The sequence below is a fragment of the Paenochrobactrum glaciei genome (assembly GCF_039522165.1).
GTDB classification, from domain to species: Bacteria; Pseudomonadota; Alphaproteobacteria; order Rhizobiales; family Rhizobiaceae; genus Paenochrobactrum; species Paenochrobactrum glaciei.
This window is the reverse complement of the sequence record NZ_BAAADE010000001.1, coordinates 1,038,090-1,095,760: the sequence shown is the minus strand read 5'-3', so window position 1 is coordinate 1,095,760 and position 57,671 is coordinate 1,038,090. Positions and strand designations below refer to the sequence as shown.

The 57,671-nt window shown below is 50.7% G+C and carries 46 protein-coding genes, 1 tRNA gene, 1 other RNA gene and 1 pseudogene (2 of these 49 cut by a window edge); 21 read left to right on the top strand and 28 right to left on the bottom strand.

Features of this window, described 5'->3' with window-relative positions; translation table 11 throughout:
* From addA to ahcY, 6 genes are all read right to left on the bottom strand, one after another.
* Positions 1–983: the 5' end (the start) of a double-strand break repair helicase AddA gene (gene addA, locus ABDZ76_RS05090; protein WP_343802173.1), read on the bottom strand. The gene continues 2,548 nt to the left of window position 1, outside the view; 983 of the gene's 3,531 nt are visible here — the first part of the coding sequence; it begins with the start codon at positions 981–983; its stop codon lies off the left edge, out of view.
* Positions 980–4,132 carry a double-strand break repair protein AddB gene (addB, locus tag ABDZ76_RS05085; protein WP_343802170.1) on the bottom strand — a complete coding sequence of 1,051 codons (3,153 nt, stop codon included), beginning with the start codon at positions 4,130–4,132 and terminating at the stop codon, positions 980–982. Before addB ends, addA begins: the two co-directional genes overlap by 4 nt.
* A 33-nt stretch (positions 4,133–4,165) precedes the next feature.
* The gene (locus tag ABDZ76_RS05080) at positions 4,166–4,888 is read right to left on the bottom strand and encodes a nucleotidyltransferase family protein (RefSeq protein WP_343802167.1); all 723 of its coding nucleotides are present in this window, start codon (positions 4,886–4,888) and stop codon (positions 4,166–4,168) included.
* A complete protein-coding gene (gene tsaE, locus ABDZ76_RS05075; RefSeq protein WP_343802164.1) occupies positions 4,885–6,423 on the bottom strand; it encodes a tRNA (adenosine(37)-N6)-threonylcarbamoyltransferase complex ATPase subunit type 1 TsaE in 1,539 nt (512 codons plus the stop codon). The genes ABDZ76_RS05080 and tsaE overlap by 4 nt, the downstream gene beginning before the upstream one ends.
* A gap of 3 nt (positions 6,424–6,426) precedes the next feature.
* Positions 6,427–9,030 (bottom strand): sensor histidine kinase, encoded by a 2,604-nt coding sequence (locus ABDZ76_RS05070; protein WP_343802161.1) that lies wholly within the window; start codon positions 9,028–9,030, stop codon positions 6,427–6,429.
* A 335-nt stretch (positions 9,031–9,365) separates the two neighbouring features.
* A complete protein-coding gene (ahcY, locus tag ABDZ76_RS05065) occupies positions 9,366–10,766 on the bottom strand; it encodes an adenosylhomocysteinase (protein WP_343802158.1) in 1,401 nt (466 codons plus the stop codon).
* A 350-nt stretch (positions 10,767–11,116) separates the two neighbouring features.
* On the opposite strand from ahcY, the gene ABDZ76_RS05060 reads away from it, so the two are divergent.
* A complete protein-coding gene (locus ABDZ76_RS05060) occupies positions 11,117–12,511 on the top strand; it encodes a leucyl aminopeptidase family protein (protein ID WP_343802155.1) in 1,395 nt (464 codons plus the stop codon).
* Positions 12,512–12,629: 118 nt separating this feature from the next.
* Positions 12,630–12,980, top strand: coding sequence for a MarR family winged helix-turn-helix transcriptional regulator (locus ABDZ76_RS05055; RefSeq protein WP_343802152.1), 351 nt, complete (start codon positions 12,630–12,632; stop codon positions 12,978–12,980).
* Positions 12,981–12,989: 9 nt separating this feature from the next.
* On the opposite strand, the gene ABDZ76_RS05050 is transcribed toward ABDZ76_RS05055, so the two are convergent.
* Entirely contained in the window at positions 12,990–13,166 is a 177-nt protein-coding gene (locus ABDZ76_RS05050; protein WP_343802149.1) for a hypothetical protein, read from the bottom strand.
* A gap of 193 nt (positions 13,167–13,359) precedes the next feature.
* Between ABDZ76_RS05050 and mutM the strand changes: the two genes are divergently transcribed.
* The 7 genes and pseudogenes from mutM to ABDZ76_RS05015 all read left to right on the top strand — a co-directional run bounded on the left by mutM (position 13,360) and on the right by ABDZ76_RS05015 (position 21,514).
* The gene (gene mutM / locus ABDZ76_RS05045; protein ID WP_343802145.1) at positions 13,360–14,253 is read left to right on the top strand and encodes a bifunctional DNA-formamidopyrimidine glycosylase/DNA-(apurinic or apyrimidinic site) lyase; all 894 of its coding nucleotides are present in this window, start codon (positions 13,360–13,362) and stop codon (positions 14,251–14,253) included.
* Positions 14,254–14,294: 41 nt separating this feature from the next.
* Entirely contained in the window at positions 14,295–15,068 is a 774-nt protein-coding gene (locus ABDZ76_RS05040; RefSeq protein ID WP_343802141.1) for an enoyl-CoA hydratase, read from the top strand.
* Positions 15,069–15,355: 287 nt separating this feature from the next.
* Positions 15,356–15,622 (top strand): 30S ribosomal protein S20, encoded by a 267-nt coding sequence (gene rpsT, locus ABDZ76_RS05035; protein ID WP_343802138.1) that lies wholly within the window; start codon positions 15,356–15,358, stop codon positions 15,620–15,622.
* A gap of 1,162 nt (positions 15,623–16,784) precedes the next feature.
* Positions 16,785–18,248 (top strand): annotated as a pseudogene (gene dnaA / locus ABDZ76_RS05030) (chromosomal replication initiator protein DnaA); the annotation flags it as partial.
* A 207-nt stretch (positions 18,249–18,455) separates the two neighbouring features.
* Entirely contained in the window at positions 18,456–19,574 is a 1,119-nt protein-coding gene (dnaN, locus tag ABDZ76_RS05025; protein ID WP_343802135.1) for a DNA polymerase III subunit beta, read from the top strand.
* 8 nt (positions 19,575–19,582) lie between these two features.
* Positions 19,583–20,746, top strand: a complete 1,164-nt coding sequence (gene recF / locus ABDZ76_RS05020; protein ID WP_343802132.1) for a DNA replication/repair protein RecF — start codon at positions 19,583–19,585, stop codon at positions 20,744–20,746.
* A 9-nt stretch (positions 20,747–20,755) separates the two neighbouring features.
* Positions 20,756–21,514: a molybdopterin-synthase adenylyltransferase MoeB gene (locus tag ABDZ76_RS05015; RefSeq protein ID WP_343802129.1), complete on the top strand. Its 759-nt coding sequence runs from the start codon at positions 20,756–20,758 to the stop codon at positions 21,512–21,514.
* Here the strand turns inward: ABDZ76_RS05015 and ABDZ76_RS05010 are convergent.
* The 6 genes from ABDZ76_RS05010 to ABDZ76_RS04985 all read right to left on the bottom strand — a co-directional run bounded on the left by ABDZ76_RS05010 (position 21,511) and on the right by ABDZ76_RS04985 (position 29,246).
* On the bottom strand, positions 21,511–22,479 hold the full coding sequence (locus ABDZ76_RS05010; RefSeq protein WP_343802126.1) for a 2-hydroxyacid dehydrogenase: 969 nt from the start codon (positions 22,477–22,479) through the stop codon (positions 21,511–21,513). The genes ABDZ76_RS05015 and ABDZ76_RS05010 overlap by 4 nt on opposite strands.
* Positions 22,476–24,110, bottom strand: a complete 1,635-nt coding sequence (locus tag ABDZ76_RS05005) for an ABC transporter ATP-binding protein (protein ID WP_343802123.1) — start codon at positions 24,108–24,110, stop codon at positions 22,476–22,478. Before ABDZ76_RS05005 ends, ABDZ76_RS05010 begins: the two co-directional genes overlap by 4 nt.
* Positions 24,107–25,243 carry an ABC transporter permease gene (locus tag ABDZ76_RS05000; RefSeq protein ID WP_343802120.1) on the bottom strand — a complete coding sequence of 379 codons (1,137 nt, stop codon included), beginning with the start codon at positions 25,241–25,243 and terminating at the stop codon, positions 24,107–24,109. Before ABDZ76_RS05000 ends, ABDZ76_RS05005 begins: the two co-directional genes overlap by 4 nt.
* Positions 25,243–26,340, bottom strand: a complete 1,098-nt coding sequence (locus tag ABDZ76_RS04995) for a microcin C ABC transporter permease YejB (RefSeq protein WP_343802118.1) — start codon at positions 26,338–26,340, stop codon at positions 25,243–25,245. The genes ABDZ76_RS05000 and ABDZ76_RS04995 overlap by 1 nt, the downstream gene beginning before the upstream one ends.
* Positions 26,341–26,499: 159 nt before the next feature.
* The gene (locus tag ABDZ76_RS04990; protein WP_343802115.1) at positions 26,500–28,341 is read right to left on the bottom strand and encodes an extracellular solute-binding protein; all 1,842 of its coding nucleotides are present in this window, start codon (positions 28,339–28,341) and stop codon (positions 26,500–26,502) included.
* A 146-nt stretch (positions 28,342–28,487) separates the two neighbouring features.
* A complete protein-coding gene (locus tag ABDZ76_RS04985; RefSeq protein WP_374844588.1) occupies positions 28,488–29,246 on the bottom strand; it encodes a c-type cytochrome in 759 nt (252 codons plus the stop codon).
* A 228-nt stretch (positions 29,247–29,474) separates the two neighbouring features.
* On the opposite strand from ABDZ76_RS04985, the gene ABDZ76_RS04980 reads away from it, so the two are divergent.
* Together ABDZ76_RS04980 and ABDZ76_RS04975 are read left to right on the top strand one after the other, a co-directional pair.
* A complete protein-coding gene (locus tag ABDZ76_RS04980) occupies positions 29,475–30,212 on the top strand; it encodes a 3-deoxy-manno-octulosonate cytidylyltransferase (protein ID WP_343802111.1) in 738 nt (245 codons plus the stop codon).
* 24 nt (positions 30,213–30,236) lie between these two features.
* A complete protein-coding gene (locus ABDZ76_RS04975; RefSeq protein ID WP_343802108.1) occupies positions 30,237–31,115 on the top strand; it encodes a prephenate dehydratase in 879 nt (292 codons plus the stop codon).
* 37 nt (positions 31,116–31,152) lie between these two features.
* Here the strand turns inward: ABDZ76_RS04975 and nudC are convergent, their stop codons facing one another.
* Together nudC and ABDZ76_RS04965 are read right to left on the bottom strand one after the other, a co-directional pair.
* Complete coding sequence (nudC, locus tag ABDZ76_RS04970; RefSeq protein WP_343802105.1) at positions 31,153–32,100, bottom strand: NAD(+) diphosphatase; 948 nt, start codon at positions 32,098–32,100, stop codon at positions 31,153–31,155.
* A 31-nt stretch (positions 32,101–32,131) separates the two neighbouring features.
* Positions 32,132–32,536, bottom strand: coding sequence for an HIT domain-containing protein (locus ABDZ76_RS04965; RefSeq protein ID WP_343802103.1), 405 nt, complete (start codon positions 32,534–32,536; stop codon positions 32,132–32,134).
* Between the two features lie 70 nt (positions 32,537–32,606).
* Here ABDZ76_RS04965 and ffs point away from each other — a divergent pair.
* The 5 genes from ffs (at position 32,607) to ABDZ76_RS04940 (ending at position 37,057) form a co-directional block, all read left to right on the top strand.
* Positions 32,607–32,703: signal recognition particle sRNA small type (gene ffs, locus ABDZ76_RS04960), an RNA gene on the top strand.
* Positions 32,704–32,837: 134 nt separating this feature from the next.
* The gene (locus ABDZ76_RS04955) at positions 32,838–34,688 is read left to right on the top strand and encodes a DNA polymerase III subunit gamma/tau (RefSeq protein ID WP_343802100.1); all 1,851 of its coding nucleotides are present in this window, start codon (positions 32,838–32,840) and stop codon (positions 34,686–34,688) included.
* A gap of 63 nt (positions 34,689–34,751) precedes the next feature.
* A complete protein-coding gene (locus ABDZ76_RS04950) occupies positions 34,752–35,075 on the top strand; it encodes a YbaB/EbfC family nucleoid-associated protein (RefSeq protein ID WP_184221312.1) in 324 nt (107 codons plus the stop codon).
* A gap of 70 nt (positions 35,076–35,145) precedes the next feature.
* The gene (gene recR / locus ABDZ76_RS04945; RefSeq protein ID WP_343802093.1) at positions 35,146–35,751 is read left to right on the top strand and encodes a recombination mediator RecR; all 606 of its coding nucleotides are present in this window, start codon (positions 35,146–35,148) and stop codon (positions 35,749–35,751) included.
* Positions 35,752–35,845: 94 nt separating this feature from the next.
* Positions 35,846–37,057 carry a lytic murein transglycosylase gene (locus ABDZ76_RS04940; protein WP_343802090.1) on the top strand — a complete coding sequence of 404 codons (1,212 nt, stop codon included), beginning with the start codon at positions 35,846–35,848 and terminating at the stop codon, positions 37,055–37,057.
* Positions 37,058–37,061: 4 nt separating this feature from the next.
* Here ABDZ76_RS04940 and ABDZ76_RS04935 read toward each other — a convergent pair whose 3' ends face one another.
* On the bottom strand, positions 37,062–37,940 hold the full coding sequence (locus tag ABDZ76_RS04935; RefSeq protein ID WP_343802087.1) for a LysR family transcriptional regulator: 879 nt from the start codon (positions 37,938–37,940) through the stop codon (positions 37,062–37,064).
* A 110-nt stretch (positions 37,941–38,050) separates the two neighbouring features.
* Between ABDZ76_RS04935 and ABDZ76_RS04930 the strand changes: the two genes are divergently transcribed.
* Positions 38,051–39,070 (top strand): YeiH family protein, encoded by a 1,020-nt coding sequence (locus ABDZ76_RS04930; RefSeq protein WP_343802084.1) that lies wholly within the window; start codon positions 38,051–38,053, stop codon positions 39,068–39,070.
* Positions 39,071–39,149: 79 nt separating this feature from the next.
* On the opposite strand, the gene rpsA is transcribed toward ABDZ76_RS04930, so the two are convergent.
* The 3 genes from rpsA to aroA all read right to left on the bottom strand — a co-directional run bounded on the left by rpsA (position 39,150) and on the right by aroA (position 43,030).
* Positions 39,150–40,850 (bottom strand): 30S ribosomal protein S1, encoded by a 1,701-nt coding sequence (gene rpsA, locus ABDZ76_RS04925; RefSeq protein WP_343802081.1) that lies wholly within the window; start codon positions 40,848–40,850, stop codon positions 39,150–39,152.
* 205 nt (positions 40,851–41,055) lie between these two features.
* The gene (gene cmk / locus ABDZ76_RS04920; RefSeq protein ID WP_374844587.1) at positions 41,056–41,697 is read right to left on the bottom strand and encodes a (d)CMP kinase; all 642 of its coding nucleotides are present in this window, start codon (positions 41,695–41,697) and stop codon (positions 41,056–41,058) included.
* Complete coding sequence (aroA, locus tag ABDZ76_RS04915; RefSeq protein ID WP_343802075.1) at positions 41,690–43,030, bottom strand: 3-phosphoshikimate 1-carboxyvinyltransferase; 1,341 nt, start codon at positions 43,028–43,030, stop codon at positions 41,690–41,692. The genes cmk and aroA overlap by 8 nt, the downstream gene beginning before the upstream one ends.
* A gap of 330 nt (positions 43,031–43,360) precedes the next feature.
* On the opposite strand from aroA, the gene ABDZ76_RS04910 reads away from it, so the two are divergent.
* Together ABDZ76_RS04910 and ABDZ76_RS04905 are read left to right on the top strand one after the other, a co-directional pair.
* Entirely contained in the window at positions 43,361–43,732 is a 372-nt protein-coding gene (locus ABDZ76_RS04910; protein ID WP_343803113.1) for a TIGR02300 family protein, read from the top strand.
* Between the two features lie 221 nt (positions 43,733–43,953).
* Positions 43,954–44,029: transfer RNA gene (locus ABDZ76_RS04905), tRNA-Ala, on the top strand.
* Positions 44,030–44,617: 588 nt separating this feature from the next.
* Here ABDZ76_RS04905 and rnhA read toward each other — a convergent pair.
* The 7 genes from rnhA to ABDZ76_RS04870 all read right to left on the bottom strand — a co-directional run bounded on the left by rnhA (position 44,618) and on the right by ABDZ76_RS04870 (position 53,632).
* Complete coding sequence (gene rnhA / locus ABDZ76_RS04900; RefSeq protein ID WP_343802073.1) at positions 44,618–45,112, bottom strand: ribonuclease HI; 495 nt, start codon at positions 45,110–45,112, stop codon at positions 44,618–44,620.
* A 467-nt stretch (positions 45,113–45,579) separates the two neighbouring features.
* Positions 45,580–45,864: a hypothetical protein gene (locus ABDZ76_RS04895; RefSeq protein WP_343802070.1), complete on the bottom strand. Its 285-nt coding sequence runs from the start codon at positions 45,862–45,864 to the stop codon at positions 45,580–45,582.
* 497 nt (positions 45,865–46,361) lie between these two features.
* Positions 46,362–46,997 carry a recombinase family protein gene (locus ABDZ76_RS04890; RefSeq protein WP_343802067.1) on the bottom strand — a complete coding sequence of 212 codons (636 nt, stop codon included), beginning with the start codon at positions 46,995–46,997 and terminating at the stop codon, positions 46,362–46,364.
* An 857-nt stretch (positions 46,998–47,854) separates the two neighbouring features.
* A complete protein-coding gene (locus ABDZ76_RS04885; RefSeq protein WP_343802064.1) occupies positions 47,855–50,674 on the bottom strand; it encodes a DEAD/DEAH box helicase in 2,820 nt (939 codons plus the stop codon).
* Positions 50,671–51,228 carry a hypothetical protein gene (locus ABDZ76_RS04880; protein ID WP_343802061.1) on the bottom strand — a complete coding sequence of 186 codons (558 nt, stop codon included), beginning with the start codon at positions 51,226–51,228 and terminating at the stop codon, positions 50,671–50,673. The genes ABDZ76_RS04885 and ABDZ76_RS04880 overlap by 4 nt, the downstream gene beginning before the upstream one ends.
* A gap of 357 nt (positions 51,229–51,585) precedes the next feature.
* The gene (locus ABDZ76_RS04875; protein ID WP_343802058.1) at positions 51,586–53,028 is read right to left on the bottom strand and encodes a tyrosine-type recombinase/integrase; all 1,443 of its coding nucleotides are present in this window, start codon (positions 53,026–53,028) and stop codon (positions 51,586–51,588) included.
* Positions 53,029–53,203: 175 nt separating this feature from the next.
* On the bottom strand, positions 53,204–53,632 hold the full coding sequence (locus ABDZ76_RS04870; protein WP_343802055.1) for an Lrp/AsnC family transcriptional regulator: 429 nt from the start codon (positions 53,630–53,632) through the stop codon (positions 53,204–53,206).
* A gap of 122 nt (positions 53,633–53,754) precedes the next feature.
* Here ABDZ76_RS04870 and ABDZ76_RS04865 point away from each other — a divergent pair, with 122 nt between their 5' ends.
* Positions 53,755–54,852, top strand: a complete 1,098-nt coding sequence (locus tag ABDZ76_RS04865) for a saccharopine dehydrogenase family protein (RefSeq protein WP_343802052.1) — start codon at positions 53,755–53,757, stop codon at positions 54,850–54,852.
* Between the two features lie 132 nt (positions 54,853–54,984).
* On the top strand, positions 54,985–56,034 hold the full coding sequence (locus tag ABDZ76_RS04860) for an aldo/keto reductase (protein ID WP_343803110.1): 1,050 nt from the start codon (positions 54,985–54,987) through the stop codon (positions 56,032–56,034).
* A 241-nt stretch (positions 56,035–56,275) separates the two neighbouring features.
* Here the strand turns inward: ABDZ76_RS04860 and ABDZ76_RS04855 are convergent, their stop codons facing one another.
* Together ABDZ76_RS04855 and ABDZ76_RS04850 are read right to left on the bottom strand one after the other, a co-directional pair.
* Positions 56,276–56,476 carry a hypothetical protein gene (locus ABDZ76_RS04855; RefSeq protein WP_343802049.1) on the bottom strand — a complete coding sequence of 67 codons (201 nt, stop codon included), beginning with the start codon at positions 56,474–56,476 and terminating at the stop codon, positions 56,276–56,278.
* A gap of 287 nt (positions 56,477–56,763) precedes the next feature.
* A protein-coding gene (locus tag ABDZ76_RS04850; protein WP_343802046.1) for a branched-chain amino acid ABC transporter substrate-binding protein crosses the window boundary here: on the bottom strand, positions 56,764–57,671 show its 3' portion. It continues 199 nt past the right edge of the window; 908 of the gene's 1,107 nt are visible here — the last part of the coding sequence; its start codon lies off the right edge, out of view; its stop codon occupies positions 56,764–56,766.

The window sequence follows — 57,671 nt, the reverse complement described above, 5'->3', positions numbered from 1 at the left end:
TCGGTGAAACGATCATCAAAATCTGGCAGCAGTTTCCGCACTGCTGCCGAGCCGACATAAGAGGCAGCTTTCGGCATGCCGTCGGTCTTTTTCAAAAATGCTTCCGCGAGCACTTCCTGCTTGTCGCGCAAAGTTTCCACTTTGCTCAGCTGTTTTAGTTGCAGGGCAAAATCCTGTGCGCGTGCCGCTCCTTTCGGGATGGAAAGGATGAGGTCAAGCACATCTTCCTCAAATTCCAATACCGGTAATTGGTCATTAAGAATGGTTGCTTCTGTCTCATGAGGCTCAAAACGGAAGATGCTGCGTAACGCAGCTTCGCGCTCTGATGCCACGCCAAGAGCCGTCAAAAACTCTTGCAAACCGTGGCGTTGCCAGATGGCTTCATCAAGCAGGTTCTGCAGGCCAAATTCCCCTGCTGCATCAAGCACCTGCGTGAAGGCTTCAGCCAAAATCAAGTTGCCGCCATTATGCGCTGTTTCCAGCAATTGACGACGCGCTTCAGCGATGAGCGCTGCCTGCATCAAATCGTCGAGCATTTCAAAATGGCCGGCAATATTGGCTTCCAGTGGAAACTGATGCAGGATCGCTTCGCAAAATGCGTGAATGGTCTGAATTTTCAAACCACCCGGCGTTTCCAACGCACGGGCAAACAGACGACGTGCCACATTCAGGCGGGCATTGGATGGGCTTTGCCCTTCCAGTTTTTCCAGCACTTTTGCCAGTTGCGCATCATCCAGCATCGCCCAATCGGAAAGCCGTGAGAAAACGCGGTTTTGCATCACCGCAGCTGCGGCTTTGGTGTAAGTCAGGCAGAGGATTTTTGAAGGGTCTGTGCCTTCCAGCAAGAGGCGAATAACGCGCTCGGTCAAAACATGCGTTTTGCCGGAACCGGCATTGGCCGAAACCCAGACACTGTCAAACGGATTGGCAGCTTTGCTCTGCGCTAAAATTGTTTCCGGCGGAATGTTCAAAGGCTTTTTCATTCGCTTGATCCTTCACCGCCATCAGCGCCACCGGCCGACCATTCCAGCACGCGGGCGAGGTGGTCATAATCGCCGGTGAGATCGGTTTCACGAAACGGCAGGGCGCGGGATAAATAGCCCTTGGTCTGGCTCTTATATTCGCTCAGCAATTCTTCTAACCTGCGCCATGCTTCCTCGCCAATTTCGGGTGCGGTTTTCTGGCTTGGTTCCGGTCGGCTGATTTTCAAAATGGATTCCGGCACGACCGCGCCATTGGCTTTAAGGCGCACATATAGAAGATCAGAGGCTGGTATTTCCCCCACTTCTTCAAAGGCACCGCGTGCTTGCAGCGCTGCTTCCAGTGCTAGCTGCGGGGACAGCAAAATATGTGCCTGTTTAGGTGAGGGCGTGGAACCGGTTTTAAAGTCAATAATTTCGGTAGTGCCATCCTGCATCATATCAACACGGTCGGCACGGCCTGAAAGCGTGATGCCGAGCGAGCCGACTTCACGTTTTTTCGAGGCGATTTCGGCGTGACGCGTTTTGACGTTATAGTTGCGATCACGCTCCCAGTTTAAAAACTCCGGCACCAAAGCTTCAAAGCGAGGCCACCAGACGGCTTCGATCTCAACCGGCAAATCGGCATCAGCAAAAAACTGACGGCCGATTTCGATCAGATTTTGATGGGCTTCGGCTGCCATGACATCAAACCCTGATTGGGTGAAATGACCAATAATATCATGAAACAGCGTGCCGCGCTCGGCAGGTCCGGGATCACGGATCAGCGGATCAAGCGGGTTCAATTTCAGGATTTTACGGGCATAAATCGCATATGGGTCGCGCCGCAATGTTTCAATATCAGTGACCGAGAAATGCGTTGGCCGCGCTTCAACCGGCGGCTTCGGCTCAGGACGTTTAACGAAAGGCACATCCGCAGAGCGGTCGATTTCACGCGCCCAATGCAAAAAGCGTGCCCCACGCTGGCGCATGTGCTCGGTCACTTCATTACCAAGCACCGTTTGCAGACGTTGCAGCCAGCGTGATGGCACGGTGGGTGCATTGTCGGTGCGATCAGCACGCGAAAGCACGACATGATCCATGCCCAAAGCCATCTGGAAATCATGAGCGGCAAGGCCGGTGCGTCGTTCCGGTGGTTCCAATGCGATCTGCGCTTTCATCGGGCGCGACATGAAAGGGTCATTGCGTGTTTTGGACGGCCAGCTGCCTTCATTGAGGCCACCGATAATCACCGTATCAATGGTTTGCAGACGGGCTTCCAGCGCGCCCCAAATAAACAGGCGCGGATTACCACCCGGACGCGGTTTGACAGTTTCGCCGGAAATCAATGCTTCAAAAACAGCTGGCCATTCAATGGTTTCAAATTCCAGCTCGGCTTCAGTGGCAATCAGATTGCGCAAAAGGGAGGCAAATTGTTCGCCAGCCTCGCCGGAATAAAGTGCGCCGACATTTCCCTGTTCATCACGCGCGAGTGTTTCAAGCACCTCCACGCTTGCACGCACAATCGCTGCCATATCCGTGTGCTGACCGGCACTTTTGGTGAAATCAGCCAGCGGTTTAACCGCTTGCGAGAGTTCTTCACACAAAGTCCGTGCATTTGTGATCTGTTCTTCAACCGTCAGATCAATCCATAAAGGCTTGCGGTTGGCATTCAGCCCTTCGGTGAGTTTACCTTCAAAAAACTCCGGCAATTCAGCAATCGACGCACGGCCTGTACCGCCGCGAAAGGCAATCAGTTCCAGCGCTTCTGCGGCTAAGCGGCGTTCGATGCGAGGTTTGCCAAGCTTTGTCAGCGGGTGTTTCAGCAATGCCAGCAGTGCCACCGGATCGCCCGGATTAAAGACGGTTTCAATCACCAGCCGCATGAGGGTGACAGGTTCGGCATCGCGTAAAAAACGCCCGCCGGAATCATCGGCTTCAATGCCGAAGCGGGCAAGCTCTGCGGCCACACGGCGCGCCAGATTACGGTCGGCGGTGACAAGGGCTGCGGTTTTGTTTTGATCGCTGATGGCTTCACGTAAAGCACAGGCAACGCTTAAAGCTTCTTCGCGCTCATTGGCCGTTTCAATCAGATCAATCTGACGTGTGGCTGCCAAGCGATGCTCAATTGTCATATCCGGCTGCTGCAAGAGATCGCGCCAATGTTCGGTGCTTTCTGCCGGCCGCAAAGCTTCAGCCGCAATGCGCTCTAATGTCCGCTTTTCAGGCGAGTGGTCGGGCAGATGTTCAACTGCATCGCGATTGGTGCTCATGCGGGTGAGCAGCTGATAAAAACCATATTGCGGATGGCCGAAAGTGGATGGATTTTGTTCAGGCCTGCCTAAAATGTGCCAGGCGGCATCATCAAGGTCGCGGTCAAGGCCGGGTAGCACAAGTGCGCCTTGCGGCAGTTTGGCAATGGTTGCAATCAGTTCGGCAGTGGCCGGAATAGAGCCGGTCGTACCGGCAGCAATCACAGGGCCATCAGGGGGAAAGCGCTTGAGCCGATCGGTTTCGATTTCAATCAGGCGATTACGATAGGCAGCGGGATTGGTAACGCTGCGCTCTTTCAAAACTTCCGGCCAAAGAGTGGTGACGATTTCCAGAAAGCTCAATGTTACCCGCCACCAATCGGCAAGTTCATCAGGCGCGATGAGTTTCAGCTCTGCCCAATCGGCACTTTCAGTTTCGACCTGATCCATCAGATTGGCCAGATCACGTGCCAGCCAGATGGCATCGGCGGTGGTGGTCGGCACTGAGACATCTTCAACGCCAAAAAGGGCGCGCACATGTTCAGGCAGGCTCTCGCGCCACGGTTTGATCAGGCGGGTGAGCAAAAGTAAGCGTTCAGCCTTGTTGATCGGCGGGTCGAGTTGCAGAAATTCCCGCGCATCGGCATCAAAGAAGACTGCATCCTCATCCACATCACCGAGTGCACGGATAGAAGGCAGGATCGCCGAACGGGCATGGCTTTTTTCAACGAGAAGTGAGCGCAGGCTACGTGCCGCACGGCGTGTCGGCACATAGATGGTGGCTTTGGCCAGTGCTAAAGGATCGCTTGGATCAGCCGGAAAGCCTTTGATGATTTTACCTTGTAACAAGGCATCGACAAAGCTTGACAGAAAGGGCGTGCCGGGCGGAATGGAAAAGATGTGCGGGGTTTGGGTGCTCATTCTTTTCTCTTCTCCTTCTTTATCAGACCGGCTTTAGTTCAGGGCTGCAAGCGCCTTTTCAGCATCGGCAATTGCATCGGGTGTACCGACCGTTATCCAATGGCCATGCATCGGCATAGCATATAGGCGTTTATTGGCAATGGCATGGTCGAAATAGCGATTGAGCGAGGAAACACCGGCCTCGGCATCTTTGAAAATGCGCGGGTGAATAATGGCGGCACCCGCATAAATAACCGGTTGCGGATCATTGTCCTGACGACGCAAAAGCTGGGCTTCCGGTGTCAGGGTAAAGTCGCCTTTGCCGTCATAGCCGGTTGCCTGATCAAGGCGGGCAACCATCAGCAAAATATCCATGCGGGTTTCATCAAAAGCTGCTGCCATTTTTAGCAAATTGGCAGGCTCGCCTTGCAGATCAACCCAGAATGTATCCGCATTGAGGATGTAAAACGGCTGATCTCCAAGGAGCGGCAAGGCATTGATAATGCCGCCTGCGGAATCAAGCAGTTCAGCGCGTTCATCTGAAATGCTGATTGCTATATCTTGGCGGGTTTCTAGGTGCTTTTCTAAGATGTCAGCCAGATAATGCACATTAACCACGGCTTGCCCGACACCTGCTTCAACAAGTGAATCCAAGCTATAATCAATCAGTTTTTTACCCGAAACCTTGACCATTGGCTTGGGGATCGTGTCGGTGATCGGGCGCATTCTCTTGCCTAAACCCGCAGCCAGAACCATTGCTTTTTTCAGATGGTTCATGGTTTTTTCTCCGTAAGCAAACCATATTTTTCGTACCAGTCCGCCACCGGTTTCAAATCGGGGTGGGTAAGGACACGGCGCAAATAATCCTGAATACGCGGCAGATGTGCCAAATAATGGGGTTTGCCGTCGCGCTCATCCAGACGCACAAAAATGCCAAGAATTTTGGAATTACGCTGCGCACCCATAATCGCATAAGCGCTCATGAAGGCGGCCTCATCAAAGGCTTTCTCCAAGCTCTTGCGGGTTTCGCAATAGGCGGCAATGATCTGTTGCTCAAGCTCTGCTGCAATGGTTACACGCGCATCCAATGCAAGCGAGGCCAGATCATAAGCGGCAGGGCCATTCATAGCATCTTGAAAATCAATCATGCCGATGCGGTCAATGCCGGATTTTTCTTCAAACCAAAAGAGATTTGGCGAATGATAATCGCGCAGCAACAAGCTATTTTCAGCTGTTGCGAGTTTTAGAAAAACCTCGTTCCATGCAGCGTGATAGGATTGTTTTTGTGCTTCATCGGGTTGTTTGCCGGTGATGCGCGGCAAATACCACGAACACAGTAAATCCACTTCAATCATCATCGCATCGCGGTCAAATGGTGCGAATTGATAATCATCGCAACCGGCAACTTTAACGCTCAACGGCCATTCAACCTGATGGAAATGCGCTAAGAAACGAGCGGCTTCTAAGTAACGTGTCACGATGGGCTGACGGTTCTCGTCCAGCACACCATCAATGCCCAAATGCTCCATCAAAATGAAGCCATTGGCTAAATCTTCGGCATAGATTTCTGGTACACGAAAACCTTGAGCCTTGATCAATTTGTCGATGGCGGAAAACGGAATGCAGCTCTCAGCAATATGTGCGGTTTTGCGATAGGTTTTGCCATTCGGCAATAAAGGTTCGTTGTTAAGCTCGGGCGCGTTCATCAGGATTTCGGTGCCAAAATCTGAAGACACTGTTTCATAGGCGCGGGGTGACGCATCGCCGAGCAAATAGCGGCGCTTGGCTGGCTGCGCATTGAACTGGCGCTTATGCTCTTCTAAAAATGCGCGGATAGCACGGGAGCGGGTAAAGCGTTTGGCAGCACTTGTTTGCGCGGTAATAGTAACAAGGCGGCCTTGTTCTCCGTTTGCCGGATGGCGCAATTCAATGGCAAAGTCAGGTGTGCCCAACATGCCGTCAGCCTGTTCCGGCCATTCAACCAACACAGCGCCATCTTGCAAAAATTCGTCAAAGCCCAGTTCATCAAGTTCATCGCCACCAGACAAGCGATAAAGATCAGCATGTGCGATGGGCAGGCGCAATTCATCATAGGCCTGCACGAGAGTAAATGTCGGGCTTGGAACCTCGTAAAATTCATCATTGGCGATGGTGCGAATGAGTGCGCGTGCGAGTGATGATTTTCCGGCACCTAAATCGCCGGATAATGTAACCAAGTCGCCGCGGTTAAGCGCCAGTGCCAGATCTTCGCCCAAAGCGATGGTAGCTGCTTCATCGGGCAGACGGATTTCAAAAACTTCTGATGCGGACATGATTTATTCAGCTGCGGCGCGGAAACTGCGCGCTTCGATTGGAAAACGGCAGGTGACTGTGGTGCCGCTATTGCTGGCGGTTTGAATGTGAACTGCACCGCCATGGAGCTCAACAAAGCTTTTGACAATGGACAGGCCAAGGCCAGCACCGCGTTTGCGGCCTCCATTATTGTGGGACTGGAAGCGTTGGAAAACACTATCAAGCACTTCGCGCGGCATGCCCGGACCTTCATCCTGCACGCTGAAAACAATCTCGTCGTCTTCACGCTCAACCATCAGGCGGATGTCGCTGTCTTCCGGCGCATAATTGGCAGCATTGCTGAGCAGGTTGAAAAGAACCTGACGCAGACGGTTGGCATCAGCGCGGAAACGCTCGGCATCTTCGCCAATATGCACAGCAAGGCCGATATTATGGTCGCGCAGACGCTCAGCCACCCGCTCGGCTGCTTCATTGATAGCAGCACTCACATCTACATCGTCGATTTCCAGTTCCATGATACCGGCATCCACTGTCGCCAGATCCAGAATGTCGTTCACAATGGTGAGAAGCACGGAGGAAGACGAACTGATATGGTCGAGATATTCATGCTGACGCTCGTTGAGCGTGCCGAATGACGGGGTCTGCAATAGTTCGGTAAAGCCGATAATATTGGTAAGCGGCGAACGCAGCTCATAAGAAACATGCTGAACGAAATCGTTCTTAATCTGGTCGGCAAATTCCAGCGCTTCGTTTTTGTCTTTCAAGGCGCGCTCGACGTGAACCGTATCGGTCACATCGATGAAGGTCAGCATGGTCTGGCCTTTAGGCAGCGGCACCAGTGCATAAGACAATACATTGCCGTCTGATAGTTCGATTTGTCCGGCCTGACCATCGCGCACATCGGAGAAGCCGGTGACAGCGGAAATGAAATCCTGCCAGATCGGGCTTCCGGCACGCTTTTCAGTCATGCGGGTGATGTCGGTGATATGCACCCCTTCCACCACCATGCCGGACGGCAATGACCACAAATTGGCAAAGGCCGGATTGGAAAGACGGATGCGGCCATCGGCACCAAACACGGCAACACCTTCGGCCAGATGGTCAAGCGTTTCACCCTGAACACGGATCAGCGTATTATAGCGGCCTTCCAGTTCAAACTTCTCGGTCATATTTTCAAAGAACCAGGTCACGCCGCCTTTAGGATGCGGATTGGCAACAACGCGCATGATGCGGGTGTCGGGCAGGTGCCACATATGCTCTTGCGGCTCAACCGAGCGATAGGCCGAAAGCATGGAATCTTTCCAGCGGCGCCATTCCGGCTGTTCCGGCAATTTGCCGTCACTGCGCAAACGGTCAAACAGCAGTGCATTGCTCGGGCGCGATTCCAAAAAAGCGGTATCAAGCGACCACAGGCTGCTAAATGCCTGATTGAAGAATTGCAGCTTCATTTCCGGATCGAAGATCGCCACTGCTGTGGAAAGCTGATCGAGCGTTTCGGCATGGCTGCGCAGCGTGCGTTGCAGCTCTTCGCGTACTTGTTCAATTTCGCTGATATTGGAAGCAAAACCGGCAGAGCCTGCTTCACCCGGCACTTCGGTTACGTCAAATATATGGCGGTCGCCGGCAATGACGGTCGGCAATTGGCTGCGGAAACCGGATGGCCCCATCCGTTCACGCTCCATGCGCTCGCGGGCTTGGGTGCCAAACAATTCGCGGCCTTCCTGCACAGCCTGAATACCGTCTGCGGCCTCAACCGCTTTGATATAGGCATCATTGACCCATTCAAGACGGCCTTGGTCATCTCTGATCCACACAGCCTGATCGAGCCTGTTCATCAGGCTGCGCAACAGATTGAGTGTTTCATAAAGATGGTGGTTTTCGGTTTTCAAAACCGCACATTCGGCCTGCACACCCTGCAAATGGATGAAACGGGCAATGGCCAGGCCGCCGGAGGTGCGGCCGTTAACATCCAGCAAAGTGCCGTTGACGGTTTCGACCACCATGTCAAAGGTGATCGCCTTTTCGCGTAAATCACGAATGGCATGTTCGAGTGCCATCACGGAATCGGCACGCAGCCAGCGGCCAAAGGCTAAAAATAATGAGCGGTCGAGCGGCGCGCCGGTATCATCTGGCAACAGGCCAACGACTTCGGAATTGGCATTATAGCCGTCCCAGATAATGATGCGCTGGTCTTTGAGATTAAGCAGCGCTTCATTGCGCTGTGCGGTCATGCTGAGTTCTGCGCATTTTGCGCGCAAAGCGGCTGTTTCATTGACCATTTTGCTGCGGTCGCGGATCAGCCAGCCAGCGGTCAGCAGGGCTGCGCCCATTGCACCGGCAAAAGTCGCAAATTGCACTACATCCAAAGCGCTGACAGTGCCGAAGGGAAGCTCGATATGGCCGGAAAACTGGCTGTCTTGAGCGTGGCTCAGGGTGGTGAAGGAAAAAAAAGCGGTGGTGGAGAGTGCCAGAGAAAAGGTTTTATTTTTGAGAGCGCCTAGCCATTGATAGGCGCGTGCGCTGATACCTTTAACGCTTATAGCTTTAGGCCCTGTGTCGATGCAGGATTTGGCCGGTAACTGACCGGAATCGCTTCGTAAGCTCTGAAATGAGCCAAGGCCTTGCATTGTTTCTGTTCTCCGCCGCGAGAAAACAACAAAATTCAGCGTGAGAAGCCGGATTTCATTGTCTGGAATTACATAGAGCGTCATGTGTCTTTGGGACAAGCACGATGCGTAGTCTAACATTCAACACACAGCTTATAAACTGGTACAAAAGGTTAAATTCAAATGGCTCGGTATTCCTGCCGGAATCCGGGGGCATTTGAAAATAAAGCTACAGTCGAATCAGTCCACAATACCCTTATGTGGAATCCCCGTGAAGCGTCTCAATGACAAAAAGAAAGGTCGGGCAAAAGATAAATTGCCCGACCTCAATATGTAGCGTTATGGTTAACAGATTATTAATATCTGTAGTGTTCTGACTTGTAAGGGCCTTGTGGAGTGACGCCGATATATTCAGCCTGTTCCTCAGAAAGCACAGTCAGTTTCGCGCCAAGCTTGTCGAGGTGCAAGCGTGCAACCTTTTCATCAAGGTGTTTCGGCAGCACATAGACCTGATTTTCGTAAAGCTCAGGACGGGTATAAAGTTCGATCTGACCCAGCACTTGATTGGTGAAAGAAGCAGACATCACAAAGCTTGGGTGACCGGTGGCGTTACCAAGATTGAGCAGACGGCCTTCCGAGAGAAGGATGATGCGCTTGCCATCCGGGAATTCAACCAGATCAACCTGTGGCTTCACATTGGTCCATTTCAGGTTTTTGAGTGCAGCAACCTGAATTTCATTGTCGAAATGGCCGATATTGCCGACAATGCACATGTCTTTCATCTGGCGCATGTGATCAAGGGTGATCACATCTTTGTTGCCGGTGGTGGTGATGACGATATCAGCAGTTGAAGCTGCATCATCAAGGGTTACCACTTCAAAGCCGTCCATCGCCGCCTGCAAGGCGCAGATCGGGTCAACTTCGGTGACTTTCACGCGTGCGCCAGCGCCAAGAAGTGACTGTGCGGAACCTTTACCCACATCGCCGTAGCCGCAAACAACAGCCACTTTACCGGCCATCATCACGTCGGTGCCGCGGCGGATACCGTCAACGAGCGATTCTTTACAGCCGTATTTGTTGTCGAATTTCGACTTGGTGACGCTGTCATTGACGTTGATGGCAGGGAAAGGCAGCAAGCCTTTTTTGTGCAGCTGGTAAAGACGGTTGACACCGGTGGTGGTTTCTTCCGTCACGCCTTTGATGGCAGCGCGCTGTTTGGTGAAGAAACCTGGGGTTTCTGCCATGCGCTTTTTGATCTGGGCAAAGAAGTAGATTTCTTCTTCGCTCTGTGGGTTGCTCAGCACATCTTCGCCCGCTTCAGCGCGTGCGCCAAGCAGAATATACATGGTAGCGTCGCCGCCATCATCCAAAATCATGTTGGATGGTTCACCGTCAGCCCATTGGAAAATCTGGTCGGTATAGGTCCAGTATTCTTCCAGTGTTTCGCCTTTGATGGCAAAAACAGGCACACCGGTTGCAGCGATGGCAGCGGCAGCGTGATCCTGTGTCGAGAAAATATTGCATGATGCCCAGCGCACTTCAGCCCCAAGAGCTGTCAATGTTTCAATCAGAACAGCTGTCTGAATGGTCATGTGCAGCGAACCGGAGATGCGCGCACCTTTAAGAGGCTGGGTCGGGCCGAATTCTTCGCGCGCGGCCATCAGGCCCGGCATTTCAGTTTCTGCAATATCCAGTTCCTTGCGGCCCCAATCGGCAAGGCTGAGATCCTTGACGACATAATCTTGTTTGGCGGTCATCTGATAGCTCCGATGGCTGTTGATGTGTTTGATCTATTGCCTGCCGCTCTTAAGATTTCTCATCGGGATTGATGAAAGAGTGGCTAAGGCAAAATATTTTTCATGTCCTTTCACTAACAGATCATGACAAAATCCACAATGGGATATAAAGAAATCTTTATGCGTATATGTTGGTGTTTTTATCCTTATTGGTAAGTTTGTCCTAAAAAATATCTCTCATTTGGCTGTCACTTTTGATTGATCATTCCCATTGCCCTTAAACTTGGCTAATTGTCGCTTTATCCATGTTGCATATTGTTGCTGGTCATGAGTCCGGCAACAAATGCAGGTCATTGAAAAGGAATATGATAATGTCGGCTACGCGCCTCGAACTTCTGGCTAAAAAATCAGATACCAGCCTGCCGGTTTGGTTTGTTGCAAAAAACAAAGTGGAAGAGGCGGGCTTAAGCGCGAGTGCTGCGGCTTGGGCAAAGGCGCATGATTTTGATGGCGCGGCTGGCGCATTTCTGGTGGTTCCAAACGAAAAAGGTGCCATTGCAGGCGCTTTGTTTGGCATTGGCCAGCCTGATCGTGAAGGCCAAAACCGCATGCTTGCCGGTAAATTGTCATCGCTTTTGCCGGCAGGTGACTGGCACATTGAAAATCTTGAAAGCGATGCCACGCTGGCAGCGCTCAGCTTCTTGATCGGCGGCTATCAGTTTAACCGTTACCGCAAAGGTTCCACCAAGGGGCTCGTGCGTCTGGCTTTGCCGGAAGGTGCTGATCTGGCCGAGATCAACCACATTGCATCCGCAGTGACTTTAACCCGTGATCTGATCAATACGCCGACCAATGATATGGGGCCGGAAGCATTGGAACAGGCTTTGCGCGATTTAGGCGAAGCCCACGGCGCCAAGGTCAATGCGACTGTCGGCGATGCATTGCTGAAAAATAACTTCCCGATGATCCATGCGGTCGGGCGCGCTGGTGCGCAGGCGCCACGCCTTCTTGATCTGACATGGGGCAAGGAAACAGATCCGAAGGTTACTTTGGTTGGTAAGGGCGTTTGTTTTGATACCGGTGGTCTGGATATCAAAACCCCTGCCGGTATGCTGTTGATGAAAAAAGACATGGGCGGTGCGGCCAATGTGATTGGTCTGGCAGCGATGATTATGGCGGCAAAGCTGCCTGTTCGTTTGCGCGTGCTTATTCCGGCGGTAGAAAATGCCATTGCCGGTGATGCTTTCCGTCCGGGTGATGTGCTGACCAGCCGCAAAGGTCTGACTGTTGAAATCGGCAATACCGATGCCGAAGGCCGTCTGGTTCTGGCTGATGCTTTGGCGCTGGCTGATGAAGAAAAGCCGGAATTGCTGATTGATATGGCAACTTTGACCGGTGCAGCGCGTGTGGCGCTCGGGCCTGATCTGCCGCCTTTCTATACGCATAATGAAGAGCTTGCGGCTTCGGTAGCAAAATCGGCTTATCAGGTGGCTGATCCTGTCTGGCGTATGCCGCTTTGGGAGCCATATGAGAAGAAGCTTTCATCACGCATTGCCGATATGAACAATGTCACCACTGATGGCTTTGCCGGTTCTGTGACCGCTGCTTTGTTCCTGTCGCGTTTTGTTGAAAACAGTGCTCAGTGGGCGCATTTCGACATTTACGGCTGGACGCCGGTTGAAAAGCCGGAAGCACCCTTTGGTGGTGCAGCGCAAGTCATCCGCACCATCTATCAGGTGTTGTCGGATCGTTTCGGCAAAGCTTGAATCTAATCTATATTTGAAACTAGCCCGGCGGGCTCATTAACTTTAGCCCGCCGATTTGCTTGCGCAACCGGTAAAGACACGCTTTTATAGGGGCTATTCGTAACAAAGAGCTATCTTGATGCCGGTTGAGCTAAAACCACTGCAATCGCTGACCTTGCTGAAAAACCTTGCACTGACGCAGGTTCGTGATGACATGCATGATCTGACCACACGGCAGATGGCGATTTTACTGACAATTTATCTCGACCCGCCACCGCATACGGTGCGTGCTCTCGCGCAGCATTTGGGGGTTACTAAGCCGGTGATAACACGGGCTTTGGATAGTATGGGGGCTTTGGAGCTGGTTTCGCGTCATCGCGATGAAAAAGACCGTCGTAATGTGCTGATTAAGCGGACGGTGACAGGCGCACTTTATGTAGAAAGCTTAGGCGATCTGGTCATTAAGACGGCAAAAGAGTTGCCTTTATAAATTGCACTTTTAAAAGTTGAACAGGGTTGCGATTGCCTGAGGAATGAAGGCAAAGGATTCACTGCTGGCCGAAACCACCAGAACCGCGCTGATAATAGCAACAAATGTAAGCACGCCAATCAAGCAGAACTCCAGAACCGAAGCGCTTGAGCGGTTTTTTGCAAATCTGTTTAATAATCCAGGCATTTTCTTAAATCCCGCCTTTATGCGAACCTGGTATCCAATCTACTGCCTCAAAATTTTAATGATCTTAAAAAACAAGGTTAACAAATTGACTTGCGCGTTTTTTGTTGAGCCTTGGCTGTTGAGATAGAGGGTGACCATACGCATCTTCTGCGTTATGGCTTAAAATAAAGCTTTTTAATGATGAAGGTGATAAATGCCTGAATTACCTGAGGTGGAAACGGTTCGCCGTGGTTTGCAACCCTTCATGGAAGGGGCAAAAATTGAAAAAGTGCAGCAGAACCGCGCCGATTTGCGTTTTCCTTTTCCTGAAAAACTGGCCGACAAAATCACCGGACGGCGCATTGAAGCGCTGGGACGACGGGCAAAATATCTGACTATTCATCTGGAAGATGATCAGACGCTGATTTCGCATCTGGGGATGTCCGGTTCATATCGTATTGAAAGCGAAAGTGCTGAAAATCTGCCCGGACAGTTTACCCATGAGCGCTCCAAGAAAAGCGCGCATGACCATTTGATCTTCTCATTAATGAATGATGAGGGGCATAAGACCAATATTATTTATAATGATCCGCGCCGTTTCGGTTTTTTGGTGCTGGCGCAAACCAGCCGTCTGGATGAGCATCCTTTTCTGGAAAAGCTCGGGCTGGAGCCGACCGGCAATTTATTGTCGGGCGAATGGATGGATCAGGCTTTTACGGGCAAAAAAGCACCGCTGAAAGCTACACTTCTTGATCAGAGCCTGATTGCGGGGCTTGGCAATATATATGTTTGCGAGGCTTTGTGGCGCGCAGGGCTTTCACCACTGCGCAGTGCCGGTTCAATCACCACCAAAGGCGGTGCAGAGGCACGCCTTACCAATCAACTGGCAACCGATATTCGTGAAGTGATTGCCGATGCGATTGCCGCTGGTGGTTCAAGCCTGCGCGATTACCGGCAGGCCGATGGCGAGCTTGGCTATTTCCAGCATTCTTTCTCGGTCTATGGTCGTGAAGGTGAGCCTTGCCGCCGTGAAGGCTGTCATGGCACGATCGCCCGTGTCGTCCAAAGCGGGCGCTCGACCTTTTGGTGCGAAAGCTGCCAGCATTGAATGCAAATAAGATTAAGGTTCAAGAGGAGGAGATTGACCCGATGACATATCAGACCATCATCGTCGAAGCGCATGACAAGGTCGGGCTGGTAAAGCTGAACCGCCCTGAAGCGCTCAATGCTCTCAACAAACAATTGCTGGAAGAGCTGCGCGATGCGCTGGCGGCCTTGGAAGCAGATGATGCGATTGGTGTTATTGTGCTGACCGGTTCTGACAAAGCTTTTGCCGCTGGTGCTGATATTAAAGAGATGCAGCCGGTCAGTTTTGTTGATGCTTATATAAATGACATGTTTGCCGGCAATCAGCATCTGGATTATGTGCGCAAACCAGTGATTGCAGCCGTGGCCGGCTATGCGCTGGGTGGTGGTTGCGAATTGGCAATGATGTGCGATTTTATCATTGCCGCCGATAATGCCAAATTCGGCCAGCCGGAAATCACTCTTGGTATTATGCCTGGCATGGGAGGCTCGCAGCGCCTGACCCATTATGTCGGCAAGTCCAAGGCAATGGAAATGTGTCTGACTGGCCGTTTGATGGATGCTGAGGAGGCGGAGCGCTCCGGTCTGGTCTCTCGTATCGTACCTGTGGCATCTTTGCTTGATGATGCGATGAAGACCGCTCAGAAGATTGCCGGTTTTTCGCGCCCTTCCGTTTTGATGAATAAAGAGGCGGTCAATCGTGCTTATGAGGTCTCTCTTCATGAGGGCTTGCGGTTTGAACGCCGTCTTTTCCATTCGCTCTTTGCCTTGGAAGATCAGAAAGAAGGCATGAGTGCCTTCATTGAAAAGCGTAAACCGGACTTCAAGAATCGCTAAACAGGATGGAATCAGACAGGCAGAGCTTTATACGGGACAAGTTCTGCTCCTTTTATCAGGCGCTGAAATTCAAATATTTTGAATGAAAACAAGGGGCTGAAAGGCTTGAAACGCTATAAAACGGGTGTTTCTGTGCGCATATGGTCAGAATCTGCGTTGACGTTGATGGAAAGCTGATCTATAAGCGCCCCACGGTTCGGTGGCACATGTGCCGCCCTTATAGTTTTGTGCACGGCGGTTAATATTATAGACCCGCTGGATAGCTGACAGTAAAAAGAGAGGCATTTATGGCCAACACTCCTTCGGCCAAGAAAGCGGTGCGCAAGATTGCTGCCCGCACTGAAGTTAACAAGTCACGTCGTTCACGCGTGCGCACTTTCATCCGTAAGGTTGAAGATGCGATCCTCGCTGGTGACCAGACTGCAGCACAGGCTGCTCTGCTGGCCGCTCAGCCAGAGCTGATGCGCGCTGCAACCAAAGGCGTTCTGCATAAGAACACCGCATCGCGTAAAGTGTCACGTTTGACCAAGCGCGTTCAGGGTCTCTCAGCTTAATCGCTGCCAGATTTTGATACCAGTTTTGAAAAACCCGGCTGAAACAGCCGGGTTTTTTGTTATCTGCCTATGGGGGCGCTTTAAAGTGCTGACAGCTCGCGCCATTCGCGTCTCAGACACTGCGGGGTGGTGAAAATGATGCGATGCTGGTGCTAAGAAGCTGGGCTCTTGTTGCCCGCATTTGTGCTGGGCTGGCCAGCGTGAAATAGGACCCTCTCATCACCCTATTTTTTGCCCGCATCTATGAGTTTGGCTGCTTGTTGCCTGTGCTTGGATGCCTCCGACGATTCTTCATAAAATCAGAGGTGGCTGAAACTGTGCATCCTATCCTGCTGATATAGCTTTAATTTCCCTTGGAATCGGTCTTGAGAGCTAAAAATTCTGCGTAAGATTATTGCGTTTAAAGCACAAATATTCGTCAATAGTATCATATAGTTACAAGTTTAATCCACGCTTATCCACAGGCTTCGGACGGACTCGGAAGGGCTTTAGAGTCAAGCGAATAATTAATATTTTTTTTGCAGCAATTTTGGGGTGCAGAGTCGCAAATTTCGAAAAAATAAAATGCTATGAATCCAATGGTCTTACGCGGTTTTTACCCGATTCTCCCTGTCAAGATGCTCTTTTTGGTCATCCTCAGCTCTCTTAAAAATGCAAAATCTGGGCTTGCCCTTTTAGCAAAACCTTAGCTAATGTTTAGGCATCAACGGGGCGGGCTTCTGACCCAAGTTTAAGCAAATAAATATGAAATGAATGCTTCAGGTTCACAATCTGTCGGTGGCTTTTTGTGACCTTCATTTGAGTTGGGATTATACGGTTTACCGTTCATTAACCTTGAATAATCTTCGCTGGTCTCCACCGGCAAAGAGCGGTTGTTGAAAATCTTAATTCGGGCAATCAGCATGGTTGAAGAAGGAAATGTGAGTCGGTGATGTAACAGTTGCGGATTTCAGCTCTGACCTGGCAACAGGTTGTTTCTTTTAAAAAATAATGACAAGCGCCGGAAACGGCGCGCCGTAATGTGAAGGTAGATGAAGTGATGATGGTGACAGGCGACAAAGTGACGGCAGCGACGAATAATAATAACACGCATGCGGATTGTGGCACTGAAATCTCAGCTTCTCAGAATAATAATCAACAGATGATTGCAACAATTCATGATAGCGAAGCCGCGTTTGAGCGTCTGACCTCCAAGCTCAAAGCCCGCGTCGGTAGCGAAATTTATTCCAGCTGGTTTGGCCGCCTGCAATTGGACGATCTGTCCAAGAGCATTGTGCGTTTGTCTGTACCTACCGCTTTTTTGCGTTCTTGGATCAATAACCATTACACCGAGCTTCTGACCCAGCTTTGGCAGGAAGAAAACCCGCAGATCCTCAAAGTTGAGATCGTTGTGCGTGGTATGAGCCGTGTTGCCCGTCCGGCACCGGTGGTTGAAGTGGCTGTTGAGCCTCAGCCGGTTGAAACCCGCGCCCCAATGCGTGAAAAGATCGCTTTTCCTGTTGGTCAGCCAACCAATGAAAAGCGCGGTGCAGCACTTGCGATGGAAACCCCGTCATCCGGTTCGCAGGGTGCGGTTCTCGGTTCTCCGCTTGATCCGCGCTATACATTCGACAGCTTTGTTGATGGCGCTTCCAACCGCGTTGCTCTGGCTGCTGCCCGCACCATCGCTGAAGCCGGTTCCAGCGCTGTTCGTTTCAATCCTTTGTTTATCCATGCTTCCGTTGGTCTTGGTAAAACGCATCTTTTGCAGGCAATTGCCGCGGCTGCTATCCAGCGCCCTGAAAAGCCACGCGTCGTTTACCTGACGGCTGAATATTTCATGTGGCGTTTTGCAACCGCAATCCGTGACAACAACGCGCTTTCTTTCAAAGAACAGCTGCGTGATATTGATCTTCTTGTTATCGACGACATGCAGTTCTTGCAGGGTAAGTCGATCCAGCACGAGTTCTGCCATCTGCTCAACACTTTGCTTGATAGCGCTAAACAGGTGGTTGTTGCTGCTGACCGTCCGCCTTCAGAGCTGGAATCGCTTGATGTTCGCGTTCGCTCCCGCTTGCAGGGCGGTGTAGCGCTGGAAGTAGCAGCGCCTGATTATGAAATGCGCCTTGAAATGCTCAAGCGCCGTCTGGTTGCAGCGCAGGTTGAAGATTACACCCTCAATATTTCGGAAGAAATTCTGAGCCATGTTGCCCGTACCGTAACCGGCTCTGGTCGTGAACTTGAAGGTGCTTTCAACCAGCTCTTGTTCCGTCAGTCTTTCGAACCTGATCTTTCCATCGACCGCGTTGACGAATTGCTGGGTCATTTGACCCGCGCCGGTGAGCCAAAACGCATCCGCATTGAAGAAATTCAGCGCATCGTTGCCCGCCACTATAATGTGTCGAAGCAGGATTTGCTCTCGAGCCGCCGTACCCGCATCATCGTAAAGCCGCGTCAGGTGGCGATGTATCTGGCGAAAATGCTCACCCCGCGTTCCCTGCCGGAAATCGGCCGTCGCTTTGGCGGACGTGATCATACAACGGTTTTGCATGCTGTGCGTAAGATCGAAGATCTGGCCGGTGCCGACACCAAATTGGCGCAGGAATTGGAGCTGTTGAAGCGTCTGATCAACGATCAGGCAGCATAAAGCGGCTTTAAAAGCACAAGTTATCAACATAAAGCCCGCATATCCACGGTTGATGTGGTTGTGCGGGCTTGCTTTCTTGGCTAGTTTTCTGCCACTTTACTATCCCTTGGGGCGGTCATTCGCCCAGCCAGTCGCGCAAGGCTTGCGCTTCGTATGAAACGATGGTGCGGCGTCTTGTGTGACCAGAAGTCAGCGAGTTCGTTTATCATGCGTGTTACTCTGGAACGTTCCAATCTTCTGAAATCTCTCAACCATGTTCATCGTGTTGTGGAGCGCCGTAACACGATTCCTATTTTGTCCAACGTGTTGCTGCATGCCGAAGGCGGAAGCCTTGCGATGAAGGCAACCGATCTGGATTTGGAGATTAATGAAGCAACCGCAGCAATGGCTGAAGAAGCCGGCGCTACCACTGTCCCTGCCCATCTGCTTTATGACATTGTGCGTAAATTGCCTGATGGTGCCGAGGTGCAGCTTGCAACCAATCCTGACGGTAATTCGGTTTCGGTCATTTCCGGCCGTTCGTCTTTCCGTTTGCAGTGCCTGCCGCAGTCCGATTTTCCGGAACTGACAGCGGGAAGCTTCACCCATAGCTTTGTCATGAAGGCGCTGGATTTCAAACGTCTGATTGATCGCACCCAGTTTGCGATTTCAACGGAAGAAACGCGCTATTACCTCAATGGTATTTATCTGCATGCAATTGAAAGCGATGGTCAGCTGAAATTGCGCGCTGTTGCCACCGACGGTCACCGTCTGGCACGCGCCGAACTGGAAGCGCCAAGCGGTGCGGAAGGTATGCCGGGCATTATCATCCCGCGTAAAACCGTTGCTGAATTGCAGAAACTGGTGGATGCGCCCGATACAGATGTCACCATTGAATTGTCGGATGCAAAAATCCGCTTCACCATTGGTTCGATTGTTCTCACCTCAAAACTGATTGACGGTACTTTCCCTGATTATCAGCGGGTGATTCCATCCGGCAATGACAAGAAACTGGTGATTGACCGCCAGAATTTTGCTTCATCGGTGGATCGTGTTTCGACGATTTCGAGCGAGCGTGGCCGTGCGGTTAAACTGTCGATCAGCGATGGTCAGCTGACCCTGACAGTGAACAATCCGGATTCGGGTTCTGCGACCGATGAGCTGGCCGCTGATTATGATGCCGATCCGATTGAAATCGGTTTCAACTCGAAATATCTGCTCGACATTACCAGCCAGCTTTCCGGCACGGATGCCGTGTTCATGCTGGCCGATGCAGGCTCTCCGACAGTGGTGCGCGACACCGGTGACGAAGATGTTCTGTATGTCTTGATGCCGATGCGCGTATAGTTGATGATTTGAGCACGTCGGGTGATCATAAAGGCCGTCTGGACCGGGTTTCGGTCCGGCGGCTTAAGCTTAATAATTTTCGCAATTATGATGTGCTGAACCTGTCTTTAGGGGCAGGTCATGTGGTGCTGACGGGCGATAATGGCTCGGGCAAAACCAATCTTTTAGAAGCTGTTTCTTTTCTGTCGCCTGGTCGCGGTTTGCGCCGTGCGGCCTATGGTGATGTGTCGCGTCATGATGCGGCCGATGGCTTTGCCATTCATGCGACCTTGGAAAATGATCTTTATGGCGAGGCCGAAATCGGCACCGGCACGGCTGGCAACAATGCCGGTGAAGCAGGGCGGCGGGTGCGTATCAACGGTTCCACCACTGCTGCCGATGAATTGTTAAATTATGCCCGTATCTTATGGTTGACGCCGTCACAAGACGGGCTTTTTACCGGTGGCTCCGGTGATCGCCGCCGTTTTCTTGATCGGATGGTGCTGGCCATTGATACCGGTCACGGCAAACGGGTGGTGGATTATGAAAAATCCATGCGCAGTCGCAACCGTTTGCTGAGCGATGGTGTGAGTGATCCGCAATGGCTTGATGCGATTGAGAATCAGATGGCAGAACTTGCCATTGCTATTGCGGCAGCACGTGCCGAAATGATGCGTCTTATCAAAACCATGATTGAGCATATGCCGGACGATAGCCCGTTTCCGAAAGCGGATTGTTTTCTGGAAGGCACGCTGGAGCAGCGAATCGGGCTTGAGGCAGCCCTTGATCTGGAAGAAGATTTCCGTCGCAGTTTGCGCGACGGGCGGATGCGCGACAGAGCCAGCGGCCGCACACTTGATGGCCCGCACCGCACCGAGATGATTGTGCATCACCGACCAAAGCAAATGCCTGCGGCTTTGTGTTCGACAGGCGAGCAAAAAGCCTTGCTGATCGGCTTGGTGCTGGCTCATGCACGTTTGACAGGTGAGCTGTCACGCATGGCGCCGATCCTGCTCTTGGATGAAATAGCTGCTCATCTTGATACAGGGCGCCGTGCAGCGCTGTTTGGTATTCTGGATGATCTTGGCTGTCAGGCATTTATGACTGGCACTGACAGGGCTTTATTTGAAACTCTGCATGGCGACGCACAGTTCTTTCAGGTATCCTGCGGAGCATTGACCCCCTATAGCTGAGGCAAAAACTTGAGCAATTCCCCTTTTTCCGAATTGGAACTGGAGCGCTATGCGCGCCACATTATCATGCGGGAAATTGGCGGTGCGGGTCAGCAGAAATTAAAAAAAGCGCGTGTTCTGGTGGTCGGCGCAGGCGGGCTTGGTTCGCCAATCCTGCAATATCTGGCAGCCGCAGGGGTCGGCACGCTTGGGCTTGTCGATGATGACCATGTGTCACTTTCCAATTTGCAGCGGCAGATTATCCATGACACGGCTGCTATCGGTCAGCCGAAGGTGGAAAGTGCGCTGCGTTCTATTGCGCGGCAAAATCCGCATATATCGGTTGAAGCCCATTGCCTGCGCTTGAGCCATGACAATGCCAGCGCATTGATCGAAAATTACGATATTGTCGTTGATGGCTGCGATAATGCTGAAACGCGCTATATGCTGGCCGAAGTTTGTGAAGTGCTTGAGCGCCCGCTTGTTTCAGGTGCCATCGGCCGTTTTGACGGCACGGTTACGGTGTTGATGCCCTATGTAAAAGATGAGACAGGCAGGCTCAATCCGCGTTACCGGGATTTGTTTCCGGTGCCGCCGCCTGCAGGCTCAGTGCCTGCTTGCGCAGAGGCGGGTGTATTGGGTGTTTTGCCCGGCATTATCGGCTCATTACAGGCGATGGAAGTGATTAAACTCATTGCCGGCATTGGTGAACCGCTTGTCGGCAGGCTGCTGCTTTATGATGCTTTAGCCTGCCGTTTTGAAACCATTCGCTATAAGCGCAAGCTTTAATACTGATTATTGCGATCGACGATATTTTGCAAAGCTTCGCCGCGCTCGAAAGCTTCAATTTGCTCAATGATTGCCGGCACCAAAGCATTGGCCGAAGAGGCTGCCGCCGCATGCGGGGTGATGGTCACTTTCGGATGTGACCAGAGCGGATTGTCAGCCGGCAATGGCTCTTGCTGGAAAACGTCAAGCGTGACAGCGGACAACATGCCACGATCAAGCGCTGCCAGAATATCGGCTTCATTTTGCGAGCCACCGCGTCCGGCATTGATTAAAATAGGCGCGCCCAGCGGGCCTTCTTCTTTCATTTGCGCAAACATTGACATCGACAGCAGACCTTTAGTGTCTGGTGTGAACGGCAAAAGAGACACAAAAATATCAGCGGTTTTTAAAAATTCTTTGAAGCCTTCAGCCCCGTGATAGGTGGTGACACCATCAAGCTGGCGCTCACGACGGCTCCAGCCTGTAACATTGAAACCGATATTCATCAGTTTTTCTGCGGCATCGCTGCCAAGCACGCCAAGCCCCAAAATACCGACGGTCACTTCGTTGGCAGCTGGCTGGCGGCGGTCTTCGTGCCAGATTTTGTCGCTCTGCTGCTGGCGATAGCGCCCACCTAAACGATGATGGTCAAGCACCTGCCAAACGACATATTCAGTCATGCGCATGGTCAGATCAGGCGAGATAATGCGCACAATCGGCACATCCGGAATAAACGGATCATGAAAAACATGATCAACACCGGCACCCAGCGAGATGATCAGTTTCAGATTTGGCAGATCTTTCAGTGAGCCGGGCTGTTGTTTCCAAACGGCTGCATAATGCACATCCTTACGGTTGAAATCATCATCCGGCAAAACAATGCTTCTGTCTTTGGCTTTACCCGCAAAGCTTTCCTTCCAGATTGCCGGATCCCAGCTGGTGATTGAAAGCAGAATTTTGCCTGATTTTACGTCTTGCTCGCTCATTGATTAACTCCCCCCTTATCAGCAGTTTCCATATGAAAAGCTGCTGCCATCAGTGCTTTAGTATAATCCGTTTCCGGTTCAGAGAAGACTTTCTCTGACGGGCCATATTCCACCGCCTCGCCATTGCGCATCACCAGCACATCATTGGCCAAGGCGCGCACGACTTTCAGATCGTGGCTGATGAAAAGATAAGCCAGATTATGCTTGGCTTGCAAATCGCGCAGCAAATCCACCACCTGCGCCTGTACACTCATATCGAGTGCAGAGGTTGGCTCATCCAGCATAACGAATTTAGGATTAAGCACCATCGCGCGGGCTATGGCGATACGCTGGCGCTGGCCGCCGGAAAATTCATGCGGATAACGGAAGCGGACTTCCGGGTCGAGTTTCACTTCGCGCAAAGCGTCCACCACGCGTTGGTCGCGTTCGTCATGGTTAATTTTTGGCTCGTGTACCAGCAGGCCTTCAGAGATAATTTCACGCACCGGCATACGCGGGCTGAGCGAGCCAAACGGATCTTGAAACACAATCTGCATTTCACGGCGCAGCGGGCGCATATCGGCAAAGCTATATTGATTGATATCGCGGCCATCAAAACGAATATCGCCTTGGCTGGAAATCATACGTGAAAGTGCCAGCCCCAAAGTGGTTTTTCCGGAACCTGATTCTCCCACTACACCTAGCGTCTGACCGGCGCGCAATTCCACATTGATGCCATTGACGGCTTTGACATGGCCGACGGTCTTGCGCATGAAGCCTTTTTTAATCGGGAACCAGACTTTGATATCGCGCCCCTGCATCACAACTGGTGCCGATGTATCGGAGCGCGGTGGCATGCCCTTCGGCTCCGCAGCGAGCAGATGTTTGGTATATTCATGCTGCGGATTGGCAAAAATTTCAGCTGTCGGGCCGCTTTCAACGATTTTGCCCTTGGTCATCACGCAAACACGGTCAGCGATTTTACGCACAATGCCTAAATCATGGGTGATGAATAGCAGTGACATGCCTTGCGACTTTTTCAAGTCAGCCAGCAATTCAAGAATTTGTGCCTGAACAGTGACATCAAGTGCCGTGGTTGGTTCGTCGGCAATCAGCAATTTGGGTTTATTGGCGAGCGCCATGGCGATCATAACACGCTGACGCTGACCACCGGAAAGCTGATGCGGATAGGATTGCAGGCGCTTTTCAGGCTCGCGGATACCCACTTCACGCAACAGTTCCAATGTGCGTTCACGCGCTGCCTTATCGCTCATGCCCTGATGCATTTTCAGGATTTCGCTGATCTGTTTTTCAATCACATGCAGCGGGTTGAGCGAGGTCATCGGCTCCTGAAAAATCATGGTAATGTCGTTACCACGCACTTTTCGCAATTCCGCTTCCGGCATGTTTAACAGGTCTTTGCCTTCAAAGAAAACCTTGCCGCTTGGATGGCTTGCCGGCGGATAAGGCAATAATTTAAGCACGGATAAAGCGGAAACAGATTTACCCGAACCGGATTCGCCCACCAATGCCACGGTTTCGCCTTTGCCGATTTCAAAGGAAACATGATCGACGGCAGTATGCGAGCGGCCTTCCTGATGAAAGGCAACCGAGAGGTCTTCAACGGATAATAATGGTTGCTTATGGCTCATTGAAACGACTTTCGCGGGTCAAAAGCATCGCGTGTGGCTTCACCAATAAAGATCAGCAGCGACAGCATGACAGAGATGACGGCAAAGCCGGTGATACCAAGCCAAGGGGCTTGCTGGTTATTTTTGCCTTGTGCCAGCAACTCACCTAAAGAGGCAGAGCCGGGCGGCAACCCAAAGCCTAAGAAATCCAGTGAAGTGAGGGTGGTGATCGAGCTGTTCATGATAAAGGGCAGGAAGGTCAGTGTTGCCACCATTGCATTGGGCAGCAAATGCCGCCACATGATGGTCAGGTTGGAAACGCCCAAGGCGCGCGCAGCATTGACATATTCAAAGTTGCGGGCGCGTAAAAACTCGGCACGCACCACGCCGACAAAAGCCACCCATGAAAAAAGCAGCATAATGCCCAGCAGCACCCAGAAACCGGGCGGCAGGATAGCCGCAATAATCAGCAGCAGATAAAGCACCGGAATGGACGACCAGATTTCGATGAAACGCTGGAATAATAGATCAACCCAGCCGCCAAAATAACCCTGCACCGCACCAGCGGCAACACCGATAACAGCGGAGGCAGCCGTGAGGACAAGGCCGAAAAGCACTGAAATGCGGAAGCCGTAAAGGGCACGCGCAAACACATCACGCGCCTGATCGTCAGTGCCAAACAGGTTCATATTGCCAAAGGTGCAATTGGGATCATCAACGCCCAGCGGATAGCGCTGGCAGCGCTCTTCTTTGCTGTAAAGCCAGAAGGGTTTTGAAGGGGCGGCTTGCGGGATGGCATCATTGACGGTGCGGTAGGAATAGCGGATTGGCGGCCATAAAGCCCAGCCATTGCTGCTTATTTCATCCTGAATGACCGGATCACGATAATCGGTGACCGCATAAAAACCGCCGAATTTTTCTTCCGGATAATCGATGAGCACAGGTGCTAATAATTCCCCCTTATAGGAGACGAGAATAGGGCGGTCATTAGCGATCAGTTCGGAGCAAAGGGCAGCAATCAGCAGGAACGAAAAAATCCATAAAGAATACCAGCCCCGACGATGCGCCTTAAAATTGCGCCAGCGCCGCTGGTTGAGCGGGGATAAAAAGGCACGTTTTACGGGCTTCGGCTCAGTGGAAACAACATCTGTCATCACACATCCCTCCGCTCAAAATCAATACGCGGATCAATCCACGTATAGGTCAGATCGGACAGCAGGCTGACAAACAGGCCAATGAGTGAAAAGATGAAAAGTGTTGCAAAAACCACAGGATAATCACGGTTAAGAATGGACTGGTAGCCAAGCAGGCCAAGTCCGTCGAGGGAGAAAATGGTTTCGATCAGCAAGGAACCGGTGAAAAAGGCCGAGATAAAGGCACCAGGAAAACCGGCAATCACAATCAGCATCGCATTACGGAAAACATGGCCGTAAAGCACCTGACGCTCATTAAGGCCTTTGGCGCGGGCTGTGGTGACATATTGCTTGCGGATTTCTTCCAGAAAAGAGTTTTTGGTCAGCAAAGTTGTGGTGGCAAAAGCCGAGAGTACAAGCGCTGTGACCGGCAATGCCATATGCCAGAGATAATCGGCGATTTTGCCAAAAAGGCTTAACTGGTCAAAATTCTCGGAGGTGATGCCACGCAGCGGAAAGAGGTCGAAGAATGAGCCGCCCGCAAACAGCACAACCAGCAAAGTTGCAAACAGAAAGCTTGGCACAGCATAGGCAACAATCACGACAGCACTTGTCCATGTGTCGAAACGCGAGCCGTCTTTGAGCGCTTTGCGGATACCGAGCGGTATGGAAATTGCATAAGAAAGGAAGGTCAGCCACAGCCCCAATGAGATGGAAACCGGCATTTTTTCCTTAATATAATCAAGCACGCTGATATCGCGGAAATAGCTGGTGCCGAAATCAAAGCGCATATAGTTCCACAGCATCTGGCCAAAGCGTTCCAATGGCGGTTTGTCAAAGCCGAACTGCTTTTCCAGACTGGCGATAAATTCCGGATCAAGTCCTTGGGCACCGCGATATTTGGAACTGGAGGGGCTTTCAAAACTATTACCCTGATTCATGTCGCCGCCACCGCCTGAAAGACGGTCTAATGCGTCGCCACCTTGTCCGGATAATTGCGCAATCACCCGCTCTACCGGCCCGCCTGGTGCAAATTGCACAACGGCGAAAGAAATTGCCATAATCCCCAGCATGGTCGGGATCATCAGCAATAAGCGGCGTAAAATATAGGCACCCATTTATTCGCCTTAACTGTTGGTTGATGTCGCGGTACATGAAAATATGCACCGCGCATCCTATCTCGTCTTCAATTTTCTTTTATGCGCTCATGGCAAAAAGAAAAGCAACTCATCGGCTCAGTGTAAGCCTTATTCGTTTCCTTTTGGTTGTTAAGGCCGTTAATTGTTTTTTTGTGGCAAAATCCACCATGAGAAAGGATCAATACCGGCATAATCCGGTTGTTTTTCCGGAATACCGAATTTGTTCCAATGAGCGATATTGATAGTTTCTGAATACCATTGCGGCACAACATAGTAGTTCCACAGAAGCACACGGTCGAGCGCATGGGTTGCGGCCACCAGCTCGTCGCGGTCTTTGGCATAAATGACAAAATCAATAAGCTTGTCGATTGCCGGATTTTTGATGCCGGAATAATTGCGGCTGCCTTTGAAATCGGCTGATTTTGTACCCCAAAAATCACGTTGTTCGTTGCCCGGCGAATATGACTGCGCAATGATCGTGGACATCACATCATAGTCAAAATCATTGATGCGCGCCTGATATTGGGTGGCATCAACAATGCGGATAGAGGCATCAATACCGACACGGCGCAGATTGCTGATATACGGATTGAAGATGCGCTCATCGGTCTGGTCTTTGCCTAAAAACTCGATTGTGAAGGTCTGACCGGCGGCATTTTTCAACTTCCCGTCTTTCGGTGTCCAGCCCGCTTCGGCAAAGAGATTGATCGCTTCGCGCAGATATTCGCGTGTTTTTTGCGGTGTATCAAAAACCGGAAGCTTGAACTCTTGCGTGAAAACTTCAGCCGGAATTTCTGCACGTACGGTTTCGAGGATTTCTTTCTCACGCCCTTCCGGCAGGCCGGAAGACGCTAAATCAATACCGGCAAAATAGCTATTGATGCGCTTATACTGGTTAAAAAACATCATGCGGTTGGCGGATTCAAAATCGAACAATAATGTAAGCGCCTGACGCACTTTGATATTATTGAACTTCTCTTTGCGACTATTGAGGAAATAGCCCTGCATACGGCCGAAAGAGTGAATTTCGAAGCTTTTTTTGACGACATCGCCCCGTTCAGCGGCCGGAAAATTATACTGTTCCGCCCAACGCTGCGCTCTGTTTTCCAGACGGTAATCATAGATGCCGCCCTTTTTAAAGGCTTCCCATGTTGCGTCTTCACTGAGGAAATATTCGTATTTGATACGATCAAAATTATTGCGGCCGACATTTACAGGCAGGTCTTTGCCCCAGTAATCATCAACGCGCGACCAGATAATCGTTTTGCCCGGAACGGTGCTTTCGATTTTATAAGCGCTTGATCCTAATGGTTTTTCTAATGTCGGTCGGGTAATGTCACGCGGCTTGCCATTAGCATCTTTACCCTCCCACCAATGTTTTGGCAGGACAACGAGCTGGCCTAAAATCTGTGGCAATTCGCGATTGTTTTTCTGCGAGAAGGTAAATTTCACCTCGCGCTCGCCGGTCTTTTCAGCTGAAACCACATCACCGTAATATTTATTATACATAGGTGATTGTTTCTTCAAAAGATCAAAAGACCAGATCACATCCTCAACGGTGATCGGCTGGCCATCGTGCCAGCGGGCTTTTTCGTTGAGCCTGAACTTCACCCATGAAAAATCATCCGGATATTGAGTGGCTTCGGCAATCAGCGGATACATGGTCGAGCCCTGATCAAGGGCATCGGTCATTAATGTATCGTATAATAAACCGCCGCCAAATTCGACCAGACCGGCAGCTGGCACACCTTGCACCACATAAGGGTTGAGGCTGTCATAGCTGCCGACGCCCACTTGGTTGAGCGTGCCGCCTTTAGGCGCATCAGGGTTCACATAATCATAGCGGGTAAAATTGTTGGCGTGCGCAGGTTCTCCGGTCAGGCTGGTTGCCGTGCGCCATTGCGGCTCATCTGCATATGAGAGTGCGATTGTTCCTGCCCAAACCGCAATGACGGTAGCACCGATCCCCAATAGCCGCATCAAAACGCCTCCATGATTATTGAACTCAGCATTGAGAACAACTTATTGAATTTTGTGGAGGAATAAAGGTCTTCTATGCACAAACTATGCGCAAATAAAAAAAGCCGGATCAAATGATCCGGCTTTTTAAGTCAAACGTGTTTATTTTAGTTGGCCGGAGCTGGCGCAGGCGCTTCCTCAGCTGGCTTTTCTTCGGCAGGTTTTTCTTCTGCCGGTGCAGCTGGTGCTGGCTCTTCTTTAGCTGGTTCTTCAGCCGCCGGAGTTTCAGCCGGAGTTGCATCAGGTGCTTCTGCTGGCTTTTCTTCGGTTGCTGGTGCAGCCTCAGCCGGAGCTTCTTCAGCAGGTGCAGCATCCGCACTTGGCATCGGCACTGGTGTGTCGGCAAGAGTTGCAAGGAAAGCGATCAGATCAGCGCGTTCATTGTCTTTCTTATCACCGGCAAAGCCCATGCTTGTGCCTTTGATGAAGCCTTTAGGTGAGGTGAGGAACTTGTTGAGGTGGTCAAAATCCCACTTATTGCCGCCAGCGGCAAATTCTTTCATCGCAGCCGAATAGCCGAAACCGTCAACTGAAGCAGCCGGACGGTTTACAATGTTGTAAAGGTTTGGACCAACCTTGTTGGCGCCGCCTTTTTCATTGGTATGGCAAGCAGCGCAACGCTTGAAAACGTTCTGGCCGCGCTCTGCATCAGCTGTTTGCAACAAGGTTGCGATAGAAACTTCTTCCTTCTCTGGCGCGCCGCCACCGGCAGCCGGTGCTCCTCCATCAGCAACTTCAATCGCAAAACCGGCTTGTTCCGGTGCTGGCGAATGAAACAGCGAATCAGAAAGAAGGCTTGTTGTCATGACAACAAAAACAGTGGCCAGAAGGGCCATGAAAAATTTGTTAGCTCGGCTTGAATTCATCTGTGGTCAGCGCTCCTCTATCATAACGCTTTCCAAAGCCGGCTTTAAAGACCTCATTTGGAAGGCAAACATCGTTATAAAATCCCCGCATTGGGCGGGAAACTAGGGCTTTTACTTCTTTCTTGCAACACTTATAAGGGGTGCAACACCCGTGACGTTTTGACACTTTATCAACAATGTCCGGCAATCCTGTCTGTTCTGTTCAATTTCTAACGTAAGTTGAAGACCATGAAAACCTTGACGATAATTCCTGCAAGAATGGGTTCCACCCGTTTGCCTGGTAAGCCTTTGGCCGATATCTGCGGCAAGCCGATGATCGTGCATGTGGCAGAGCGCGCCCATGCGGCTAATCTCGGGCGCACTGTTGTTGCAACCGATAGTCCTGAGGTTTTACAGGCGGTGCAGGCGCATGGGCTGGAAGCTGTCATGACACGCAGTGACCACGAATCGGGTTCTGATCGTATTTATGAAGCGCTGCAAACGCTTGATCCTGATGGTCTGGTGGAAGCGGTTATCAATGTGCAGGGCGACCTGCCAACGATTGAAGCCGAGCTGATTATCAAGGCTTTGGCGCCATTGCATGACGGGGCTGTCGATATTGCAACTCTGGGTGTCGAAATTACAGAAGAATCAGAAAAAACCAATCCGAATGTCGTGAAGATTGTCGGCTCTCCGCTGGCACAAGAGAATCGCTTGCGCGCCCTCTATTTCACCCGTGCGACAGCACCGTGGGGCGAGGGCCCGCTTTATCACCATATCGGACTTTATGCTTATAAGCGCGCCGCTTTGGAGCGCTTTGTCTCTTTGGGGCGTTCCTATTTAGAACAGCGGGAAAGCCTTGAACAATTGCGCGCACTGGAAAATGGTATGCGCATTGATGTCGAACTGGTCAGCGGCCAACCTTTAGGCGTTGATACTCCGGCAGACCTCGACCGCGCCCGCGAGATGATCGCTAAAGCGCTTTAATTTTAATTATAGAAAGCATTCCAAATGACACAGACGGCTGTGAAAACGAATCGTATTTCATTTCAGGGGGAAGCAGGCGCCAATTCTGATACCGCCTGCCGTAATATGTTTGAGTTTATGGAGCCACTGCCGTGCCCGACATTTGAGGATGCTTTTAATGCGGTGGAAAGCGGTGCGGCTGATCTGGCGATGATCCCGATCGAAAACACGCTGGCTGGCCGCGTGGCTGATATTCATTATCTGCTGCCATTGGCCGACATGCATATTGTCGGCGAATATTTTCTGCCAATCCATTTTCAGCTGATGGTCTTGCCGGGCACTAAGCGCGAAGACATTAAAAGCGTGCACAGCCATGTGCATGCACTGGGACAATGCCGTAAGGTTATCCGCGATAATGGCTGGAAACCGGTGATTGCCGGTGACACAGCCGGTGCTGCCCGCATCGTGTCGGAAGCAGGGGATAAGTCAATGGCAGCGCTTGCACCGCGCTTGGCGGCTGATCTTTATGGATTGGATATTCTGGAAGAGAATGTCGAAGATTCTGATAATAACGTCACCCGTTTTGTCGTTTTGTCGAAAACCAAAAAATGGGAACCGCGCCCGACAGACGACACCCGCATCATGACCACTTTTGTGTTCCGTGTGCGCAACGTGCCGGCTGCTCTTTATAAGGCGCTCGGTGGTTTTGCGACCAATGGCGTGAACATGACCAAGCTGGAAAGCTACCAGATCGGCGGCGCTTTTACGGCGACACAGTTTTATGCGGATATTGAAGGCCATCCTGAAGATCGTTCCGTGCGCTTGGCACTGGAAGAACTGGGCTTCTTCACAACGGAAATACGGATTTTAGGCGTTTATCGCGGCTCTGATTTCCGCGATACAGTTGCCCTTCCGGCAGAATAATAATCAAAGAGAGCCGGTTTATCCGGCTCTTTTTTATTTATGTGTCCAGACTGGCCCAAGCGGCAATCAGATGGCTGGCAATTGCATTTTTCTGCGGTGTGATCAGCCCGTCAGGATGGGTGCCTGCAAGCATCAGGCGAACTTCATCGCGTGAAAACCAGCGCCCGTCTTCTAATTCGCTCAAATCGACGGTGAAATCATCGGATAAGACTTCCGCGTGGCAACCGATCATCAGGGAATAAGGAAACGGCCAGGGCTGGCTGGCATAATAGCCGACCCGCCCGATATTAAGCCCCATTTCCTCTGCGCTTTCACGGCGCACCGCTGCTTCAATCGTTTCGCCCGGCTCAATGAAACCGGCAAGCGATGAATAGGTGAGTGGTGCAAAATGCGGGCTGCGTGCCAAAATACATTTGTCACCACGCACCGGCAGCATGATCGCCACCGGATCGGTGCGCGGGAACATTTCCGTGTCACAGGCATCGCAAGTTCGCTTAAAACCACCAGCACGCATAGAGGTTTTTTGTCCGCAACGCCCGCAGAACTGGTGGTTTTTATGCCATGCATCAAGGGCAATCGCTTCTGCCATCGCGCCGGTCATGTCGTCGGGCAGAATATTGTCGACATAGATGCTGCGATAGGGAATGGCTTTGAGCGGTTCGCTCAAGGTTTCAGTGTTGATCTGTGCCGTGACAGCCAGCACGGAATAACCATCCTGCAAGCCTAATAAAATGGCATTGTCCAGATCAGGCTGAAAGTCCTGTGCCTTTTCAAGGCTGAAAAGAGCATTTGGATTGGCGAGGTCTGAATAATCCAGCACCAGCTTGCCGCCTTCCAGCACCATCAGACGCGTGTCGCTTTGTGCCAAAGCATCATGGCTTGCCGTATCGCTGCGCTTTTCTGATTGGCGATCAATGCGATTGCCGGCAAAGCCGACCAGTTTGCTCGGTTCATTATCCGGCAATTGAAACAAGGGAAGGGACATGCGCTTGGCTTTTAATGGTTGATTGGAAAAATTATAAAGTGTTGCGGATTTTCTCGATGAGGTTTTTCGCTTCGCTGTCGCTATAGGCAATACGAACACCATGCCCCCAGACGGGGCCCGGCCAGCCGGCATCACCTTCATTGCGCGCGATGACATGGCAATGGAGCTGGCGAACAATATTGCCAAGCGCGCCGGTATTGATCTTGTCGCAGCCGGTGACGTTTTTCAGCGCTTTGGCCACCATGTCTGATTCGAATGTCAGCATGGTCTGATCGAGCGGCGTTAAATTGAAAAGCTCGGTCAAATCAGGGCGACGCGGGATCAGAATCAGCCACGGCCAGCGTTGATCATTCATCAACCGCAGGTCACAAAGACCAAGCGACATGACGGGAAAAGTGTCGGCATTAAGCCTGTCATCGAGAGCGAACTGTTTCATAATGCAATCAATAACAGTTTTTTTTGAACATGGCTTGCTTTTTGTAGCCGAATTGACGATATGAACCTTGGGAGGTTGGTGGTGGACGAGCCACTCGCCAACCGGGTCAGGTCCGGAAGGAAGCAGCCCTAACGAGCAAGGCACGGGTCGCCGTGCCAGCCTCCCACCTTTTCCTTTCTCTTTTTCTTGTGCGGGACACATCTTGTGTATTGGCATCGCAGCTTCAAACTGTGTTAAGCTTTCAATACTCGCCCGAACAATTGATGAAGATACGAGCGAACAGATAACGGAAGGGTCTTGAATGGACACGACATCCGCAGACGGCGCTTATCGCGTTCTGGCTCGAAAATACCGCCCGCAAAACTTTGATGATCTCATTGGCCAGGAGCCAATGGTGCGCACCCTTTCCAATGCGTTTGAAACATCACGCATTGCGCAGGCATGGATGCTGACAGGGGTTCGCGGTGTCGGTAAGACCACAACTGCCCGTATTTTGGCGCGTGCGCTTAATTATCAGTCTGACAGTGTTAATCAGCCGACCATTGATCTGAGTGTTCTGGGCGAACATTGTCAGGCGATTATGGAAGGCCGTCATGTCGATGTGATCGAGATGGATGCCGCCTCGCATACGGGTATTGATGATATTCGCGAAATTATCGAGCAGGTGCGTTACCGTCCTGTCTCTGCGCGTTACAAAGTCTATATCATCGATGAGGTGCATATGCTCTCCACGCAGGCTTTCAACGGCCTGCTGAAAACATTGGAAGAGCCGCCGCCGCATGTGAAATTTATCTTTGCGACCACAGAAATCCGCAAAGTGCCGATCACGGTTCTGTCGCGCTGTCAGCGCTTTGACCTGCGCCGTATCGAATCGGGCACTTTGGCCAAACATTTGCGTAAAATCGCCGGTCTTGAGCAGATCGATGTGGATGATACGTCGCTTGCGATGATTGCGCGCGCTGGTGAAGGTTCGGTGCGTGATTCGCTGTCGATCTTCGATCAGGCTATTGCCCATGGCAGCGGCAAGGTGGAGCCGGATGCGGTTCGCGCCATGCTGGGGCTTGCCGACCGTGCGCGTATTATCGACCTGTTTGAAATGTTGATGCGCGGTGATGTGGCCGGTGTCTTGAAAGAGTTCCGCGCCCAATATGATGTGGGTGCCGACCCTTCTGTCGTGCTGACGGATCTGGCGGATTTCAATCATCTGGTGACACGTCTGCGCTTTACGCCGGATATTGCCGATGATGCGTCGATCTCGGAAGATGAGCGCAGCCGTGGCCGTGATTTCTCTAGCCGTCTTTCCATTCGTGTTTTGTCACGCACATGGCAGATGCTGTTGAAGGGCATTGCGGAAGTAGAAACCGCACCGCGTCCGGTACAGGCTGCCGAAATGTTGCTGATCCGTTTGGCACATGCCGCTGATCTGCCAACATTGGATGAAGCTTTGAAGGACTTGCAAAGCGGTGATCATAATCCGCGGGGGATAAGTTCATCAGCGCCATCATCAGGTGGCGGAAGTGGCGGCGGCGGTCATCAGGCACAGGCTGTGTCTGGCATGGTCATGGCGCAAAGCAATGGCGGTGGTGCGGCACTTACCAGCCATGGTGCTGCCGCACTTAGCAATCATGGCGCTGCCGCGCCAGTCATGCGTCTGGTGGAAAGCACACCCGAACCGGCACAGCAAAGAATTCAACAGCCTGAAATCGAAACCGCACCGGCTGTTTCGCTGAAAAGTTTGGAAGATATTGTTGCACTCGCCGATCAGCATCGTGATGTGCAGTTCAAAATCCTTGTCAAAACCTATGTGAAGCTTTCCAGCATTGCACCGGGGCGCTTGGAAATTGGCCTAACCGATGATGCACCTAAAAGCTTGGCCAGCGATATTTCGCAAAAGCTGCTGAGCTGGACAGGTGTGCGCTGGGTTGTCACGGTTGCGCGTGATGTGGAAGGTAAAACCGTTGCACAGGCAGAAACAGAGCGCCGTGAAAATCTGGTAACCGATGCGCGCGCTGATCCGGATGTTGCGGCCATTCTTGCAGCCTTTCCGGGGGCAAAAATCACCGATGTGCGCATTTCAGCACCGGAAAATTCCGATCTGGATATTGATATAGACGCAGACCTCATCGATATATCTTCGGAAGACGATGAATAATCGATCAGTTTGATTTGGCGTATAAGGCTATGTTCTTATGCGTTGTGAACAGGAGTAATTCTTATGCGTGACATGCTTGGCATGATGAAACAGGCGAAAGAAATGCAGGCTAAGATGAAAGTCATGCAGGAAGAAATCGCCAATCTGGAAACCACTGCAAGCTCCGGCGGCGGTCTGGTTTCTGTGACCCTTTCCGGCAAAGGCACTTTATCGGCGCTTAACATCGATCCTTCATTGATGAAGGAAGGCGAAGGCGAAATTCTGGAAGACCTGATCATTGCCGCACACAATGATGCCAAGGCAAAGCTGGAAGCGCAAATGGCTGAAAAGACCCAGGCTCTCACTGCTGGTCTGCCAATTCCTCCAGGCTTCAAACTGCCGTTCTGATTAGCTAAAATATGCGGCAGTGCAAAAAATGTGCTGCCGTTTTCATGTCTCCTCATTGATTGCATAAACCATGTCCAAACGTATTGCCGGCCCCGAAATCGAACGCTTGATTCAGTTATTGGCACGGGTGCCGGGGCTGGGGCCACGTTCGGCACGTCGCGCTGCTTTGCATCTGATTAAGAAAAAAGAAGCTTTGCTGGTGCCGCTTGGTGGCGCCATGCAGGAGGCTGCCGAAAAAGTTCGTGTCTGCCACACATGCGGTAATGTCGATACGGCGCAGCCTTGCACCATTTGCACCGATCCGCGCCGTGATCCGTCCGTATTGATCGTGGTGGAAGATGTGTCTGATCTGTGGGCATTGGAGCGTGCTGGCACGATGAATGTCGGCTATCATGTGCTGGGCGGGCGTTTGTCACCGCTTGATGGTATCGGCCCTGATGATCTCAATATTCGCACATTGGTGGAGCGCGTATCCGAAGGTGTGATTAAGGAAGTTATTCTGGCGGTGAATGCCACCGTCGAAGGACAGACCACCGCGCATTATATCACCGATCAGCTTTCCGGTTTTGAAGTGAAGGTCACACGTCTGGCACATGGTGTGCCGGTGGGTGGTGAGCTTGACTATCTGGATGAAGGCACGCTGTCGGCGGCACTGCGGGCACGTACCAGTTTTTAGTGAAATTCAGCAAAAAAGGTTCAAATTTATGCAAAATCGCTGCTATTTTTTCAAAGTTTTGCTGCGATTTACCGTGTTTTTGAGTGTTTTTTTGATGTTTTTTGCACATTTTGGTGCTGCTCAGGCGCAAAATAATCAAGCCGCCACTGAAAAAGCTTTTCAGAATTGGCTCGTCAAAGACCTGTGGCCGGAAGCGCAAGCCGCAGGTGTTTCGAGCGGCACTTTCAATAAAGCCTTTGCTGATGTGAGCATCAATTGGAAGCTGCCGGATCTGGTTATTCCGGGTACAAAGCCGACAACGCCTAAACAACAGACACAGGCAGAGTTCGGCGCACCAGCCAATTATTTTAACGCCAAAACCATGCAGCAATTGACCCAAGGCGGGCAGGCGCGGCTGAAACAATATGCCTCTGTGCTTGGGGCTATTGAGAAGCAATATGGCGTTCCAAAACAAACCTTGCTGGCGGTTTGGGGGCGTGAATCCGGCTTTGGCGGGGTGAAAATCCCTTATAATGCTTTTGAAGTGCTGGGCACCAAAGCCTTTATGGCAACGCGTAAGGACATGTTCCGCAAAGAGCTGATTGCAGCGCTGCAAATTGTTGAGCGTAGGCTTATTGATACAAATGCCATGAAAAGCTCATGGGCTGGCGCATTAGGTCAGCCGCAATTCATGCCGAGTTCTTACCTGCAACATGCGGTGGATTTTGATGGCGACGGCAAACGCGACATCTGGAATTCTGTGCCGGATACGCTTGGCTCAATCGCCAATTATCTGCACCATTCAGGCTGGCAGCGCGGAAGGGACTGGGGCTTTGAAGTGGATGTGCCGGCAAGCCTTTCCTGCTCGCTGGAAGGCCCCGATCAGGGCAAGAGCATTGCTGAATGGGCGCGTCTTGGCATTAAACGTGTGAACGGCAAAGCCTTTCCGGCCAATGAGTTAAAAGGTGAAGGTTTCTTGCTGATGCCTGCTGGCCGGCATGGCCCCGCCTTTATCGTGACACCGAATTTTTATGTGCTGAAAGCCTATAATATGAGCGATCTCTATGCCTTGTTTATCGGGCATGTCGGTGATCGTATCGCTTATGGTGCTGATAATTTTAAAACCTCTTGGGGGCCGGTCGGGCATATGTATCGCTCCGATGTGGCCTCTATGCAGAAGAGACTGCAAGGGCATGGTTATGATGTCGGCAATCCTGATGGCTTGGCCGGTTTTAAAACACGCCGTTCCATTGGTCTTTGGCAGAGCAAAGCAGGCTTGCAGCCAACGTGCTTCCCCGATCAGGCTCTGCTGAAGCAAATACGCTAAAGTGTTAGGGCAATAAATCAATCAAGGCTTGCGCGGCTTTGGTGCGATAGCGCTCTTTATGCGAAACCAGTAAAAACTGACGCTGTGGCAGTGCTATGGCAATCCTGATCAGTCGTCCGGATAAGAGATGCGGTGCTGCGGCCAGTTCAGAAATCACCGTTGCATAAACACCCGATTGCACCGCAGAACAAACAGCCTCATTGGAAGGAAGTTCCAGCGCGATTTTCAGTTGTTCAGGTGCAAAACCTTGCGCACGCAAAGCATCTTCATAAACGGCTCTGGTGCCGGATCCTTCCTCACGCAAAATCCATTGTCCGTCTTGCACAAGATCGGCAAAACCAGCTGGCGGATGGGTAATCCATGGATGGTCTTTGCCAACCACCAGAACAAGCTGGTCTTCACCCACACGTTTTATATTTAAGCTCGGTTCATGGATCGTGCCTTCAACAAAGCCTAAATCGGCAATGCCTTCGCGCGTGGCCTCGGCGACACTATGGGTATTGCCGATATGCAGTGCCACATTGATGGCCGGAAAAGCAGCTTTGAAGCGGGCAAGTAAAGGCGGCATCCAATAGCTGGCAATGGTTTGGCTGGCAAAAATAGAGAGACTGCCGCGTTTTAATCCGCCGAGTTCCGACAGGGTCAATTCGGCTGCACGGGCACGCGCCAAGGTGGCGCGCGCTTCATCCAGAAAAATCCGCCCGTCATCGGTTAGTTCAATACGGCGGCCAATCCGGTTGAAGAGGGTGGCGCTATAGCGATCCTCTAATGTGCGGATGGCGGAACTGACAGCCGAAGGCGTCAGATGGAGTTCACCGGCCGCTTGGGTCAGATGTTCTTTCTCTGCAACTGCAATAAAAATGCGGAGCTGTTCCAGTGTCATTACATTACCATCATTCGATTTAACCGAATAAATCATGCCATATAATGAAATGGATTGAACAGATCATTTGTTGCATAAAGTGAGGAAAATAATTCTCGAAGTGTATGGCAATGACAGAAAAATTAAACGCATTTGTTGAAAAAAACTGGCGGGGTGTGCTGCTGAGCAGCGCTGTGGCGCTGGTAGCAGTTGGTCTGGAAATGATCGAAGCTGAAATTTTTGGCCGTGCTTGGCTTGAGGCGCTGGTGCTGGCAATTTTGCTCGGTACTGTCATCCGCTCCACCATACGGCCATCGGCGAAATTTACGGGCGGCATTAATTTTTCCGCAAAAATGCTGCTGGAAATTGCCGTGGTTTTGCTTGGTGCATCAATCAGCACATCGGCCATTGTTGCTGCTGGTGCCGGCTTGATTACCGGTATTGCAGCGGTTGTTATGCTGACGATTGCGGTGAGCTACGGCATCGGGCGCTTGTTACGTTTGCCCTCGAAAATGGCAATGCTGGTTGCTTGCGGTAATTCGATTTGCGGCAACTCAGCTATTGCCGCTGCGGCGCCTGTGATTGAGGCTAAAAGCGATGATGTGGCAGCATCTATTGCATTTACAGCTATTCTGGGCGTGGTGGTTGTGCTGTTATTGCCATTGCTGGTGCCGCTTTTTGATATGTCTTTCACCCAATATGGCGTGATGGCTGGTTTGACTGTTTATGCAGTGCCACAGGTTTTGGCCGCCACAGCCCCTGTGAGCGCGTTGAGCCTGCAATTGGGCACATTGGTCAAGTTGGTGCGTGTTTTGATGCTGGGGCCGGTTATTCTCGTACTGGCGCTCATCTATGGTAATAGTCAGGCAGGATCGCGTCCGGGTTTAAGCAAACTGGTGCCTTGGTTCATTATCGGCTTTTTAGGCATGCTGGCTTTGCGCTCATTGGGAGCCATTCCTGAAGCGCTGCTGCCGGTGATCCAGCACACCGCAACGGTTCTGACAATCATTTCTATGGCGGCATTGGGTTTGGGCGTTGATGTGCGCTCGGTGGCACAGGCCGGTGGTCGGGTCACACTGACAGCTGTTTTATCGCTGCTGTTCTTGGGCGCCATCAGTCTCGGTCTGATCAAACTCTTGCAGATCGCCTGATCGCAAAGCTAATAAGTACAAACAAAAATGCCCGCCGATAGTGATATCGGCGGGCATTTTTTAAAGCTTAATCAGAAGATTAGTTGGTTTCTGATTTCTTCATTGCTGCAGCAAGAATGTCGCCGAGCGATGCGCCTGAATCAGACGAACCGTACTGTGCAACTGCTTCTTTTTCTTCAGCGATTTCGAGAGCCTTGATGGAAACCTGCAATTTGCGGGTTTTCTTGTCGAAAGCGATGACGCGTGCGTCGAGCTTCTGGCCAACGGAGAAACGCTCTGTACGCTGTTCGTCACGGTCACGGGACAGATCTGAACGCTTGATGAAGCTATCCAGTTCGTGGTCAACCAGACGTACTTCCAGACCGTTGTCGGTTACAGCGGTTACTTCACAGGAAACAACTGCGTTTTTACGCAGTTCACCGGAAGTTGCTGCTTCGCCAACGCTGTCGCCGGTCAGCTGCTTGATGCCGAGCGAGATACGTTCTTTTTCGACGTCTACATCAAGAACAACTGCCTTAACGACATCGCCCTTGTTGTATTCTTCGATAACCTGTTCGCCCGGACGGTTCCAGTCGAGGTCGGACAAGTGAACCATACCGTCTACATCGCCATCGAGACCGATGAACAGACCGAATTCGGTTTTGTTCTTAACTTCACCTTCAACGATGGTGTCCTTCGGATATTTCTGAGCGAAGGTTGTCCATGGGTTGTCGAGGGTCTGCTTGAGGCCGAGGGAGATGCGGCGCTTGACCGGATCAACTTCGAGAACGACAACTTCAACTTCCTGTGTTGTGGACAGGATTTTGCCTGGGTGTACGTTCTTCTTGGTCCACGACATTTCTGAAACGTGGATCAGGCCTTCGATGCCGGCTTCGATTTCAACAAATGCACCGTAGTCGGTGATGTTGGTTACAGTACCGGTGATCTTCTTGCCGATTGGGTATTTCGCACCAATGCCATCCCAAGGATCGTTCTCAAGCTGCTTCATGCCGAGAGAGATACGATGCGTATCCTGGTTGATACGGATGATCTGCACCTTAACGGTCTGGCCGATGGTGAGGATTTCCGATGGATGGTTAACACGGCGCCATGCCATGTCGGTAACGTGCAACAGACCGTCGATGCCGCCGAGGTCAACGAACGCACCGTAATCGGTGATGTTCTTGACAACGCCTTCAACAACCTGACCTTCTTCAAGGTTCTGAACGATTTCAGAGCGCTGTTCCGCACGGCTTTCTTCAAGAACTGTACGACGTGATACAACGATGTTGCCACGACGCTTGTCCATTTTGAGAATTTCAAACGGCTGCGGGTTGTGCATCAGCGGGGTTACATCGCGGATAGGACGGATATCAACCTGTGAGCGCGGCAAGAATGCAACTGCGCCGTCCAGATCAACGGTGAAGCCACCCTTAACCTGATTGAAGATAACACCGTCAACGCGTTCGCCAGCGTTGAACTTCTGTTCAAGCTTGACCCAGCTTTCTTCGCGACGTGCTTTTTCACGTGACAATACAGCTTCGCCGAGGGCGTTTTCGATGCGTTCGACGTAAACTTCGACTTCATCGCCCGGCTTCATTGAGCCGTCTTTACCCTTGGCACCAAATTCCTTCAGCGGTACCCGGCCTTCGACCTTCAGACCAGCATCGATGATTGCCATGTCTTTTTCGATGGCAACGATACGGCCTTTGACAACATAACCTTCTGCAAGGTCATTAGATGCAAAAGATTCGGCCAGAAGAGCTTCGAAGTCTTCGCGTGTAGGATTCATTTGTGACATATAAACTCCTGAAGTATCCGTCATATATGTCGGATACCGAGCGCCGGTGGTTCGTGTTTCAAATTGCCTGGCTCCGGTTCTGTTTCCTGAATAAAATCAAGAGACTATCCGGCGCGGTGAACGCGGAGCAAAGCAGGTTTAGTACAAGTCTTCCAATCTTAAACAATAAGACTGGCGTATTTATGATCTGGGCAAACAGATAAAACTAATGACGGGCTAATGCCGCATCTATAAGCTTTTGAGCAGCCAGAAACGCCGCTTCTATATCCATTTTTGTCGTATCAAGCAAGTGCGCATCGCTTGCCGGACGTAATGGAGAATCACTGCGGCCCATGTCGCGCTCGTCACGAAGCTTCAGATCGCTTAAGACTTCATCATAAACGACTTGGCCGCCTTTGGACAATATTTCCTGATAACGACGTTCTGCGCGGGTTTCAGGCGAAGCCGTAACATAGAGTTTGACCGGTGCATCAGGGCAGACAACCGTGCCGATATCGCGGCCATCCAGCACCGTGCCGGGCAGGTTTTTCGCAAAATTTTGCTGTGCTTTGACAAGGGCACGACGCACAGCCGGCATTACCGCAATTTTGGAAGCGGCTTCGCCCACATCGTGAGCAGCCAGCACATTGCGATCAAGATGCTGAAGGCTAACAGAAAGGGCGATCGCTTCCGCGACCGCCTCATCGTTTAACGGCAAAGCCTGATCCAGCATGGTTTTGGCAACTGCGCGATAAGTCAGGCCTGTATCCAGATGATGGAAGCCGTAATGCTCGGCTAGTCTGCGGGCAAGGGTTCCTTTGCCTGAAGCAGCAGGGCCATCAATGGCAATGGTAAAAGCCTTAGTCATCAAACTGAGCTCCTAAACCACGCATCATTTCGAAAAACTCAGGGAAAGATGTGGCAATCATATTGCCATCATCAACGGTTACCGGTTTTTCGGCAGTCATGCCCATCACAAGGAAGCTCATGGCAATACGGTGATCAAGATGGGTGGCGACAGTACCGCCGCCAATGCCTTTGCCACCGGGCGTACCACGCACGGTCAGAGACATTTCACCTTCGGTGCAATCAACGCCATTGGCTTCAAGCCCACGGGCGACGGCCGCCAGACGATCTGATTCTTTGACACGCAATTCATCCAGACCATCCATGATGGTTTCGCCTTCGGCAAAACTGGCAGCAATGGCCAGCACCGGATATTCATCGATCATGGAAGGCGCGCGTTCCGGCGGAACGGTGACACCTTTGAGGTTTGATGCACGAACGCGCAAATCAGCCACATCTTCGCCACCGGCAAGGCGTGCATTGAGAATTTCAATATTCGCGCCCATTTCCTGCAAGGTGGTGATGAGACCTGTACGGGTCGGGTTCATCAAAACATTGCGGATGGTGACGTCAGAACCTTCAACAAGCAAAGCTGCAACCAGCGGGAATGCGGTTGAGGACGGGTCACCCGGTACATCAATGGTCTGGCCGGTGAGTTTGCCCTGACCAACAATATGAATATGACGCACGCCGTCATTGTCGGTTTCAACGGTTAAATCAGCGCCAAAACCTTGCAGCATTTTTTCGGTGTGATCGCGGGTCATCACCGGTTCAATCACAGTTGTGATGCCCGGTGTGTTGAGGCCGGCCAGCAATACGGCAGATTTTACCTGAGCCGACGCCATCGGTACGCGGTAGCGAATCGGTGCTGCAACTTTAGGGCCGCGAAGGGTCAAAGGCATACGGTCGCCGCTTGCGGCTTCGACTTGCACGCCCATCAGGCGCAAAGGGTCGAGAACGCGCGCCATCGGGCGTGAGGTGAGGGATGCGTCACCGGTAAATGTGGTTTTCATATCATAAACACCAACCAGCCCCATGGTGAGGCGGGCGCCGGTGCCGGCATTGCCGAAATCAAATGGTGCTTCCGGCTCAAGCAGGCAGCCATTACCGGTGCCATTGATAATCCACTCATTGCCTTCTTTGCGGATTTGGGCACCCATGGCCTGCATGGCGCGGCCGGTATTGATGATATCTTCACCTTCCAGAAGGCCGGTGATACGGGTTTCGCCGGAGGCGAGGCCGCCAAACATGAAGGATCTGTGCGAGATCGATTTATCACCCGGAATGCGGATTTCGCCTTTGAGCTCGCTCGAGCGGCGGGCGGTTGCAGGTTTCGGGGAAGCAGAATGGGACATGTTCGTTTGTTCGCTTGTCGCATTAAGGGGTCGCTGTCTTAACGACCAGGATTGATAAAAGCGTCGCTTTCCTAGCACAGCTTGGCCACGGGGTCATCCTGCAAAACAAAAACCGCATTTTAAAAGGCCTTTGCCTGAAATAAGGAGGCAAAATACGATAAAAACATGTAGAACATACGATGAAGATGAGGCAATATCGTCTTTGTCTTTGACAAAGGTGTACAATTACGTTTATGCACCGGAAAAACACCGTAAAAGGCGTGTCCTGATGCTTGGCTTCGTGAGGTGCCTGCGCGGACTGCTGTAGCCAGTAAAATGACGAGGCTTGACGTGGCAAAACCTGAACTTGGTACTAAACGTATTGATCCGGAAACGGGTCGTAAATTTTATGATCTCAATCGCGATCCGATTGTTTCTCCTTACACAGGACAATCTTATCCGCGTTCATATTTCGAGACATCTGTCGATCCTCGTGAAGAGGAAGAAGAAGCAGAAGGCGTTGACGTTGCAGCTGACGCACCTGAGTTCATCTCGCTTGAAGATGCCGATGGTGATGTGAAGGATGACGACATTCCTGATCTGGATGATGATGTCGAACTCGACGATGACGGCGACGACACATTCCTCGAAGAAGAAGATGACGAAGATGACATGACCGGCCTGATCGGCGGTGGTGTCAGCGACGAAGACGACGAAGGCTGATTTCGTCCTTTGAGTTAAGTTTCCGGCGGATGTTGATGAACAAATATCCGCCGGAATTCAAAAAGTTATGCACAAAAGTGCAAAGCTTTTACAAGAGTTGAAAAATACCTCTTGATCTTCTTCGCGGCTCGCTTTAAGTAGCCGCCATAGCAAGTTTAAAACTTGCGAATCTTTAAGATGAACACCCGGTTTATCCTGCTTCAAAAGCAGCAAAGATTGATGGGGCCATAGCTCAGCTGGGAGAGCGCTTGCATGGCATGCAAGAGGTCAGCGGTTCGATCCCGCTTGGCTCCACCAAATTTATTTGCCACCTATAATATCGTTATATTTCAATAACTTAGTGTGGTTTTGCCTTGGTGGCTCAGACCAATCCAGACCAATGTTTCAGACCAAGTTTCGTTAAAAAAATAGATGGCATGATTTTATGATTCGCCTACCGTCTCACTGACTGAGTGTGTCATGACAAAATTAATCTGGTTGAGAATGTTGTTTGTCGTTTTTTAAGTGGCACCTATTGGTTAACGTTCAAGGTTTTTGAGACATACAGATTACTCTGAAAAGAGTATTCTTGAAGATGGTTGGCCTTATTGGCATGAAAGCCATTTGAAGGTCTCCCCCCTCCTAAAACCTCCCCCCCCTATCCCCCCTTAGGTTACCTATAGGTTGTTGTTTAGTGTCACCTTTTGGTTGTCTTTGTTTTTCTTGGTCTTCTTCGAAGTCCTCTGTAGGTCTTAGGACACCACTAGAAACCGTTAGATCACCATCGCTTACCGCGACTCGATGCTGCCTAGTCAACCGTTAGGTGAGCTAGATGCGTATCTATCTGTAGGGTTCCCTACATCAAAGTGAAGCCCCCTGAGTTGAAATCAGGAGGCTATTTTCATGTCAGACTTGTGGAATAGCTGAAGTTGCTAGCGCATCAGCTTCTTCATTGTCGGGATCGCCATTGTGGCCGCGAACCCAGCTAAATGATAGTTTTGGGAAATGTGCAGTTAAGTCGTCAAGGATGTTCCAAAGATCGGCATTCATGACCGGCTTGGTGTCTGCCTTGCGCCAGCCGTTCCTTTTCCAGTTCTTAATCCACTTGGTAATCCCATTGATAACCAGCTGGCTGTCACTATGCAGCGTCATTGGTGTGTTCGCGTCAATATCGCTACGGCTGCTTACAACTTCTAGGGCGTAGATCGCAGCAGACAATTCCATGCGGTTGTTTGTCGTTACCTCACGCTGTCCGTAAGATAGGCGTAAACGCTCTCCTTTGGTTCCTTCATTCCAGAATTGAATGACTACACCTACGCCCCCAGGACCGGGGTTGCCGGTACATGCGCCGTCGGTGTGAATGGTAAGGTGGGTAGTTTGCTGGTTTTGTTTGGAAGTCATGCTTGGTCTTTCATTGGCATTAAATATTAGTGATCATCAGCGTTTCCGAAATAAAAACACATTATCTGTAGGGTAACCTGCTGAGTTTCTTGGGGGGGCGTTGGTTGGCCGTGATGGCGCTCAAGCACTGTGTCATTGAGATGTAGTCTTGAGTGTTGTCACATTGTGTCTGTTGGGTGCGACAAGGCCATCGTCAAACTCGGACGAGCCTAGGGTAAACATGTAAGTGGGAGGAAGGGGCTGCCCTAACTGAGCGCTTATGCTCTTGTTGGCTGCTTGTTTAATCGGTCGATTAGTTGAAGTGCGAGGTTGTTAAAACAGATTGAGGTGGACAGTTATGGATTGAAATATGTGTACTTGATCTGTCTTCAGTATGATTGAGTACGTTTTTGCCTCTCTACGGAAGGCGGCGGCGCTCACATAAATATGCAGGAGGCCGCCTAGTAAGCGCCGTAAAATGAGGGAGGTTAGTTCTTCGCGGGTAGTGACGTTAGTTGAGTGCCAAGACCTTCTAGAGTCCCTTTCGCTAACAGGAGCTCAATTTCTGGGCTGTCAAATGGCTCTCCATTTGCGATTTCAATTGCAGCTTGTTGAAAGTAATAGGCAGCTGCCCTTAAGTGGTTCAGTTTCTTTCTTCTAAAGTCATCAAATGGTTGTCCGTATGATGCAATGGCCTCTTCAATTCCTTCGTCAATTTCTTCGTTAATGAGTTCTAGGTCTGCAATTGCATGGTCGCAGTTAATCATAGTCATTACGTTCATTGTTCACCTTTTAAGTCGCTAGGAGTGTGTACGGAGTTGGTTATTTGGGTGGTTAATATTGTGATTAATAAGTTATATATCTGATGTATGGACGAGAGGGTTTATTGACGGAAATATAAAATGTCCGAATTGTTTTTATTATTAATATTCTTTGTATTTAAGCTTGAATTATTTTTTGTATTTTTATTTTCTTGAGTGTTTTGATATTATGTATTCGGCATAGATCATCGTGATCTTTCCTTTTTATTTATTTGTATTTATGGGTTTTTGTTTTTTTGCTTGTAATGGTGATATAGATGGTGAAATTTGATGCGTCAACCAAGAAAAGATCAATGTATTCAGTGTGATAGGTCTTGCTGTTGCCGCATTTATATTATTGTTCTCTGGGAGATTTAATGATTTCAGCAGGTTGTCACTTAGAGCGTGTAGGATTGTGCCCGTCATTGGTGACCAAAAAAAATGTTAAATATTTTTCGTTCATCTGTAGATTAGCGGGTATCCCACTTAGAAAGTGCTGCTTCTGCACTGGTTGGATCTGATTTGATTCTCAAGATGGTCTGCCTTGTTAGGCCTGTGATCTTAGAGATCGTTGTGGCTCCATCGCCTTTGCTAAGCATATCTACAACTGCTTGGTAAGTCTTACGATCGTAGCTGGGCTTCTTTCCCTTGTATTTAACTGGATTATCCTTTGCGGCCTCAATACCGGCTCGCTGAGCCTCTTTGGTGGCTTCTGCTTGGGATTGGGCTGTGGCTGCCATGAAGGCTATCAGTGCGTCTCTAATGGCTTGCTGGATAGGGTCAGAAGTCGCGCCGTCAAAGGTCATGTTGTTTATGACTGTACGGATGATTACGCCTTGGCGCATGAAGTGACGGATAGTGTCTGTTACGTCTTGATAATTACGACCAAGACGATCAACCCATCTGACGACAAGGACATCGCCTGAGCGCAGTTTGTCATACAGTCGCTTACCTTCAGCGCGGTCAGCAAGCTTGGTGCTTATGCCTGACACTCCATGATCTGCGATGACTTCATCAATTATAAACCCTGCGGCTTCCGCTTGGGTGCGCTGGTGGTCTAAATTTTGATCGGTAGTTGATACTCGGGCGTAGAGAATGGTGGACATAGCGGCCTCAGAAGGGTGTACGAATAGCTTGTGTCCGATGATTTGTCTGTACGAATAGGAAAGTCAACCCTATCGTACACCCATATCGTTACCTAACTGTCTGTACGATAGGGTATACCCTTGCGGATATTATTTGCCTAAGTGCCGATTAAGTGCGCCTATCGTATTGAAGAAATAAACTGCCCATGGCACCAGAGGTTTGGCCTGTAAACGCGTCTTACTAACAGGTCTGCGCGAGAAGGGGGTATAATAAGAGATGGACACCACGTTGTTACGAGAAACTTCACGCCGACTCGGAAGGACAGTATGGGCTTATGTCAGTAAGACACCTGAGCGTAAGTGGACGGCGACGGGTATTGGGATTGCCTTTGTGGCTTCTATTATCTTTGTGCCGCCAATCGGTATTGCAGCTTTTGGTGGGGCAATAGCGGGTTGGTGGATCGTGGTCGCTGTGGTGACGGTCATAGGTGCATTTGCTGGCAACCGTGTGGGCATTGAGATGGAACGACGGCAGGTCCTGCGTGGTAAGCATGAGGACCCAGCCGGGGGGGTAACGCTAGACAGCAATTGTTGAGTTTGGGCTCCACATTTTTTGTTAATTTTTAGTTGGACCTACCGGCATGAGTGGAGAACTTCTGGCAAAAATTCTCGGTTCATAGACTCGATCTGTATTGTCGATTCATAGATGGGCGCGAAATGTCTGCGCACAGTACTATAAAAGTCATCAATATATTCGCCGAAGGCTTTAATCAAATCAGTGCGTGACTGGAAACCAGTTGCCCGATCAGGTCTTCGGTTCAAGTGACAATCTTGGCGCCTAAACGCGGAAATTTGAGTTTTCTCGCCGCACTATAGGGTTACATTTCGACGTTCTCATCAGCCGCCTCCAAGTCTGTTACCCGCGAATTCTCGTATAGCGCAGCCTCACCTGTCCAATCCCGTGTGATGGCGTGTGCATTGCCCGAGATCGGGGCCAGATAGGAGCACGCTCTTAACATCCAAGGTAGAAAGACACCGAAGCCGTACTCTATCACCTCGACAAATTTATCGTACTGCCCTTCGACATAATCGTTTTCACTTTGGCCTTCGATCCAGACACGTGGATGTACCGCAGATTTGCTTTTCTGCGCCTTTTGCATTTCCACGAACATTTCTTCGTACTTGACCCGAGTGCGCCACTTAAGGCTCAGTTCTGACCACTCGTTGATGTCGAGATAGGATTTTTTTAGCGTTCCAGCTGCCAATTCCGCCAGAGTTAGGTTTCCCTGTTCCGGTAGGAACCCAACAGTTTTGATCAACTCCAAAGATAATAAATCAATATCCATTTGAGCGGGAAGGCTTGCCAGAAAGGTGACCAACTCATTTACCGTTGCGGCCGACAAGCCTGTCGCGTTCGCAGCTATGCCTTTCGGTGTTAGCCACATCGGGCTTGCGGCACGGGCAAACGGCTCGCTTTGGCTACTATCCAAAAGCTCGCGCCGGGCGTCCAGCAAAGCCGAAGACGCATCTTTCCCTATAAAGTGAGCGTAGGTTGATCGCGCAAAATGCTGGTCGATATTATCCACCATTGGATGTTCTGGGATCACTGCCATTAGCTGGGAAGAGATCGTTGCCTTTATTGCCTCACGCTCGTGCGGCGGGAGATTGTCGTTCCCAATGGTGCTCATAAGGGGCTGCGGTGCAGCTAGCAACTGGGTTTGCGCTTCACCGCGTACAGCTTCATGCGTGTACCGCAATGCACCTAGCAGATTATCAAATATAATCGTATCGCCCTCTACAAATTCACCCGCTCGCCCGCAACGCCCTGCGATGTTTCGGAAGAGAAGCGAGGGCATCGGACTTTGCTTTTCTTTGAAACCAGAGAGCCAATCGAACAGGATGGTGGTCCGAAAAGGAAGATCCACCCCTTCTGCCAAAGTCGTCGTTGCCGAGACAAACATGATTTCTCTTTGCCGAATTGCCTCTTCAATAAGTTTTCGAACACCCATCGGCAGGGATGCGTTATGATAGGTGACTCCTCGATTTAACAAGTACGATAGTCCTGAAAGATGCTTGTGCTCTCGATTAATTAATTCAATTATATCGATGATACACTGCGGCTGCACCGAACGAGGCACAATCGATGAGGCAAGCGTTTTAGCTAAGCCACGAGTATTCGCCTTCGTTCCGCATACAATCAGTATCGGACCACCCAGCAGTTGCCACATGAACCTCGCTAGATAGGCCACATTTGTGAAGGCTGCGGGAAGTTGAGAGCGGATTCCTTGGTAGGTGTCTGTCGCGTACATCGTTTTGGGCCACGGCAACACCTGCTCAACAAGCGTTTCATTCGGTTGACGGCCGTCCGGTCGAAGTGTGTCGTTGGCGTAAATCCATTCTAAACGGCCAGTATTGCGCCATATCGCAACACGACGCGCAGTAGGACGCCAATTATTATTTACGTTAACCGTGTCTGGTCCCAGCCACTTACACATCGCATCGACATTGCTCAGTACGGCAGATAGCAAAATCAATCTGAACTTGGCTCCAAACTGCTGTTGTAGGCGTAACCGGGTAATAAGCGCCTCTATTCGTGTGCCTCTCACTCCATTTTCAATGATATGCGCTTCATCAAATATTGCCACTCGCAAGCTGCTGTATAATGACCCAGTTCTTAGAAGAGCGTCGAGGCGCTCAGGCGTCGCAACAACGATTTCGCGATGAGCGGTTGGATCTATATAGCTATCCGCTTTAAACCCACCGAATAGTGCGTGAACCCTTGCCAACGTCCCAAAATGCCGACTGAGAGTGTCACGGACTTGATTGCCCAGTGCAATGTATGGAACGACATAAACCGCTAGACCAGGTCCCGCCTCTAAGGCGCGAGCGATAGCAAACTCTGCAAGCAGTGTTTTTCCGCCACTTGTTGGAACCGTTACAACAGCATTAGCGCCAGTATTCCCAAAATTGCTGTGTTCGAGAATTTGCTTCTGAGGCGGAAGAAAGCATGGCCTACCGTGATTATAAAGCGCCTCACCGAATGAGCGCATGAAGGCTGATGATCGGGTAAGCGCTCTGGCAACCGATAAATCGATGACGTGTTTCAATACTAGCCGTGCGTTAACTAGCAATGCCGTGTTGAATGGACCTGTTGCATTACCAATCAGCCCGGATAACAGGGGCATCAACTGCCCCTCATATACCGGATCTCCAGAATACAGAACATACGCCAAGTGCTCTAGAAATGATCGCAGCGAACCTCGAACGTTATCTATGGCCAGAAGTTCAGGAATAGTGGCTGGAGAGGTAACGGCAACCGACACAAACTCCGCATCCGAACCCATCTCTTCAAGTTTCATTCGCCTGATGATTGCTGCTGCCGATGGCAGATTGCCAGCCATTCCGAATGCTAATGCAGCGAGCAATTGTGTGCGACGGATGATGTCACTCTCTACCTCGCGCCTTGTCTGATTGTGCCCAATCACCTCTAAAATACGTGCTGCCGCAATTAATGGCTTTGCACTATCTTCGTTGTGAAGAGCTCCAGATTGCTCAATAATTGGAGCTCGCTGATAAGCACCCATGACGTTCTGAGCAATGGCGAGCATCTCACCCACAGAAAACGGCGCGAGATTTTGCCCCCGCAACATTGCGGCGGAGCTATTTTCGGCAGCGATATAATTGTCAGGGAGTTTCAATTTAGTCCCCGTGAAAGTCTAGTGAGCCGATCTATCAGGTCTTTCATTGCTATTGACCAAGGCGCGATTTGGCCGGGCGCCCAGCCGAGCGCCGTAATAGCCGCCTTAACAGCGATCATCTTGGGAACTGGCGCGGTTCCCGCTCTCTCATGAACCAATGTTGGAACCAAATTAACGCGAGTACACCGTGATGCAGTGGTTTCAGACAGCTGGCGAAGCCGGTCCGCGAGATCCGGCCTATTATCTGCATACTCCAATTTCCCCGCTACTCCCTGTAGTCGAGTGCTTAGGGTTAATGCGGGGTCCTCGTCAAATAACTTACGATAGTCGCCTATCAAGCTATCAGCATAACCTAGGTCGATGCCGCCAGTTGTTTTGACTTCCTGCAAATAGACGAGATCGTTTCGCGGATCGTTGCCGTCGAAATAGGCGTAGGTCAGGTCAAGCCCAGGACTTGAAATGTTCTGCAGTGGAGAAAAAACGTTCAAAGCGAAGACGTGTGTGTATGGAAATGCGTTATTGCGAGCTACGAAGAAAGCTACAAACTCACCCAAATTTCCCTGCCTTCTAGTCCCCAACGTTATGTGTGGAGCAAGAGGAGCGGTGACCTGCAGCAGAATTGCCAGCAAAGCATCATGCGCTGTCTGACAGTTTGGGATTCCTGTCCACAAGTCGATGCCGCTTATTGGATTGTTCTGAAAAATGTCGCACCCCCGGCCGTATCAAACACTACTGACACTTGCTATAGCGTCACATGAGCATCCTAACGTCAATAGCTTGCTGCACCTTACATCCCCTTCGTATAAAGTCTGCGCTGATTTCAACAGCGATAAAACACACCGGTGGTACGCTGACATTGACAAACTCGCCCCCCCAAAAAAAATGTAGGATTTTCATCGTTTTTTTCGAGTTCAGTCCTCTCTCGCATTCGGCAGCTTCACAGCTTCAACACAGCGTCGCCGTTGTTCATCCGACGTACCTCCTGAATAGACCTTGAACGTAATCGATCTGCGACCTTCCTCATGGCCAACGACTTGCGAGATGGTGCTCTCCGGCTGACCAGCGCGTTCTGCCTCTGTGACGAACCAGCGGCGGAATGAATGGAAGTTAACAAGGCTTCTGCGTCTATCTTCTCGCTTATCGTCTACGCCAAGCTTCTCGCGATAGTTGGCGAAGCGCTTACCGAAGATGTCACCGGGATCGCGCTCATGCGCTAATTCATGGAACAGCCAATCTTGTGGCTTCTTTCCTTCTGACCTGCGACGCACAATCTCAATTAGGTCTGGGTGAATAGGCACCTTTCTAGCGGCTGCGCTGGTCTTGCCTTGCTGAATATTGAAGAAACCTATGCCGTCTTGATCCAACGGGCACTCTTCAACCCACAAAGTGATAATCTCAGCAAGCCTCATGCCTGAAAGCGCAGATATACGCATCGCATCTTCAATTTGTTGCTGGAAGTCTTTGCGCATCCCTTTGGGAAACGCAGAATAAAGAAGTGTGCTGATTTCGTGTTCTGTGAAAGGCCGCTCTGTGATGTAGCTGCCGCGTTCAACTCGGCGCTTACGGGATTGAAGGGTTTGGTTTTCCCAAGGGTTTTGCCCTGTAACGTGGCCGCGAATGATCAGATAGTCCCAATACAGCTTGACGCTCCCCAAATGCTTCTTGGCTGTCGCAGGGTGAAGCGGGGAGATATTGTTTGTATAATAGCGACCTGCTGTAAGGCGGTCGATTTCAGGCAACTTCAAGCCTTCCTTATTAGCCCATCTCGTAAAAGTCTTGATCAGGTTGCGCCTTTCGTTGGTCGTCTTCGGTGCCAGATCGGCTTCTTTCAGGTATGCCTCGATATGATGATCGATGTCGACATGACCGTGAATGAGGTCTTGGAAGCGTTGTGCTTCCTTCGCGCCATGTTCACGAGTGATCGTTTCAACATCCTCTTCAATGAAGTCCATAGGCGATGAAACTTCTTCATCAAGAATATCAGCTTCGTTACGGTGGCTAATTCTGGCTGACCATGCACGTGGGTTCTTGCTGGCTTCCTCAATCTCTCCGCGCCATATCTCTGCTAGTTTTGCAATCTTATCTATTTTCGTGTTTTGCAGCTGGCCGTCCCGGGCTTGTGTAAACAGAAGATCAGTTTCACGCACAAGTTCATCACGGCGCTTGGCTGCTTCGCGCAAGTCGCTTGTTTCGAGATTAACAAGATAAGCAGTCTGATTGTTGAAACTGCTACGTATGGCTTTGGGAATTTCCCGCTTGAACCAGTATTTATAGCCGCGCTGATTAAGGTATTTCTTTGGAGATTTTGCCATTTCAGACCAACGTTTCAGACCAACTTTAGCCGGAATTATCATTGAAAATCAATAAGATCAATGGGTTGTTAGGATGTTGTGCAGCCCCCGCTTGGCTCCACCAAATTTTCCTCCTTATTTTATCTTGGATTTGACTATTATAATCAGCATATGCGTGCAGGTCATTTGCAATGCTTGCAAGTGCATATGAGATTACCGGTTGAGCGGTGATTAAATTTTAGCGTTCGATTCGCGTTGATAAAATAATCGACGACATGGTGCGCTCGACCCCTTCCAATGCGCCGATCTGATCCAGCACCTGATCCAGTTCGCCGATAGACGGGGCTTCAACGACCGCAGCCATGTCATAATGGCCGCTGACCGAATGGAGAGAGCGCACGGCCAGAATTGTGCGCAAGCGTGCTTCCACTTGCGGCGATAATTTTGGCAGGCATGTGAGCAGTACATGGGCGCGCACCAGATCTTTTTCGTAAGCTGGCGAAAGGCGCACCGTATAGCCTTCAATTGCACCGGATTTTTCCAGTCTTTCAAGGCGGCTTTGCACAGTTGTGCGCGATACACCTAACCGTCTTGCCAGATCGGTGGTGGAGGAGCGTGCATTTTCACGCAGTAATGCAATCAGGGTGTGATCGGCTTTTGTCAGCATAATGATAAAAGTTTACGTCAAATTGTTCAAATTGGCAACGTCATATCGTCGTATATGCAGCTACTATTTGCTTAAAATCTCTGCGATCCTGAACCCATATCAGGAATTCGAGGGAGATTGTCATGAAAGAAGTTGTTGTTGTCGGTGCGGGTAAAATTGGGGCAACCATTGCTGATCTTCTGAATGCGACGGGTGATTATACTGTCACAGTTATTGACCGCTCGCAGGCGCAGCTGGATGCATTGGAGGCCTCTAAAGGCATCAAGACCAGCATGATTGATATTGAAAATGCGGATGAGCTGAAAACAGTGCTGACCGGTAAATTTGCCGTTTTAAGTGCGGCACCTTTTCATCTTACCACCCGCATAGCGCAAGCGGCTGCCGATGCAGAGGTGCATTATCTTGATCTGACGGAAGATGTGGCCAGCACCCGTTTTGTGAAAGATCTGGCTAAAACCGCCAAGACCTGTTTCATCCCGCAATGTGGTCTGGCGCCTGGCTTCATCTCTATTGTGGCTTATGATCTGGCCAGCCATTTTGACACGCTGGACACTGTGCGTATGCGGGTTGGTGCCTTGCCGCAATATCCATCCAATGCGCTCAACTATAATCTGACATGGAGCACAGATGGCGTTATCAACGAATATTGTGAGCCATGTGAGGCGATTGTCGACGGCGAGCTGACAGAGGTTCCGGCGCTGGAAGAGCGTGAGGAGTTTTCGCTGGATGGGGTGACCTATGAAGCTTTCAATACGTCCGGCGGGCTTGGCACTTTATGCGAAACCCTGAAAGGTAAAGTGCGCACGCTCAATTACCGCACGATTCGCTATCCCGGCCATGCGGCGATTATGAAAGCGCTGCTCAATGATTTGGGGCTGCGCGATCGTCGTGACGTGCTTAAAGATATTTTTGAAAATGCGCTGCCTTCTACTTTACAGGACGTAGTGGTGATTTTTGTGACCGTGAGCGGTCGTAAAAATGGCCGTCTGGTGCAGGAAACCTATGCCAATAAGGTTTATGCCCGTGCGATTGGTGATGTGGTGCGCAGCGGTATTCAAATCACCACGGCTTCGGCTATTTGCGCTGTCCTCGACATGCTGGCCGATGGTCATCTGCCGCAAAAAGGTTTTGTGAAACAAGAAGAAATTGCCTTGAGCAAGTTTTTAGAAAACCGCTTTGGCAAAGCCTATGCGCAGACCGACCATCATCACGGTTGCTGAGTGAAAATAGCAGGCAGCGTTTAGCTTCAAGCGCTGCCTGTTGTAAAAAATGATATTGAGTGTAGCGCCTGATTGTTTTGCACGTTACATCTTGGGGCGAGATTTGAACTTCCAGGGAATGTAACTTTGAAAATGAAGCAACTGGGTCGTACAGACCTGCAAGTGACCGAAATTTGTTTGGGTACGATGACATGGGGTGCTCAAAACAGTGAAGCAGATGCGCATGCCCAGTTAGATTATGCGCTTGAGCAAGGTATTAATTTTATTGATACAGCCGAAGGTTATGCCGTGCCGATGTCGGCGGAAAGCTTTGGTAAGACCGAAAATCATATCGGTAGCTGGTTTAAAAAGTCCGGTGCGCGTGACAAGATTATTTTAGCCTCTAAAATTTCCGGCGGTGGCCGGCAAAAGTGGATCCGCGATGGTGCAGCACCAACCCGCCAGAATATTCGCGAAGCGGTAGAGGCAAGCCTGCGCCGCTTGCAGACGGATTATATCGATCTTTATCAAATTCACTGGCCGAGCCGTCCGAATTTTCATTTTGGCGCAGCATGGAATTATGATGCTTATTCGGATGATCCGGCGCATTCGACCGAAAGCGTGCTGGAGCGCATGGCTGATGCGCTTGAAGGGCTCAATGATATGGTGAAAGAGGGAAAAATCCGTCACACGGGTCTTTCCAACGAAACCGCATGGGGCGTGATGCAGTGGCAGCGTTTGGCGCGTGAAGCGGGCTTTGCGCCGTTGGTCAGCATTCAAAATGAATATGGCCTGTTGCAGCGTCATTTCGATTATGATCTGGCAGAAGTTGCCCGTCACGAGAAGGTGGGCTTGCTGGCTTATTCGCCGCTTGCTGCCGGTGTGCTGACCGGTAAATATCTGGATGGCGCTATGCCGGCAGGTGCGCGTGGCACTGTCGCTATTGATGGCTTCTGGCGTAACAATGAACATGCTTCAAAAGCCGTGCGGGAATATTGTGCTGTTGCTGATAAGCATGGGCTTGATATTGCCCAGATGGCACTGGCCTTTGCTTTGAGCCGCCCGTTTATGACAGCGGTTATTATCGGTGCAACATCAATGGATCAGCTCAAGAGCAATATTGCGGCCAGTGAGCTTCGTTTAAGCGATGACGTTTTGAGTGATATTGCGCGCGTTTATCGTGATTATCCGCGCCCGCTTTAAAACGGGTGCGTGGAGGCCATAATTTCACAGGCCTTAAAATGCGAAAAAGGTCGGGGTTTCCCCGACCTTCCGCTGCTTATTTCACTCGAATGCCAGTACTTCCGTGGTCATGAGCGAAATAATCTCTGATCTGTCATTATCTATAGAGCGTCATCATTACAGATTAATGACAGGTCTTAAACTGTCAGAACTTTCAATGCTGCAAAGTCCCAATATTGCAAAGTGAATGTCCGGCGCCAGATCAGGCAGCCATGTGAACTTCTTCCATGCTGATATTGTTATAGGCGTAAATATCGCACAAGCATTCATGCATCAGATCAAGATCAACCGGACCAATACGGCTTAATACTGTGTCCAGCTCGTCCGGCTCGACGCCTTGATTAAGGAGCTCAACCAGAGCTTCAATCAAAACCGTTTTATCATCAAATCTATAGCGCTGCATGATGCTCGCCCTCATATATCCGCTCAAATCCCTGACATTAAAATTATGGCAGGATGGTTAAAGCGGAGTTAATCCCGGTGAATAAATACCGCATTCACGCGGCCAGAGTATTAGCAGGTATAAAAGCTTTTATAGTCTGAGTTTTGGGGTGTTCGCTCGTGTTGTCAAACTGTTTTAAGTATTAATTAAAAATAAAAGGCGCTTCTTTTAGAAAGCGCCTTTTATTTTGTTTAACTGTGCAAATTAATTCTTGGTTTTCAGCAGATTACAAGAATTAAAGGCAGGTTTTAGTCGAGGTCGGCAATCTTGCCATCAACCCACTTGTAAAGTGAGAAGCTTGGTGAAGTCAGATCGCCTGTTTCGCCATAGCTGAGCTTGCCGATTGAGGTTGCAATCTGGTCACCGCTTTTAATGGCTTTATTAACGGCATCAGCGTCGTCTGCCTTACCGGCTTTAGCAATACCAGCGGCCAGAACTTCCACGGCTGCATAAGCATTCATGGTGAAGGCTTCTGCCGGAATGTTTTTTGCAGCCAGCGCTGCAGCAGCGGCTTTGGAATCTTCATTCTTCATTGCGTCTGCGGCATTGGTGAAGATGGTATTATCGGCATAGCTGCCACCGATAGCCCAATATTCAGTGTTGGAAAGACCTTCACCGCCCAGAATGGTAACATTCACGCCGGCATCTTTGAGCTGGCGGGAAAGCAGGCCGCTTTCAGTATGGTAACCACCAATATAAACAACCTCTGCGCCAGCTGCTTTCAGCTTGGTGACGAGAGCGCTATAGTCTTTTTCGCCAGGTGTTACGGCATCATAATGCACTTCGGTCATGCCGCCTTTGTTGATGGCGCTTTTGAACGCATCAGCAAGACCTTTACCGTAAGCTGCCTTATCGTGAACGATGGCAACTTTTTTGTCTTTCATGTTGGCGACAACATAATCAGCCATCACGTCGGCCTGCTGGTCATCACGGCCGCAGGTACGCAGAATATAATCAAGACCACGATTGGTCAGGTCCGGGCCGGTTGCGGTCGGGGTAACCATTACAACGCCGTTTTCAGATAAAGCGTCCGATACAGGCATGGTTACGCCGGTGGTGACAGGGCCAACAACAAATTTAACACCGTCGGCGATGATCTGGTTGGCAGCCGAAACACCCTGCTTTGGCTCACCGGCATCATCGATGACTTTTAGGA

Coding starts and splice junctions, on each gene's coding strand:
- ABDZ76_RS04935 (WP_343802087.1), bottom strand. CDS start 37,940: ATGACACTGGAACAGCTCCGCATTTTTATTGCAGTTGCAGAGAAAGAA.
- nudC (WP_343802105.1), bottom strand. CDS start 32,100: ATGTCCCTTCCCTTGTTTCAATTGCCGGATAATGAACCGAGCAAACTG.
- ABDZ76_RS05010 (WP_343802126.1), bottom strand. CDS start 22,479: ATGAGCGAGCAAGACGTAAAATCAGGCAAAATTCTGCTTTCAATCACC.
- ABDZ76_RS04990 (WP_343802115.1), bottom strand. CDS start 28,341: ATGCGGCTATTGGGGATCGGTGCTACCGTCATTGCGGTTTGGGCAGGA.
- dnaN (WP_343802135.1), top strand. CDS start 18,456: ATGCGTGTTACTCTGGAACGTTCCAATCTTCTGAAATCTCTCAACCAT.
- ABDZ76_RS05040 (WP_343802141.1), top strand. CDS start 14,295: ATGACATATCAGACCATCATCGTCGAAGCGCATGACAAGGTCGGGCTG.
- ABDZ76_RS04860 (WP_343803110.1), top strand. CDS start 54,985: ATGAAGCAACTGGGTCGTACAGACCTGCAAGTGACCGAAATTTGTTTG.
- ABDZ76_RS04895 (WP_343802070.1), bottom strand. CDS start 45,864: ATGACTATGATTAACTGCGACCATGCAATTGCAGACCTAGAACTCATT.
- ABDZ76_RS05005 (WP_343802123.1), bottom strand. CDS start 24,110: ATGAGCCATAAGCAACCATTATTATCCGTTGAAGACCTCTCGGTTGCC.
- mutM (WP_343802145.1), top strand. CDS start 13,360: ATGCCTGAATTACCTGAGGTGGAAACGGTTCGCCGTGGTTTGCAACCC.
- ABDZ76_RS05050 (WP_343802149.1), bottom strand. CDS start 13,166: ATGCCTGGATTATTAAACAGATTTGCAAAAAACCGCTCAAGCGCTTCG.
- ABDZ76_RS04930 (WP_343802084.1), top strand. CDS start 38,051: ATGACAGAAAAATTAAACGCATTTGTTGAAAAAAACTGGCGGGGTGTG.
- ABDZ76_RS04995 (WP_343802118.1), bottom strand. CDS start 26,340: ATGGGTGCCTATATTTTACGCCGCTTATTGCTGATGATCCCGACCATG.
- ABDZ76_RS04870 (WP_343802055.1), bottom strand. CDS start 53,632: ATGCTGACAAAAGCCGATCACACCCTGATTGCATTACTGCGTGAAAAT.
- ABDZ76_RS04855 (WP_343802049.1), bottom strand. CDS start 56,476: ATGCAGCGCTATAGATTTGATGATAAAACGGTTTTGATTGAAGCTCTG.
- ABDZ76_RS05070 (WP_343802161.1), bottom strand. CDS start 9,030: ATGCAAGGCCTTGGCTCATTTCAGAGCTTACGAAGCGATTCCGGTCAG.
- tsaE (WP_343802164.1), bottom strand. CDS start 6,423: ATGTCCGCATCAGAAGTTTTTGAAATCCGTCTGCCCGATGAAGCAGCT.
- ABDZ76_RS04955 (WP_343802100.1), top strand. CDS start 32,838: ATGGACACGACATCCGCAGACGGCGCTTATCGCGTTCTGGCTCGAAAA.
- ABDZ76_RS04985 (WP_374844588.1), bottom strand. CDS start 29,246: ATGAATTCAAGCCGAGCTAACAAATTTTTCATGGCCCTTCTGGCCACT.
- ABDZ76_RS04950 (WP_184221312.1), top strand. CDS start 34,752: ATGCGTGACATGCTTGGCATGATGAAACAGGCGAAAGAAATGCAGGCT.
- ABDZ76_RS04890 (WP_343802067.1), bottom strand. CDS start 46,997: ATGTCCACCATTCTCTACGCCCGAGTATCAACTACCGATCAAAATTTA.
- ABDZ76_RS05080 (WP_343802167.1), bottom strand. CDS start 4,888: ATGAACCATCTGAAAAAAGCAATGGTTCTGGCTGCGGGTTTAGGCAAG.
- addB (WP_343802170.1), bottom strand. CDS start 4,132: ATGAGCACCCAAACCCCGCACATCTTTTCCATTCCGCCCGGCACGCCC.
- aroA (WP_343802075.1), bottom strand. CDS start 43,030: ATGTCCCATTCTGCTTCCCCGAAACCTGCAACCGCCCGCCGCTCGAGC.
- ahcY (WP_343802158.1), bottom strand. CDS start 10,766: ATGACCGCCAAACAAGATTATGTCGTCAAGGATCTCAGCCTTGCCGAT.
- ABDZ76_RS04975 (WP_343802108.1), top strand. CDS start 30,237: ATGACACAGACGGCTGTGAAAACGAATCGTATTTCATTTCAGGGGGAA.
- rpsA (WP_343802081.1), bottom strand. CDS start 40,850: ATGTCACAAATGAATCCTACACGCGAAGACTTCGAAGCTCTTCTGGCC.
- ABDZ76_RS05055 (WP_343802152.1), top strand. CDS start 12,630: ATGCCGGTTGAGCTAAAACCACTGCAATCGCTGACCTTGCTGAAAAAC.
- ABDZ76_RS04965 (WP_343802103.1), bottom strand. CDS start 32,536: ATGAAACAGTTCGCTCTCGATGACAGGCTTAATGCCGACACTTTTCCC.
- cmk (WP_374844587.1), bottom strand. CDS start 41,697: ATGACTAAGGCTTTTACCATTGCCATTGATGGCCCTGCTGCTTCAGGC.
- rnhA (WP_343802073.1), bottom strand. CDS start 45,112: ATGACTTCCAAACAAAACCAGCAAACTACCCACCTTACCATTCACACC.
- ABDZ76_RS04980 (WP_343802111.1), top strand. CDS start 29,475: ATGAAAACCTTGACGATAATTCCTGCAAGAATGGGTTCCACCCGTTTG.
- ABDZ76_RS04865 (WP_343802052.1), top strand. CDS start 53,755: ATGAAAGAAGTTGTTGTTGTCGGTGCGGGTAAAATTGGGGCAACCATT.
- ABDZ76_RS05060 (WP_343802155.1), top strand. CDS start 11,117: ATGTCGGCTACGCGCCTCGAACTTCTGGCTAAAAAATCAGATACCAGC.
- recR (WP_343802093.1), top strand. CDS start 35,146: ATGTCCAAACGTATTGCCGGCCCCGAAATCGAACGCTTGATTCAGTTA.
- ABDZ76_RS04940 (WP_343802090.1), top strand. CDS start 35,846: ATGTTTTTTGCACATTTTGGTGCTGCTCAGGCGCAAAATAATCAAGCC.
- ABDZ76_RS05000 (WP_343802120.1), bottom strand. CDS start 25,243: ATGACAGATGTTGTTTCCACTGAGCCGAAGCCCGTAAAACGTGCCTTT.
- ABDZ76_RS04875 (WP_343802058.1), bottom strand. CDS start 53,028: ATGATAATTCCGGCTAAAGTTGGTCTGAAACGTTGGTCTGAAATGGCA.
- rpsT (WP_343802138.1), top strand. CDS start 15,356: ATGGCCAACACTCCTTCGGCCAAGAAAGCGGTGCGCAAGATTGCTGCC.